Origin of the sequence: Devosia sp. (assembly GCF_028290435.1) — a bacterium.
Lineage (GTDB): Bacteria > Pseudomonadota > Alphaproteobacteria > Rhizobiales > Devosiaceae > Devosia.
This window is the reverse complement of the sequence record NZ_JAQGJV010000087.1, coordinates 1-49,114: the sequence shown is the minus strand read 5'-3', so window position 1 is coordinate 49,114 and position 49,114 is coordinate 1. Positions and strand designations below refer to the sequence as shown.

General features: G+C 62.6%; 42 protein-coding genes. 14 read left to right on the top strand and 28 right to left on the bottom strand.

The genetic code is table 11. The features are described from left to right. The 7 genes from JWP26_RS19485 to JWP26_RS19455 form a co-directional block, all read left to right on the top strand. Nucleotides 1–522 (top strand): carbohydrate ABC transporter permease (locus JWP26_RS19485; RefSeq protein ID WP_299731765.1); only part of this gene is annotated, 522 nt, incomplete at its 5' end. After that, nucleotides 519–1,352 (top strand): carbohydrate ABC transporter permease, encoded by an 834-nt coding sequence (locus JWP26_RS19480; RefSeq protein WP_299731762.1) that lies wholly within the window; start codon nt 519–521, stop codon nt 1,350–1,352. The genes JWP26_RS19485 and JWP26_RS19480, both read left to right, overlap by 4 nt. Nucleotides 1,353–1,361: 9 nt before the next feature. Then, on the top strand, nt 1,362–2,450 hold the full coding sequence (locus JWP26_RS19475; protein WP_299731759.1) for an ABC transporter ATP-binding protein: 1,089 nt from the start codon (nt 1,362–1,364) through the stop codon (nt 2,448–2,450). Between the two features lie 39 nt (nt 2,451–2,489). Further along, nucleotides 2,490–5,252, top strand: coding sequence for a glycoside hydrolase family 2 TIM barrel-domain containing protein (locus JWP26_RS19470; protein WP_299731756.1), 2,763 nt, complete (start codon nt 2,490–2,492; stop codon nt 5,250–5,252). 69 nt (nt 5,253–5,321) lie between these two features. Next, on the top strand, nt 5,322–7,034 hold the full coding sequence (araD, locus tag JWP26_RS19465; RefSeq protein ID WP_299731753.1) for an L-arabinonate dehydratase: 1,713 nt from the start codon (nt 5,322–5,324) through the stop codon (nt 7,032–7,034). 2 nt (nt 7,035–7,036) lie between these two features. Continuing rightward, complete coding sequence (locus JWP26_RS19460; protein ID WP_299731750.1) at nt 7,037–7,906, top strand: amidohydrolase; 870 nt, start codon at nt 7,037–7,039, stop codon at nt 7,904–7,906. A gap of 10 nt (nt 7,907–7,916) precedes the next feature. After that, entirely contained in the window at nt 7,917–8,810 is an 894-nt protein-coding gene (locus JWP26_RS19455) for a dihydrodipicolinate synthase family protein (protein WP_299731747.1), read from the top strand. Between the two features lie 24 nt (nt 8,811–8,834). Here JWP26_RS19455 and JWP26_RS19450 read toward each other — a convergent pair whose 3' ends face one another. The 10 genes from JWP26_RS19450 to JWP26_RS19405 all read right to left on the bottom strand — a co-directional run bounded on the left by JWP26_RS19450 (nt 8,835) and on the right by JWP26_RS19405 (nt 20,405). Beyond that, nucleotides 8,835–9,614 (bottom strand): SDR family oxidoreductase, encoded by a 780-nt coding sequence (locus JWP26_RS19450; protein WP_299731744.1) that lies wholly within the window; start codon nt 9,612–9,614, stop codon nt 8,835–8,837. 222 nt (nt 9,615–9,836) lie between these two features. After that, nucleotides 9,837–10,547 (bottom strand): GntR family transcriptional regulator, encoded by a 711-nt coding sequence (locus JWP26_RS19445; protein WP_299731741.1) that lies wholly within the window; start codon nt 10,545–10,547, stop codon nt 9,837–9,839. Between the two features lie 81 nt (nt 10,548–10,628). After that, a complete protein-coding gene (locus JWP26_RS19440; RefSeq protein WP_299731738.1) occupies nt 10,629–12,092 on the bottom strand; it encodes a chlorohydrolase family protein in 1,464 nt (487 codons plus the stop codon). After that, complete coding sequence (locus JWP26_RS19435; RefSeq protein ID WP_299731735.1) at nt 12,089–13,564, bottom strand: amidohydrolase family protein; 1,476 nt, start codon at nt 13,562–13,564, stop codon at nt 12,089–12,091. Before JWP26_RS19435 ends, JWP26_RS19440 begins: the two co-directional genes overlap by 4 nt. A 10-nt stretch (nt 13,565–13,574) precedes the next feature. Further along, a complete protein-coding gene (locus JWP26_RS19430) occupies nt 13,575–14,651 on the bottom strand; it encodes a TIM barrel protein (protein ID WP_299731732.1) in 1,077 nt (358 codons plus the stop codon). Between the two features lie 10 nt (nt 14,652–14,661). Then, on the bottom strand, nt 14,662–15,855 hold the full coding sequence (locus JWP26_RS19425; RefSeq protein WP_299731729.1) for a M24 family metallopeptidase: 1,194 nt from the start codon (nt 15,853–15,855) through the stop codon (nt 14,662–14,664). Further along, nucleotides 15,855–16,748, bottom strand: a complete 894-nt coding sequence (locus JWP26_RS19420) for a carbohydrate ABC transporter permease (protein WP_299731727.1) — start codon at nt 16,746–16,748, stop codon at nt 15,855–15,857. Before JWP26_RS19420 ends, JWP26_RS19425 begins: the two co-directional genes overlap by 1 nt. A gap of 3 nt (nt 16,749–16,751) precedes the next feature. After that, complete coding sequence (locus JWP26_RS19415; RefSeq protein WP_299731725.1) at nt 16,752–17,654, bottom strand: carbohydrate ABC transporter permease; 903 nt, start codon at nt 17,652–17,654, stop codon at nt 16,752–16,754. A 99-nt stretch (nt 17,655–17,753) separates the two neighbouring features. Next, on the bottom strand, nt 17,754–19,199 hold the full coding sequence (locus JWP26_RS19410) for an extracellular solute-binding protein (protein WP_299731723.1): 1,446 nt from the start codon (nt 19,197–19,199) through the stop codon (nt 17,754–17,756). 135 nt (nt 19,200–19,334) lie between these two features. Further along, nucleotides 19,335–20,405 carry an ABC transporter ATP-binding protein gene (locus JWP26_RS19405; RefSeq protein WP_299731721.1) on the bottom strand — a complete coding sequence of 357 codons (1,071 nt, stop codon included), beginning with the start codon at nt 20,403–20,405 and terminating at the stop codon, nt 19,335–19,337. A gap of 336 nt (nt 20,406–20,741) precedes the next feature. Here JWP26_RS19405 and JWP26_RS19400 point away from each other — a divergent pair, with 336 nt between their 5' ends. Continuing rightward, nucleotides 20,742–21,695, top strand: a complete 954-nt coding sequence (locus tag JWP26_RS19400) for a TIM barrel protein (protein WP_299731719.1) — start codon at nt 20,742–20,744, stop codon at nt 21,693–21,695. A gap of 1 nt (nt 21,696) precedes the next feature. On the opposite strand, the gene JWP26_RS19395 is transcribed toward JWP26_RS19400, so the two are convergent. Genes JWP26_RS19395 through JWP26_RS19370 form a run of 6 tightly spaced genes read right to left on the bottom strand, consistent with a single transcriptional unit; the run spans nt 21,697 to nt 27,640 of the window. Next, a complete protein-coding gene (locus JWP26_RS19395) occupies nt 21,697–22,401 on the bottom strand; it encodes an aspartate/glutamate racemase family protein (protein ID WP_299731716.1) in 705 nt (234 codons plus the stop codon). Next, on the bottom strand, nt 22,398–23,207 hold the full coding sequence (locus tag JWP26_RS19390) for an ATP-binding cassette domain-containing protein (RefSeq protein ID WP_299731714.1): 810 nt from the start codon (nt 23,205–23,207) through the stop codon (nt 22,398–22,400). Before JWP26_RS19390 ends, JWP26_RS19395 begins: the two co-directional genes overlap by 4 nt. Continuing rightward, nucleotides 23,207–24,223, bottom strand: coding sequence for an ABC transporter ATP-binding protein (locus JWP26_RS19385; RefSeq protein ID WP_299731711.1), 1,017 nt, complete (start codon nt 24,221–24,223; stop codon nt 23,207–23,209). Before JWP26_RS19385 ends, JWP26_RS19390 begins: the two co-directional genes overlap by 1 nt. Before the next feature lie 3 nt (nt 24,224–24,226). Then, complete coding sequence (locus JWP26_RS19380; RefSeq protein ID WP_299731708.1) at nt 24,227–25,075, bottom strand: ABC transporter permease; 849 nt, start codon at nt 25,073–25,075, stop codon at nt 24,227–24,229. Further along, nucleotides 25,072–26,103, bottom strand: a complete 1,032-nt coding sequence (locus JWP26_RS19375; protein ID WP_299731705.1) for an ABC transporter permease — start codon at nt 26,101–26,103, stop codon at nt 25,072–25,074. Before JWP26_RS19375 ends, JWP26_RS19380 begins: the two co-directional genes overlap by 4 nt. A gap of 7 nt (nt 26,104–26,110) precedes the next feature. Further along, on the bottom strand, nt 26,111–27,640 hold the full coding sequence (locus JWP26_RS19370; protein ID WP_299731702.1) for an ABC transporter substrate-binding protein: 1,530 nt from the start codon (nt 27,638–27,640) through the stop codon (nt 26,111–26,113). A 401-nt stretch (nt 27,641–28,041) separates the two neighbouring features. On the opposite strand from JWP26_RS19370, the gene JWP26_RS19365 reads away from it, so the two are divergent. The 3 genes from JWP26_RS19365 (at nt 28,042) to JWP26_RS19355 (ending at nt 31,613) form a co-directional block, all read left to right on the top strand. Next, the gene (locus tag JWP26_RS19365) at nt 28,042–28,779 is read left to right on the top strand and encodes an aspartate/glutamate racemase family protein (protein ID WP_299731699.1); all 738 of its coding nucleotides are present in this window, start codon (nt 28,042–28,044) and stop codon (nt 28,777–28,779) included. A gap of 20 nt (nt 28,780–28,799) precedes the next feature. Beyond that, nucleotides 28,800–30,098, top strand: a complete 1,299-nt coding sequence (locus JWP26_RS19360) for a hypothetical protein (RefSeq protein WP_299731697.1) — start codon at nt 28,800–28,802, stop codon at nt 30,096–30,098. A 90-nt stretch (nt 30,099–30,188) separates the two neighbouring features. Beyond that, nucleotides 30,189–31,613, top strand: coding sequence for an MFS transporter (locus tag JWP26_RS19355; RefSeq protein ID WP_299731695.1), 1,425 nt, complete (start codon nt 30,189–30,191; stop codon nt 31,611–31,613). A gap of 52 nt (nt 31,614–31,665) precedes the next feature. On the opposite strand, the gene JWP26_RS19350 is transcribed toward JWP26_RS19355, so the two are convergent. The 11 genes from JWP26_RS19350 to JWP26_RS19300 form a co-directional block, all read right to left on the bottom strand. Next, nucleotides 31,666–32,784, bottom strand: coding sequence for a ring-opening amidohydrolase (locus tag JWP26_RS19350; protein ID WP_299731693.1), 1,119 nt, complete (start codon nt 32,782–32,784; stop codon nt 31,666–31,668). Nucleotides 32,785–33,185: 401 nt separating this feature from the next. Beyond that, nucleotides 33,186–34,319 carry a Xaa-Pro peptidase family protein gene (locus JWP26_RS19345; protein ID WP_299731690.1) on the bottom strand — a complete coding sequence of 378 codons (1,134 nt, stop codon included), beginning with the start codon at nt 34,317–34,319 and terminating at the stop codon, nt 33,186–33,188. Between the two features lie 48 nt (nt 34,320–34,367). Beyond that, nucleotides 34,368–35,276: a CehA/McbA family metallohydrolase gene (locus JWP26_RS19340; protein ID WP_299731687.1), complete on the bottom strand. Its 909-nt coding sequence runs from the start codon at nt 35,274–35,276 to the stop codon at nt 34,368–34,370. After that, nucleotides 35,266–36,930, bottom strand: a complete 1,665-nt coding sequence (locus JWP26_RS19335) for an ABC transporter ATP-binding protein (RefSeq protein ID WP_299731684.1) — start codon at nt 36,928–36,930, stop codon at nt 35,266–35,268. Before JWP26_RS19335 ends, JWP26_RS19340 begins: the two co-directional genes overlap by 11 nt. A gap of 1 nt (nt 36,931) precedes the next feature. Continuing rightward, nucleotides 36,932–37,816: an ABC transporter permease gene (locus JWP26_RS19330; RefSeq protein ID WP_299731682.1), complete on the bottom strand. Its 885-nt coding sequence runs from the start codon at nt 37,814–37,816 to the stop codon at nt 36,932–36,934. Beyond that, nucleotides 37,809–38,768, bottom strand: a complete 960-nt coding sequence (locus tag JWP26_RS19325) for an ABC transporter permease (RefSeq protein WP_299731679.1) — start codon at nt 38,766–38,768, stop codon at nt 37,809–37,811. The genes JWP26_RS19330 and JWP26_RS19325 overlap by 8 nt, the downstream gene beginning before the upstream one ends. 72 nt (nt 38,769–38,840) lie before the next feature. Continuing rightward, nucleotides 38,841–40,367, bottom strand: a complete 1,527-nt coding sequence (locus JWP26_RS19320) for an ABC transporter substrate-binding protein (protein ID WP_299731676.1) — start codon at nt 40,365–40,367, stop codon at nt 38,841–38,843. Nucleotides 40,368–40,814: 447 nt separating this feature from the next. Then, a complete protein-coding gene (gene phnY, locus JWP26_RS19315; RefSeq protein ID WP_299731673.1) occupies nt 40,815–42,269 on the bottom strand; it encodes a phosphonoacetaldehyde dehydrogenase in 1,455 nt (484 codons plus the stop codon). Nucleotides 42,270–42,279: 10 nt separating this feature from the next. Beyond that, on the bottom strand, nt 42,280–43,542 hold the full coding sequence (phnA, locus tag JWP26_RS19310) for a phosphonoacetate hydrolase (RefSeq protein ID WP_299731670.1): 1,263 nt from the start codon (nt 43,540–43,542) through the stop codon (nt 42,280–42,282). Between the two features lie 114 nt (nt 43,543–43,656). Beyond that, complete coding sequence (locus JWP26_RS19305) at nt 43,657–45,324, bottom strand: Na/Pi cotransporter family protein (RefSeq protein WP_299731667.1); 1,668 nt, start codon at nt 45,322–45,324, stop codon at nt 43,657–43,659. Between the two features lie 106 nt (nt 45,325–45,430). Next, on the bottom strand, nt 45,431–46,297 hold the full coding sequence (locus JWP26_RS19300) for a LysR substrate-binding domain-containing protein (protein WP_299731664.1): 867 nt from the start codon (nt 46,295–46,297) through the stop codon (nt 45,431–45,433). 93 nt (nt 46,298–46,390) lie between these two features. Between JWP26_RS19300 and psrA the strand changes: the two genes are divergently transcribed. Both psrA and JWP26_RS19290 read left to right on the top strand, forming a co-directional pair. Beyond that, nucleotides 46,391–47,518, top strand: a complete 1,128-nt coding sequence (gene psrA / locus JWP26_RS19295) for an iron-containing alcohol dehydrogenase PsrA (RefSeq protein WP_299731661.1) — start codon at nt 46,391–46,393, stop codon at nt 47,516–47,518. Nucleotides 47,519–47,824: 306 nt separating this feature from the next. Then, nucleotides 47,825–48,133: an integrase arm-type DNA-binding domain-containing protein gene (locus tag JWP26_RS19290; RefSeq protein WP_367184179.1), complete on the top strand. Its 309-nt coding sequence runs from the start codon at nt 47,825–47,827 to the stop codon at nt 48,131–48,133. Here JWP26_RS19290 and JWP26_RS19285 read toward each other — a convergent pair. Then, nucleotides 48,075–48,335, bottom strand: a complete 261-nt coding sequence (locus tag JWP26_RS19285; protein ID WP_299731768.1) for a hypothetical protein — start codon at nt 48,333–48,335, stop codon at nt 48,075–48,077. The two genes, JWP26_RS19290 and JWP26_RS19285, sit on opposite strands and share 59 nt — an antisense overlap. 69 nt (nt 48,336–48,404) lie before the next feature. Between JWP26_RS19285 and JWP26_RS19280 the strand changes: the two genes are divergently transcribed. After that, nucleotides 48,405–49,114, top strand: a 710-nt coding sequence (locus JWP26_RS19280) for a Ku protein (protein ID WP_299731655.1), incomplete at its 3' end; no start/stop codon positions are given.

Genomic DNA, 49,114 nt, shown 5'->3' with positions numbered 1-49,114 from the left:
GCCTATTCGGCCATCTTCCGGCTGATGTTCAGCCTCGATTTCGGGGTGGTCAACAAGCTGCTGATGGGCGTCGGCCTGCCGCGCGTCGACTGGTTTTCCAATCCCAATGCCGCCATGGCGGTGCTCATCATCGCGGTCACCTGGCGCTGGGCGGGCTATAACGCCATCATCATCCTGGCGGGCCTGCAGTCGGTGCCCGAGGATGTCTATGAGGCGGCCCGGCTCGACCGCGTCAGCAAGGTGCAGCAGTTCTTCTTCATCACCGTGCCACTCATCAAGCCGGTGCTGATCTTCTGCACCATCCTGTCGATCATCGGCTGCATGCAGCTGTTTGCCGAGCCGTTCCTGATCACCAATCGGGGTGGTCCGGGCCAGGCCACCGAAACCCTGGGTCTGTTCCTGTTCCGGCAGGGCTTCCAATCCGGCAATTTCGGTTATGCGTCGGCCGTCGCCTACGCCATCGCGATCCTGGCCGTGATCATCTCGCTTGCACAACTCTGGCTTGGGAGGGAACCGAAATGAGCAAGTCCCAACGCGACCGCCTGCAGTCGATCCTGCTGCATCTGGTTCTGACGCCGCTCGCCATCATCTGGGTATTTCCGCTCTGGATGATGGCAGTCTTTTCCACCATGCCGGATCACGGCATTTTCTCGCCGGACCTGCAGCTGTGGTTTTCCGACCAGTTCATCGCCAACATCACCAACATGCAGGCCGATACCGATTTCGTCCATGCGCTGAGCGTTTCGGTCGGCGTCGCGCTGATCTACACGGTCCTGTCGGTGTTCCTGACCTCGATGGCCGGCTGGGCCCTGGCGCGCTACGAATTTATCGGCAAGCCGATCGTGATCGCCATCATCCTCGGGACCATAACGCTGCCATACTTCGTGGTGGTCATTCCCCAGTTTGTCATGGTGGCCCGCGATTTCAGGCTATCCAATACCTGGATCGCGCTAATCGTGCCGCCGCTGTTCAATTCGCTGGGCGTGCTGTTCATGCGCCAGGCCTTTTCGATGATGCCCGCCGACCTGTTCGATGCAGCCCGTGTCGAAGGGGTCAAGGAATGGAAAATCTACCTGCACATCGCGCTGCCGCTGGCCCGGCCGACCATTGCGGCGCTGTCGATCATTCTCTTCCTCGCCAGTTGGAACAATTACCTCTGGCCGCTGCTGATCGCGACTGACCGCAGCATGTTCACCGCCCCCGTGGCGCTGGGCTCGTTGATCGGGCTGACCAAGGTTTCCTGGGGCGGCATCATGGCCGGCGCCGTGCTGCTGACGGCACCGATGCTCGTCGTCTTCGTCCTGCTGCAGCGTCATTTCATCGCCGGCATCGCCGCCGGCGCCATCAAATAGGAGCCGCTCATGGCCGGCGTCGCACTGAACAATGTGGTCAAGAATTTCGGTAGCGTCGAGATCGTCCACGGCGTCTCGCTGGATGTGACCGATGGCGAGTTCGTGGTGTTCGTCGGCCCCTCGGGGTGCGGCAAATCCACTTTGCTGCGCATGATCGCCGGGCTCGAGGATATTTCGGGTGGCGATATCGATATCGGCGGCAAAATGGTCAACGATGTCGAGCCCGCCGACCGCGGCATCGCCATGGTGTTTCAGTCCTATGCTCTCTATCCGCATATGACGGTTGAACAGAATCTCAGTTTTGGCCTGCGGATGAACGGCAATGACAAGGCCGATACGGCCCGCCGTGTGGCCAATGCGGCCCGTATCCTGCAGATCGAGCCATTACTGCAGCGCCGGCCGAAACAGCTTTCGGGAGGCCAGCGCCAGCGCGTCGCGATCGGGCGCGCCATCGTGCGCGAGCCGCAGGTGTTCCTGTTCGACGAGCCGCTGAGCAATCTCGATGCCGAACTGCGCGTGCAGATGCGTGTCGAGATCGCCCGCCTCCACAAGGAGCTGGGCACCACCATGATCTACGTCACCCATGACCAGACCGAGGCCATGACGCTGGCCGACAAGATCGTCGTGCTACGCGACGGCATCATCGAGCAGGTCGGTTGTCCGCTCGACCTCTATGACGATCCGGCCAACCAGTTCGTCGCCGGCTTCATTGGCTCGCCCAAAATGAACTTCATGGCAGCCACCGTGGTCGCTTCGGGCAATGGCAGCCTGACTGTCGAACTCGACAAGCAGGGAAGGGCTCGCCTGGCCGCTCCCCTACAGGGCGCCGTTCCTGCCGTCGGCAGCAAGCTGACGGTGGGCGTACGTCCCGAACATTTCGGCGCGGCCGGCGCCGGAGGCACCGATATCGCGCTCGATATCGATGTGGCCGAACATCTCGGATCGACCAGCTACATCTACGCCAACACCGGCTCGGGCGAACAACTCGTCATCGAACGCGAGGAATCGCGGCACGTGGTCCGCGGGGTGGGGGCTTCGGCCAGCATCGATGCGGGGCGCGTCTATCTCTTCGACATCACCGGCAAGCGCCTGCGCTAGCCTTCTTCAGCCTTTCTCCAGGCCATGGTTCAAACCGTTATGCAACAGACCAAAGAACTCGCCCTCCCGATTTACGCGCCGCTGCCGCTCGATCCGACCGGGAGCATGTCGCTCGACCTGTGCGGGGCGTGGAACTACCTCCAGCCGATCGCCGATCCCTTCGCTCGCCAGCCATTGCCGTCGGATGTAACGCTGCAGGTGCCCGGCGAGGTCATCATGCAGGGCCTGCCGTTCGATCCGGCGGCTGCCTTCGCGCTGGAGCGGACCTTCGCGGTTCCCGCGGCCTGGGCTGGCCGGGTCGTTCGCCTGCGCTTCGAAGCGGTCTACAGCCAGTGCACCGTCTGGATCGATGGCCGCCCTGCTGGTCACCATCTCGGCGGCTTCACGCCCTTCGACCTCGATCTCACCGATCAGGTCAAGGCGGGCGAGCAGGCACGGGTGACGCTGCACATCACCAACAATTCGATTGCCGATACACTGGCCCAGCAGACCAACTATGCGTTCCACCCGCTGGCCGGCATATCACGCAAGGTGACGCTCTTCGCGCTCCCGTCCGACCATTTCGAAGTCTTCGACGTCGCCACCATCTTTGCCGCAGGGGACCTTTCCAGGGCGACGCTGCAGCTCGATCTGCAGGTCAGTAGGCCTGGTCCCGTCGATGTCGAGTTGGTCACGCCAGCCGGTGATGTCCGGCCCTTGGGGACCCGTCATATCGACGGAACAGCTCGATTGGCGTTTGCGGTCGAGGCGCCTGAGCTGTGGCACACCGAGCATCCCGCGCTTCACACAGTCAGGCTGTCCTATGCCGGTAGCACATATTCCCGCCGCATCGGCTTCCGGGATGTCCGCGTCGACGGCGGCAAAATCTTGCTGAACGGCCGCAGCATCTACCTGCGCGGTGTCTGCCATCACGAAACCCACCCGCTGACCGGCCGCGCCGACACAGCGCGCTGGGCGCAAACGGATGTCAGCCTGTTCCGCGCTGCGAATGTCAACTTCATCCGCACCTCACATTACCCGCCGACCAAGGAGTTGGTCGAAGCCTGTGACGAAGCCGGCATGTTACTTGAAGTGGAAGCGCCGTTCTGCTGGTCTTTCGGCCGGTTCGAAAAGATGTCGACCTGGGAGGAATTATCGGCTGCCGAGCAGGCCGCAGCGTCGGATTATGTGTCCGCGGTCTCGCTGGAAATGGTGTCCTATTACCGCTCGAACCCATCGGTCATCATCTGGTCGGTGGCAAACGAGTCCAACTGGGCGCCGCCATTCGAGAGATCCGCAGCGGCCATCCTGCGCGCCGACCCGACCCGGCCAACCACTTTCAACTGGGACAAGCTCGGGCCCGAATGCACAGGCCATGTCGACATCGCCAATCACCACTACCCGGAAGCTGGCGAGACGGCACGATTTGCCGTCGAGCCGCGGCCCGTCATGTTCGACGAGTTCGCCCATCTCTACTGCTACAATTCGCGTGAGATGGTCACCGATCCCGGGCTGCGGCAGCATTGGGGGAAGTTCCTCGGCCAGCAATGGGACGAAATCCGCGCGCTGCCCAACGGCATCGGTGGCTCGATCTGGGCGGCCATCGACGATCATTTCTACATTCCCCAGCGCGACGGTTCGCGCAAGTGGGTGGGTTACGGCGAGTGGGGTCCGCTGGATGGCTGGCGCCGCCCCAAGCCGGAATACGAGCAGATGAAGCGCGTCTACGACCCCATCCAGGTCCATCGCGATGGCGCGCTGATCACTGTGGAAAACCGTTTCGACTTCACCGATCTGTCGGCGGTGGACTGCACTTGGCAAGCCGGTGAACAGGCCGGCCGCGCCACACTGTCCGCCTTGCCCGGCCAGGTCGCGACCATCCAGCTGCCGGCCGGCCTCGCCGACAGGTCCTTCGAACTCCATTTCCGCGTACCTTCGCTTGGCTATGACCGCCGGATCTCACTGGCGGCAGCAGCCGGTGCAACGGCGCCCGTCGCGTCGCGCCCCGCTTTGCAGCCTGTGAGGCGGAACGGCGAGGATATGCGCATCGGCTCCTGGCAGTTCCTCGGGGGCGACAACGGTCCTGTGGTAGTCACACCGGGCGGAGAACGCCTGCCGTTGGCTCTGGCGATCGTTCCAAGCTTCCCGTCCTGGGATGCCAACAAGCGGCCGCCGGGCAAGGTCATGCCGCTGGAAAACCTGATGACCGGCTGGCAACTGGCCGACATCCATTCGTCGGCCGACAGCGTCAATTTCGTGGGCAGCTATGGCGCCGCCAAGGGCAAGCTGAGCCTGTCCGTCGATGAGGATGACGGGCTCGTCGTGGGCTACGAGTTCGAGGCGCTCGAGCCGCTCGCCCCGTTGCAGATCGGCTTGGCGCTGGACCTGCCCCCTAGTTGGGACAACTTGCGCTGGCAATTGGCCGGGCCGGCCAATGACCTGCCGGACGACCACCTGTCGCGCAGCCGGGGCGAAGCGCGTGCCCGCGCGCTGGGACCGGACGAGCAAATGCCGGCCGCAGCGCCGAGCTGGCCGTGGAAGGACGACGTCAGCAATCTGGGCAGCAATGACTTCCGCGCCACCAAGCTTGGTATTGAACGCGCGGGCCTGTTCGCCCAGACGGACATCGGCCTTTGCGTGCAGTCTGACGGAACCCAGCACGTGCGGGCCCAGGCGGGCCCCGACGGCATGAGGTTCTACGCGCTCGACTGGACCGGGGAGGGCAGCGAGCGGTTCCTAGCGACCTTCGCGCAGCCCCTTAATCTCGAGACGGGCCACGTCCTCAGCGGTGAAGTCCGCTTTGCCTATGGCCCCTGGGGCTGACATGATCACCGGCCGGCGCTCGGACGCCGGCCGGTCGTAGTTGTATTCGAAAAGGCCAAGGGCTTCGCTATGAGCAAAAGACGGTCCCAGCATTGGTTCGGCGGACAAGACAAGGATGCCTTCATTCATCGCAGTTGGATGAAGAATAACGGCCTGCCCGATGATGCCTTTGATGGCCGTCCGGTCATCGGCATCTGCAACACCTTCTCCGAGTTCACGCCGTGCAACGCCCATTTCCGCGGGCTGGTGGAACACATCAAGGCCGGGGTGCTGGAAGCCGGCGGCCTGCCGCTCGAATTCCCGGTGTTTTCCTGCGGCGAATCCAACCTGCGCCCCACCGCCATGCTGTTCCGCAACTTGGCCTCGATGGACGTTGAGGAAGCCATTCGCGGCAACCCGATGGACGGCGTGGTGCTGATGGCGGGCTGCGACAAGACTACGCCATCGCTGGTGATGGGCGCGGCCTCGTGCGACCTGCCCAGCATCGTGATCTCGGGCGGGCCGATGCTCAATGGGCGTTTCGAGGGCCGCGCCATCGGCTCGGGCACCGACGTGTGGAAATTCTCCGAAGATGTCCGCGCTGGACTGATGACCAACCAGCAGTTCGGCAATGCCGAAAGCGCCATGTCGCGGTCGCCGGGCCATTGCATGACCATGGGCACGGCGTCCACCATGGCCTCCATGGTCGAAGCGCTGGGCCTGGCTTTGCCGGGCAATGCTGCTTATCCGGCGGTTGACGCTCATCGAGCGCGCCTGGCCCGCCTGACGGGCCGGCGCATCGTCGAGATGGTCAAGCAGGACCTGCGCCTCTCGGCCATTCTCACCAAGGCAGCCTTTGCCAACGCCATCCGCGTCAACGGCGCTATTGGTGGCTCGACCAACGCGGTGGTTCACCTATTGGCCGTTGCGGGGCGCATCGGCACGGAGCTTAGCTTGGACGATTGGGATCGCTATGGGCGCGATATTCCCACCATTCTGGACCTCATGCCCTCCGGCCGCTTCCTGATGGAAGACTTCTGCTATGCGGGCGGCCTACCGGCAGTGATGAAGGAAATCTCGCACCTGCTGGATCTCGACGCCCTGACGGTGACCGGCCAGAGCGTGGGTGAAAACATTGCTGGCGCGGTCAACTACAATCCCCAAGTCATCCGCCCCATCGACAAGGCGCTGACCGAACAGGGCGGCATCGCTGTGCTGCGGGGGAACCTGGCGCCCGACGGGGCTATCATTAAGCCCTCCGCGGCCTCGCCGGAACTGATGGTACATCGCGGTCGCGCCGTGGTGTTCGAAGACATCGAGCACTACAAGGCGATCATCGACGACCCCGACCTCGATATCGACGAGGCCTCGATCATGGTGCTCAAGAATTGCGGGCCGCGCGGTTATCCCGGCATGGCCGAGGTCGGCAATATGGCGTTGCCGCAGAAGCTGCTGAAGCAGGGGGTACGCGACATGGTGCGCATTTCGGACGCACGCATGAGCGGTACCGCCTTCGGCACCGTCGTGCTGCATGTAGCGCCCGAGGCGGCCGCGGGCGGACCGCTGGCGCTTGTGCGTACCGGGGACATCATCGAGCTCGACGTGCCCGCCAGGCGCCTGAATCTGGACGTATCCGAGGCTGAACTGGCCGCCAGGCGAACGCAGTGGGTGGCGCCCAAGCCGGCGATGGAAGGCGGCTACCAGAGCCTCTATGTCGAGCGAGTGCTGCAAGCCGACAAGGGCGCCGATCTGGACTTCCTCGTCGGTTGCCGTGGCCATGCCATCCCCCGCGACAGCCATTGACCATGACGCTGCGAATAGATGCGCACCAACATTTCTGGGCATATGGCGCCGATCCCGCCCAATATGCCTGGATGGCCGGCGCCTATTCGGGTCTGCGGCAAAACTTCGGTCCGCCCGACCTCGAACCGCTGCTCAAGCAAACGGGCTTTGCCGGCACGGTGGCCGTCCAGGCGCGCAATAGCCTGGTTGAGAACGACTATCTGCTGGCCTTGGCGGACCGCCACGCCTTCATCCTTGGCGTCGTCGGCTGGCTCGACCTGGCCGACGAAAACGTCGGGGTTCTGGTCGCCCATTACGCCGCCAAGCCGAAGTTCAGGGGGGTGCGGGTGACCCTGACCGGCGCAGAATCCGACGTCGCCAAGCTCAACGGCGTTTCGGCGCTGAATGCCCGCGGCCTGACCCTCGATGTACTGCTCGGACCTGACCAAATCGCGTCGGCAATCCAGTTGGCAGACCGTTTTCCCGGCCAACCGATCGTTATCGACCATATCGCCAAGCCACCCATAGGCGCGACCATGGATCCGTCATGGCGAGATGCCATGGCCGAACTCGCGCTGCGACCGAACGTATCCTGCAAGCTCTCCTCGTTGATCACCCAGGATGATTGGAGCGCATGGTCCGCTGCCCGCATCGAGCCCTACCTCGATCACGTGCTGCGGCTTTTCGGTCCGGGCCGCCTGATGATTGGGTCTGACTGGCCGGTCTGCACCGTGGCCGCGGACTACGCAACGACCGTCTCCGTGGTCATCGACTGGCTGGGCCGGCTGGACGCGATCGAGCGAAACGCAATCGTGGGCGGCAACTGCAGGGCGTTCTACGGCCTGCATATTGCTGACCGTCAACCAATCCCGGCGTCCGGCGCCGCAGCCTAGCGAGATAACCATGTCCCAGCGCTTTACCGGCATTCACGCGGTTCTCTACGCCCTTTACCAGCCCGACGGGCGCTTGTGGCGCGACGGCATGCGCCAGCAGGTCGAGCACTGCCTGGCCTCCGGCGTGGATGGCATCGTCGTACTTGGTCTGGCCACGGAGGTGGCCAAGCTCACCGAGGCCGAACGCCGGCAGGTGATCGACTGGGCCGTCGAGGATGTTGCTGGCCGCACCCCGCTCGGCGTCACCATCTATGGCAATTCGGTCATCGAACAGATCGAGCTGCTCGGCCATGCCCAAGGTGCCGGCGCGAGCTGGCTGATCCTGCAGCCGCCGGTGTTCGGAGCCTATGGGGCGGCCGAAACCATCCGCACCTTCGGTAGTGTCGCCGATGCGGCGCGGATTCCAGTGGCTATCCAGAACGCACCGGCCCTCATGGGGCGTGGCCTGACCGGCGCCGATATCGCCACGCTGGTGGAGCGCCATCCGGTCATCACCCATCTCAAGGGCGAAATGCCGGTCCTCGAAGTTGAACGCATTGTGGCGGCTGGCGAAGGTCGGTTGGTGGTCCTGAACGGCCAGGGCGGGCTGGAAATGATGGACAATATCCGGGCGGGTGCCGAGGGTTTCGTGCTGGCGCCCGATGTGGTGGACAAGGCCGTGCTGATCTGGCGCGCCATGCAGGCAGGCGACGAACAACTGGCCGAAGCGCTCTACCAGCAGATGCTGCCAGCCAGCGTTTTCGGCATGCGCTCGCTTGAGCATCTACTAGTCTATGGCAAGCGCATCTTCGGCCTGCGCACGGGTCTTGAGATTGCCGACCGCGCCCCAAGCCTGCCCACCAGCGAATTCGGCCTGGTGCTGGCAAAGCGCTACGCGGACGCGTTCGGCGCCATGCCAAAGTAAGGCAAGCTCGCAGCATCTCGCCCGTCAGGCGGGGTGCTGCAATTGGCTCAAGCCGCCGTCGACCACAAGGCACGCTGCATTCATGAAGCGGCATTCATCGGAAATCATGAACACTGCCGCCATAGCGATTTCGTCGGCGGTGGCGATGTAGCCGCAGGGCTGCAACGCCATGGTGCGGGCCTTTGCTGCCTCCGGGTCGGGGAAGCTGTTCCAATAATCCGTGGATTTCTGGGTTTCCACGTAGCCGGGCGCCAACGCGTTCACCCGAACGCCCTGCGCGGCATATTCGAGCGCCAGCGATTTCGTCAGTCCCAGCAGCGCATGCTTGGCCACCGGATAAGGAAAAGTGTGCGGGATGATGGTGAAGGCGTGGGTCGAGGCGATGTTGAGGATCGCTCCGCCGCCATCAGCCAGCATGGCCGGCAGCACGGCCTTGCTGCAGTTCCACGCCCCCTTGACGTTGATGTCGAAGTTGCGGTCCCACTCGGCCTCGCTTGCCTCCAATGGCGTCGAGAAGACATTGACGCCGGCATTATTGATCAACGCGTTGATCTGACCGATTTCGGCCGATGCCGTGGCCACAGCGGCGCGAATGGCGGCCGCGTCGCTGATATCGGCGGCGGCGTGCCCGACCCAGCCGGCTGGCGCCCCCAGGCCCGCGACGCTGGTCCGCAGCAGGTCGCCGTCCCGATCGACGAGGAATAGTTTGGCGCCCTCCCTGAGACACGCCTTGGCTATGGCGAGGCCAATGCCCTGGGCCGCGCCAGTGACGAAGATGCGTTTTCCGGAAAGACGCTCACCCATGGATCAACGCCCCAAATCGGCGTGGGTCAGGTCACGCACGATATGCGGGGACAAAACCGGAATATTGAGCAAGTACATCGCATTCTCCGTGATGCTCGTGATTGGCGCCAGCGATGGAACGATGATCGTCGCGGCGCACAGCCAAGTGATACACCGCCCAGACGCCGCAGAAATCACGGATAGCTCAAGTCCCACGGCCGCATGCAAGCGCCTGGGGAGACATCAAACCCCGCGCAGAATTTCCGACAGTTTGCGCTGCGGCCCAGCGCTTTCGGAAACATCAATGCCGGACAGTAGGTCGACCAGATGGCTCGTCATCAGTTCCGAAGCGTCCAGTTCGCTATTGGCGGCGATCGCGTCCACCAGGGCGTGGTGGGCGTGGCTTTCGCAGAAGGTGTCGGTGCGCCGCGAATAAAGCGAGATGATTAGCGCCGAACGCGAGCACAGGGACCGAACGAACTCGGTCAATATGGTCTGGCCGGCGATCTCGGCTATGCCCTCGTGGAACCGCGCCGACAACATCACCGCATCGCCCTGGCGACCGTCGTGGATGGCCTTGTGTTCCTCGTCGAGATGACGGCGCAACACCTTGATGTCGGACGGCTTGGCGATGGCCGCGGCCATGGCAGCGACCTTGGGTTCGATGATGGCGCGGGCCTCGAAGACCTCGCGGGCCTCACGCTTGCTCGGTTTGGCAACAAAGGCGCCTCGATTGGGCTCGAGCTGGACCAGCCGATCATGCGCCAATGCCTGCAGCGCAGCGCGCACCAGCGTTCGGCTAACCGAATAGACCTCGCCGAGCTCATCCTCGGGAAGCTTGGTGCCGGGCGCAATGTTGTGGGCCAGAATTGCGGACTTCAGATCGTCGTAGATCTGTCCCCAGCGACCGCTTGTCACCACTCCGGATGTGCGGTCTTCATTTGCTTTCAGCATGCCTGAATCCTCTTTGCACTACATAAGTTGTCCGCAATGCCTGCGCAAGATTGGATTCATTTGCTCAGCGGTTCGCACACATTATTCCCGTGTCTGGAAGGTTGGCGGAAAGATTTCGTCGGTTGATCGCCGCTTGTAGTCGCGTTGGGAATAGCCTGATTTCATTGTCGCATAGTAGCCCTTGAGGCGCTGCGACATCGCCTTGGCATCCACGCCAGGCAGCTTTTGGTTCTCCATGACCGTGCGGCCATTGATGATGACGGTGGTGATGTCGGCGCCGGTGCAGTTCATGTGCAGGGTGCGGATCGGGTCCTCGATCATGCCGACGCGCGGATTGGTGAGGTCGACAATGATCATGTCTGCCTTGGCGCCGACCGCGAGGCGCCCGAGATCGTCGCGGCCGAGCGCGGCGGCACCGCCCAGCGTGGCAGCCCGATAGATTTCGGCGGCACTACCGGCGTCGGTGCGTCCCTCGATGAGCTTGGGGATATGCACGCCAACATCGATGTTGCGGATCATGTCGGGCGGATAAGAGTCGGTGCCCATCGCGAATTTGACACCGGCCGCGCGGTATTTGGGGAAGCTTTCGAGCGCAGTGCCGTAGCGCAGCGAGGTCATTGGGCAGTGGATGACGGTGGTGCCGCTGGCGGCGAGCCGTTGCAGGTCGCCCTGGCCTTTGTTCGGGTTGCGGCTGTGGGTATCGAGAAAGATCGCGTGGGGAATGAGCAGGTCCGGACCAAGCAGGCCGGTCTCATCGAGCAGATCGAGTGGGCTCTTGCCATAGCGGGCGTCGAGCAGCCGCAGTTCCTTGAGGCCCTGCAGGCAGTGGAGACGCACCTTCACGCCCAAGCGCTTGGAGGCCTCGGCCGTCTTGCGCATCAGCGCGGGCGTCATGGTCTCGATGCGCGCGGGTAGTAGCGCGCCGCGGATCAGGCCATCATGGGCGCCGTCGAAATCCGCGATGAAGCGGATGGCGCCGGCAAATCCCTCGTCGCCCAGCGGCTCGCTCCACAGCACGTCGCGGCTGCCATCGGCGCGGACGACATTGACCCCGGCGCGATAGCTTGGCCCGGCATAGAGGCGAAGCCCAAGCCGGCCAGCGATGCCCGCTGCGGCGGCCCATTCGTCATAGGTTTCGCACCATTCATTGTGCATCTCGCCGCCGATCGGCATGGCCGTGGTGATGCCGTTGCGGATCAACTGGGTGAAGGCAAATTCGTGGCGGAAATCGCGGTCCTCGGGGGAGAACACATCGTGGCGACGATTGAGGAAATAGTCTTCGGACCAGTCGAGCCCGGTGGCGGTCTCGGGTCCGTGCCAGCTGTCGATCAGCGCGTGGTCGATATCGGCGAGCGCATCGAGATCGATGAAGCCGGGGCTGAGGATGGCTTCGCCCGCATCGACGACTGTGTCGGGCGTGCCGAGAAAAGCCTTACCGACATAGATGATGCTGTCACTTTCGTAAGCGACCTCGCCATCGCGGATGATGGCATGGTCGCCTCCCTCATAAGCGATGACGAAAGCGGCCTTGACCAGCGTGATCACGCCTCGATCTCCGGCGGCAGCGGCAGCTCGATCGGCGAATCGAAGGTGCGCTGCACCATGCCCCAGCCGGGATCGGTCAGGTGGTTTTCGAGCCCGCCGCGTTTCACCACGGCCCAGGCCTGCGCCTCGGCTTCCTGCAGCACTGCATGGAGATCGACGGTGAGGATGCGCTTGTCTTCCATCAGGACTTTGCCATCGACGATCACCGTCTCGACATCCTGCCCGACCGCCTGCAGCACGAGGCGATGGATCACCATCCAGTTCGGCGTGAGATGCGGTTTGCGCAGGTTCACGATGGTGACGTCGGCCTTCTTGCCCACTTCGAGCGAGCCGATCTCATCCTGCATGCCCAGCGCCTTGGCGGCATCGACCGTGATCATCTCGAACAGCTTGCCCGCCGGCAGCAGATAGGCGTCCTGATTGCGCCAGCGATGCGCAAGCTGGGCCAGCTTGGCGGCTTGCAGCAGGTCGAACGTTGCCCATGGCGCGGCGCCATCGGTGGTGATGGCGACATTGACGCCCCGCTGCATCATCTCGATCACCGGCGCCCTGCCGCCGGGCGAATGGGTCATGCTGGTGCCGGTTTCGGCCAGGATATCGACTTCTTCGAGGCTGAGCCCAATGCAGTGCTGCAAGTGAACATTGGGCCCGAGGATGGCGGTTTCGGGATCCTGCCAGGCCATACGCACGTGACCGGCAAAGGCATCGGAGTGGATGCGCGTGTTATGCTTGGCCGCCAGTTCCTTGACCCGGCGGCCCTGCATCCGGTCTTCGGGGGTCGAGCGCGTGGCGCGATCGGGTGTGGTCGGATTGGACGGATCGATCGAAGGCATGATGGTGAAGGGCGTCACGAAGGCCTTGATGCGGCCATCGCTGGTGCCGTTGACGGTTTCGATCACCGCCTCGGCACCTGCCATCAGCTCATCGAAACTCACCGAATAGCGAGTCGGCTTGCCGTCGATCCAGCGCGTCGTCGGATGCGGCCAGGGCATGCCGGCCGGGCCAGTACAAACGATGTCGCGCAGCCCGACCGCCGCATAGCCCTTGGTCTGGTTGATGGCAAAGGTCGGATCGTCGCTGCGGGGGGCCGAGCCGACGACGCTGACCGAGGTGGTCACGCCCATCCGCAGCCGATCGGTGGCGGAGATATAGCCATCGGCCAGCCAGAAATCGGGCGTCGTATAATGGAAGTACATCGGCGTCACCACGCGCATCCACACCGATGGCGTGTCGACGCCCAGCGTCTTGACGATGGAATGGCCGGCATGGCCATGCGCATCGACTAGGCCCGGAATCACCGCCCTTCCCGTGCAGTCGATCTGCTGGTGCTGCGGATAAAGCGGCAATAGATCGGCGGTCTTGCCGACTGCGGCAATGCGATCGCCGGTAATGGCCACCGCGCCGTCTTCGATGATGGCACGGTCGGGGCCCATGGTCACCACGGTACCATGGACGAGCAGCAGGTCGGTCATTCGTATCTCCTCACGCCGCCAGATTGCGCAGCGGCAGGTTCAAATCCTGACAAATACCGCGGAGGTGATCGCGGCTAAAAAGGATGTCCTTGACCGCGGCGGCATAGTCGAAATCGCGCACCTCTTCGACCATGGGCGGCACCTCCCCGACGGCCACGCGCTTTTCATAGGCGTGGATCATCTCGACGAAATCGGCATATTCCTCCACCGAGCAGTCCTTGTGCCCGGCGATGAAAGCGGGTTCGGCCAGTTCGAGCGTGTTGAACTTGACGAATTGCGGCCCGTTGGCGAAGGGCGGCGTGTTCTCGATGGTGATGTTGAGCTCCGGCTGCGCCTCGGCGAGAATCTTGAGGATTGCCGCATAATCGACCACGCCCTGCCCACAGGCACGGCCCTGCATCGCGGCATTGCGGCCATTGAAGACCAGTCCAGCATCCTTGAAATGCGTCTGCCGCGTATAGGGCGCCACGCGCTTGGCCACCCAAACCGGATGTTCGAGCCGCTGCAGCCCGTTCGAGGTATCGTAGACGATTCCAAAGGCATCGGTGCCGCACGCTTCCACCAGCCGCACCACTTCGAAGCTGGTGATCTCTTCATGCGTCTCGATATTGATGTGGATGCCCAGGTCCAGCGCGATCGGCTTGAGCAGGAGCAGCAGCTTGCGGATGCCTTCGAGCTGGTCGGCCCAGGTCACGTCGGTGCGGAAACGATCGGTACCGAAGCGTCCTGCATAGTCCTTGTGGTTTGCGGTACCGACCCAGAGTTCGCGGCAGTCGATGGCGGCACAAGCCTCCATCATCCGGCGGAAACCCAGCAGGGTATCGCCATCGCCGATAGCGCGCATTTCGGGCGTTTCGGGCAGAGCATAGGGGTTCACCTTGCCCAGGCCCATTTCGAGATACATGCCCAGCTCATCCGCGCGCTGGCGCACTGCCTTGAGCACGCCCATGTCCAGCGTCGGCGCCACGTCGAGCACAGTACGGAAAAATAGTCCGTCCATACCCAGCTCGCGGCCATGGTCCATGCTGGCCACGCCGCCACGCTTCGCCGCTTCGGGAATTTTGCGTCCGTCGATACCTAGCCGCATCGTTCGCTCCTCAGTCCAGCCGCACGATTTCGCGTGGGCTATTGGTGATCCACTTCGCCCCGGTCGCGGTCACCAGCGCCATGTCGCCGACGCAGATGTGGCCGAGGCCGGGAATGGTGAAGTTGGGATGGATTTCAAAGATCATGTTCTCGGCGACGAGCGGCAGCTGAGCACCCTTGCTGCGGTCGCGTTCGGGATTGACCGCCTGCACATAGCTCGGGTCGGAATAATTGATGCCGAGCGAATGACACGACTGGAAGCGGAACGGGTCGGTGGCGCGGGTATAGGGGCAGAAGGCGTCGATATCGGCTTCGAGAGTATCGACCAGGTTCTGCATCGGCGCGCCGGGGACGAGGGTGGCAAGCGCCCGGTCCTGCATCTCGACCATGCGCGACCAGGCATCGGCCATCGCCGGCGCAATACCGCCACGCACGCCGGTGCGCAGGCACTGGCCGAAATGGCCCTCATAGGTCACCGTCGCGCCCAGTTGCACGCGGTCCTTGGGCCCCAGCGTTTCGTTCAGCTCGAACAGCTCAAAATAGGTGGTCGGCGGTGCCTCCCCGGTAGCGAGCCAGATGCTGGAGGAGTCCGCGCCAAGCTGGCGGCCAGTGAATTCGGCATTGGTCATCAGTTCGGACGGCGTCGTTTCAGGCCGTCGGGCCAGTTCCATGACGCGGTTGATCATCGCGACGGAGATATCGGCGGCGTGTTGGTGCATTCGCACTTCATCGGCATGGCGCACGAGGCGCAGCGCATCGAGGGCATCGCCGAGGAACACCTGCTCCGTGACCATGCCATCGAGGGCCAGCTTCAGCGGCGCACCCATATACGGCGTGCCGGACACCCCGATCTTGCCACCGCTGACGCCAAGCTCGGCAAGACCGGCAGCCAGCAGCTTATCGAGCGCGGCATTGGGTCCGTAGGCGCGGGTATCGGCGAAGAACGAACAGCGCTGGTTAAATACACGGGTATTGTTGGGACCGGCGGCCAGGATGATCCCCCTGCCCTGCTTGGGCAGCAGCATTATGGTTGCGGCCCTTGCAGCCCAGCCGGCCAGGTATTGCAGCACGCCGCCACCGGGACGCGGATGGGAGTAGACCATCAGCACATCGACGCCGGAATCGGCCATGATGGCCCGCGCCTTGGCGATGCGTTGGAGCAGGCAGTCGTCCGCGATGCGGTCGATAGAGGCAAGCAAAGTCATCAGCGAATTCCTGAACTCATGAGGCCGCGCACGTAGTAGCGCTGCAGGATGATGGCGATGGCCACCAGGGGGATGGTCACGACGGTGACGCCGGCAAACAGCGGACCGTCGAGGGGGAAGTTCGGCACGCTCTTGTAGCCGGCGATGGCGACCTGGGCGATCTGCATGCTGGGGTCCTGGATGATCACCAGCGGCCAGAGATAGGCGTTCCAGCTCCAAATGAACTGGATCAGCACCAGGGTAGCGAGCGCCGGCTTCACATTGGGCAGCGCGATGCGCCAGAAGATTTTGAGGGTCGAGGCGCCATCGACGCGGGCGGCATCATCGAGTTCGACCGGGATCGACTGGAAGGCCTGCCGCATCAGGTAGATGCCGAAGGGGCTGCAGGCGAAGGGCAGGAACAGTGCGGGGTACGTCGAGACCAGGCCCATGCCCTTGACCACCTCATAGAGCGGCACGAGGATGACTTCGAGCGGGATGAAGGCGGTCACCAGCAGCAGGCCGAACAGCGCATTGCGCAGCGGAAAGCGCAGCCGGGCAAAGGCATAACCTGCCAGCGTCGAGGTCACCACCGCGATGATCACCTGCCCGGCGCTCGCGATCACCGTGTTGAGCAAAGCGCGCTGGAAGTTCAACTGGAAGAATAGCGCGTAGTAGTTTTCCAGCGTCGGAAACGGCGGGAAAAACGTCCACCAGGTCAGCGGATAGCGGAACTTGACGATATCGTCCGTTGATTTCAGCGACGACAGCGCCGACCAGACGATGGGGAAGGCGAAGAAGACTGCGACGAGCAGCAGCCCCATGGCGCCGAATACAGTGCCCCTGCGGATCTGCGTCAACGGCGCGGGCTTGGCGATGATTTTATCGGCGATCGAGAGAGTGTCGCTGGCCATGGCTCAGATCCCAGAGCGGCTGCGCAGGGCGCGAGCCTGGATAATGGTGATGGCGACGAGCATGAGCAGCATCATGACGACACTGGCCGCAGCCGGTCCGGGCGAATTGAACAGGAATGCCTGCGCGTAGGAGAAGTAGGCGATGTTGGAGGTCTGCCCGTTCGGCCCGCCCGCAGTAAGAATCTGGATCGGGGTGAACAGGCGCGCCGCGGCAATCGTGGTCATGAACAGGCCCAGCACCAGGCTCGGTCGCAGCAGCGGCAGCGTGATGCGCCAGAACTTGTTCCAGCGATTGGCGCCATCCATCGAAGCGGCCTCGAATAGATGCGGCGGGATGGCCTGTAGCGCGCCGAGGAAAATCAGCATCGGCAGGCCGATATCCTTCCAGGCGGTCATGATGACGATGCAGACCACGGCAAGATGCCCGTCGGTCAGGAATGGCTGCGACGGCAGGCCGAACGTCTGGAAGATCACGTCGAGCAGGCCGCTATTGGGCTGGTAGATGGCGTTCCAGATCAGCGCCGCCACCGCCTCGGATGACGCCAGTGCGCCCAGAATGGCGCCGCGCGCCAGCGCCGTGCCCGGCATGCGTTTGTCCAAGAGGATCGCGAGGCCCAGGGCCGACGGAATGATGATGACGATCATCAGGACCATATAAATCAGCGAAACCCAGAACGAGGACTGGAACGACGGATCGGCCAGTACCGCCTGGTAATTGCCGAAACCCACCCAGCCATTGGGCCGGTGATTGAACGGATTGAAGGCACGAAAACTGTTGAGGATGGCGACGCCGAGCGGCCAGAACTGGAAGATGCAGAGGCCAAGTGCCGCCGGCAGGATCATCAGCGGGCCGATGACCAGCTCGCCGCGCCGCGTCGGATTACCTGTCCAGCTTGGAAACTTCATGGCCGCAGTCCCTCTTCAAACAAAGTGGCGTTCCGCCACTGGCCCTCGTCAAATGGAGCGACGCCCCGCCGCCGGTGCAGAGCGGCGGGGCGCCTGGGGTCACTTGTATTTGGCCAGGAGGCCGTCGATCTGCGTGGCCACGTCATTGAGACGGGTCTGCGGATCGGTGCCGAGCGCGATGTCCTTCACTGCCGGGTTGATAGCGCTGAAATAGTCGAACCAGCCGACCGACTTGGGCGGGCCGAAAGCATTGTCGGCAACATTGGTGCCGAGCACGAGGCGCTGGTCGGAGGCATATTCGGGCAGTGCATCGACTAGGGTCTTGCGCACCGGCATCGAGCCCCAGGCATCGTGGAAGGCGAAGCGGTTGGCGTCATTGCAGATGAAGGCGAGCAGTGCCGCGGTCTCCGCCGGATAGGGCGTACCCGAATAGATGGTCGGCGAATCGGCGACCGTGGTGGTGTAGGCGATGGTTCCCTTGGGCGCCGGGGACATACCGAAATTGAAGGGTTGGCCAGTCTTGAGGAAGCGCTTGACCGTGCCGGTGCCGCTGAAGGTGACGGCCGCAGCACCGCCGCGGAACTGGTCGGGCACGACGCCGGTGGGCGTATAGCCGCTCTTGAACACCGTCTGGTAGTTGGCGAGGCCGGCAGCGGCTTCGGGCGTGTTCACATAGCCGCTGGCGGTGAAGCCGTCTTCGGACACCCCCATGAAGGTGTTGTAGACCGAGGAATCCTTGGCCGCTTTGGGATCGCCCATCATGCGCACCCAGATGCTTTCGAGCTGGGTATAGTTGGAGCCCGGCCCGCCATTGCCATAGCCGGATGCGGCCAGCGCGAAGGTCTGGGTATCGCCTGAGGCGCGCAGGGCCTTGGTGACGTCGTCGAAGTTCTGCATATATTGCTCGACGGTCCAGCCGCCGTCGAACTCGCCGACTTCGGGCGGCGGCGTGATCTTGAGCTTGTCATAGATGTCGCGGTTGAACGCCATATAGACCGGGTTGGTCTCCCAGGGCAGACAAACCAGATTGCCGTCGATGGTCGCCGACTCGCGCAGCGGCGCATAGACGTCCTCGATGAAATCGGCGGACAGGAACTGCTGCAGCGGCAGGGTGAGCTGACCGGCCGCATAGGCCGAAGCGAAGTCGTTGCGGCCCATCATGATGTCGGGGGCACTGCCCGAAGTCACATAGACCTGCACCTTGGTGGGCAGGTCGCCATAGGGCACGCGCTCTTCCTGAATGGTGATGTTCGGATAGGCCGCCGAGAAGGCATCGTATTGGGCCTGCATCACCGCGTTCACTTCAGGCGGAAATTCCTGGCGCATGATCTTGAGCGTGATCGGGGCGTTGGTCAGTTCGGGACCGGTATAACCGCCCAGATCGATCTTGTATTTGCCCGGATTGCTGCCAGGCGTAGCGGCAAAGGCGCGCGATGGCAGGATGGCGGGCATCGCCAGCACCCCGGCAGTAGCGGCGATGCCGCGCAGAACCGTACGCCGTGAGAGGCTCGATTTCAGTCCCGGCAGGTCACTTGATTTGGTCATGAGGTCCTCGGAATTCGGGTTGCGTTGGATCTTGCGGGCGCGAGTGAACGCGACCGGCAAAGCGGTTCAAAATCGGGTGGCGATGCGGGGCGGCTGCCTTGCGGCGGAGCCGCCCCGTTCAGCGATGCCAGGCGGTCAGGGGAGACGATGACCGGTCCCAGCATCGAAGCAGTGGACCCGCGCCGTATCGGGCGCGAGATGAATGAGATCGCCGCGCACGATGGAGACGCGGTCCTTGACGATGGCGGTCACGCGTTGGCCGTCTATATCGGCGACCACCTGGGTTTCGGCGCCGGTCGGTTCGACCACCACGACCTTGGCGGCAAAACCGGTGTCGCCGAGCGTCAAGTGTTCGGGGCGAATGCCGAGATCGACTCCAGTGCCAGGCACGACGCCGCTCAAGGCGGCGCCGAGCGGCATGGACTGGCCACCGCCATGCTCGAAAACGAGGCCTTTATCGCCACCCACTAACCGGCCCCGCAGCAGGTTCATCGACGGCGAGCCGATGAAAGTGCCGACGAAGGAATTTGCCGGATGGTCATAAAGCTCCAGCGGCGTGCCGATCTGCTCGACGACACCAAGACGCATCACCACGATGCGGTCGGCCATGGTCATGGCTTCAATCTGGTCGTGAGTGACATAGATGGTTGTGGTCTTCAGCCGCTCGTGCAGGTCCTTGATCTCGGTGCGCATCTGCACGCGCAGCTTGGCGTCGAGATTGGAGAGCGGCTCATCGAACAGGAAAACCTGCGGATTGCGCACGATGGCGCGGCCCATGGCGACGCGTTGCTGCTGGCCGCCCGAGAGCTGGCGCGGATATCGATCGAGCAGTTGTTCCAGCCCCAGAATGCCGGCTGCATGGGCAACCTGCTTTTCGATATGTGCCTTGAACTCGCCGCGCATTTCGAGCGCGAAGCTGAGATTCTCGCGCACCGTCATGTGGGGATAGAGCGCATAGTTCTGGAACACCATGGCAATATCCCGGTCTTTGGCGGCAAGGCCGTTCACCACTTGGCCGGCAATGTGGATTTCGCCGCCTGTGATATCTTCCAGCCCGGCGATCATCCGCAGCAGCGTAGACTTGCCGCAACCCGATGGGCCAACAAGGCTGAGGAACTCGCCATCGACGATGTCGAAATCGACGCCCTTGAGCACTTCCGCCCCAGCGAAGTTTTTGATTACCTTGCGCATCTGAACGCTGGCCATGCTGTTCCCCGGTCCTCGCTATGAGATGAGCCTGCCGTTTTGTATTCTACGTGTCAACAAATCCGATACAAAACGTCCAACGCTATGTTGCACCTTTGGTCGCGTGACGCGTGCGTCGCAACCAGACTGTTAACGAAGAATTATTACCCGCGGGAAGGAAAAATGCCTGTCGCACGGCGGGTTTGGCTGCAATGAGGCAGGTTCAGGTTCCGCTACAAATAGACAGACTACGTTCGCGCGGCAACAAAACGCATTGCAGCCATCCACATTTTGCATGCCAATATGTTATGTTTTGTATACAAGAATTGCCGAGCGGCGACACACCGAGCACCAACCATGGAGACCGACTTGATCGGCGTATTCAACAACAGCCTGCCCGGCTACGAGACCCTGTCCCCCATAGAAATCTTCGACAAGGCCAAGGCGCTTGGCCTTGGAGGGGTGTTGTTCGGCAATATCCTGTCGGTGCTGCCGACGCTCGATCCGGCAGCGCTGGCGGACTTGCGGCGGGCCGCCGAGGCGCGTGACATCATTCTCAATGCCGGCGTCGGCACCTTCAATCCCGCCCGGCCCGAGCGTTGCAAATCACTGATCGACGCCGGTGACGGCGACATGGTCAAGGGCCTGGAAAAGGTGCTGCGCGCCATGCCGACGCTCGGCGCCAAGACCGTGTTCTTCGTCGTCGGCATGATCGAGGACCGCGACGATCCGTTGGTGCCGTGGTCGGCCCAATTGCAGGGCGTAATCGATGGCGTCAAGGCACTTGCCCCCGCGATCCGCGAGAGCGGCACGCGGCTGCTGATCAAGACACACGAGGAAATCTCTACCTTCGAAATCCTGCGCATCATCGACGAGGTCGGAGAAGACCTGCTCGGCATCGCCCATGACCCGGTCAATGTGCCCTGCCGCATGGAAGAGGCGGTTGAATGCACCCGCCGCATCGCCAAGCACGTAGCGCAGGTCCATATCGACGATTGCTACACCACCTTCGACGGCGACCTAATGCGCCGCTACCTGACCCCGCTCGGCACCGGCGATATCGATTGGAGCGAGCTGCTGGCTCTGGTGCCCAATGCCACCCGCTGGATCGAGTTTCATCGCGGCCAATTCGCCATGCCGGTCTTCGACAAGGACTGGCTCGCCGCACAGTCGGATGCGACGCTCGATGAATATCGCGCGCTGATCTCGGCCACGGTGAAGCATGAGCGCGCCAATACACCGGTGCCGGACCAGAAGGATGTATTTGTCCGGCTGGCACCAAGCATCGAATGGCTAAAGGCGAACGCCTGACCTAGCGCAGCAGCCTGCCCCATTTTGCGGGCAGGCTGCTGCCCAGACCCAGCCCGGAGAGTGCGCCCCAGACGCCGGCAGACACGGAATCGAGGACGGGCAGGTCCAACTCTTCCTCAAGCGCGGCGCAGAGCCCGGCTCCGGGCAGGTTAGTGCAATAGAACAGAATCGCATCTGGCTTCGACGCCGCGACCCGACGGGCCATGGCCGTGAGCGTTGCCGGCGCCATGGTCGAATAGCTGAAATTCTCGCTTAGCCCAGCGCCGAGATTGGCCACGCAGTCGTAGCCCGCCGCGCTCCAGCCACGCATGATCTTGTCGTTCACCTCTTGGCGGAAGGGCGTGACAAAAGCGATGCGCTTGATGCCGTTCGAGGACAGGAGGCTGTCGAGCGCCAGCACCGAAGTGACCGCCGGAATGCCGAACTCATCCTCGATGCGCCGGCACAGCACCCGGTCGCGATCGAATCCCAGTTCGCCGCCCTTGCTGCCGTTCCAGCAGATCAGATCGACATGCGCGTCGGCCAACAATTGCGCTGCCCCCATCATCGAGGGCCAATGATAATCCTCGACGACCGTGTCACTGGGGCCCGCAAAACCGAAGCGGGTGAAATGCGGCGACACGTCCGCGATATCGCGCGTCATCGCCAGCGTCACCCGTTCGACGATGATATTGGATGACGGCGTGATGGTTCCGAACGATTTCATGGCGCCAACTGCCGCTCTGCCCGGCGCGCCCGGCCCACCGCCGGATCGGGGATGGGCACCGCTTTGAGCAGTGCCTGGGTATAGGCATGTTGCGGGGTATCAAACACCTGCTCGCGCGTCCCGTGCTCGACAATTCTGCCGCGTTCCAGCACCGCGACCGTGGTGCACAAATGCCGGACCACTGCCAGATCATGCGCCACGAACAGGATGCCGAGACCCAGTTGCTTTTGCATATCCTGCAACAGATTGATCACCTGCGCCTGCACCGAGACGTCGAGCGCCGAAACCGGCTCGTCGCAGATCAACAGCTTGGGCCGGATCACCACCGCGCGCGCGATGGCAATGCGCTGGCGCTGGCCGCCCGAGAACGAGCGCGGATAGCGCGTCAGTGCTTCCTCGCCGAGGCCAACCATGGCCAGCATTTCGACCACTCGGGCGCGCCTTCCGGCGGCGGTGGTTTCAAGCTTGTGGACCAGCAGGCCCTCGCTCACCAGTTCCTCCACCGTCATGCGGGGATTGAGGCTGGCATAGGGGTCCTGGAACACCAATTGCACGTCGCGGCGGAAGCGCAGCGTATCGAAGCGGCTAGAGCGATGCACATCGATGCCGCTGTAACTCACTCGTCCGCTATCGGGCCGGGTCAGCCCCAGCGCGCAGCGAATGATCGTCGATTTACCCGAGCCGCTTTCGCCCACAAGGCCAACCGATTGGCCTTCATCGACATTGAGGACGATGTCGTCCAGCACCATGGTGTGCTGGCCGCGGCCGGCAGGGAACGACTTCGAAATATGATCGATTTGCAGCATCACCCTTCCCCATAGAGGTGGCAGCGGACGCGCGCGCCCAGCGGCGTGATGGTTTCGCCAGGCTCGACGCTGGTACATACCGCCATGGCGTGATCGCAGCGCGGGTGGAAGGTGCAGCCGCTTGGTCGCGCGGCGGGGGCCGGGGGCGCGCCGGATATGGAGCGCAGACGATCCACCGTAATATCGGCGCGCGGCACCGCTTCGAGCAGGCCGCGTGTATAGGGATGCTGTGGCTCGGCAAACAACAATGTCGCTTCGTTTTCCTCGACGATGCGGCCCGAATACATGACCATCACCCGGTCGGCAAAGCCGGCCACGATGCCCAGGTCGTGCGTGATGAGCAGCACGGCCAAGCTTCGGCGGCGTGAGATTTCATCGAGCAGGTCGAGCACGCGTTCCTGCACGCGCACGTCGAGCGCCGTGGTGGGCTCGTCGGCGATCAACAGGTGCGGCTCGCCCACCAGCGCCATGGCCAGCACCACGCGCTGGCGCATGCCGCCGGAAAATTCATGCGGAAAGCTGTCCAGCCGCTCGGCCGCGCGTTCGACCTTGAGCTCATCGAGCACATCGAGCGCCCGCTGGCGCGCCTCGCGTTTGGAGACCCCTCGAATACGCAGTGTCTCGGCGACCTGATCGCCAATCGTCATCAGCGGATCGAGCGAACTCATCGGGTCCTGGAACACCATGCCCATGCGTTGGCCGCGCATCGCCGTCATTTGCCGGGGAGAGAGCGACAATAGGTCCGTGCCGTCGAACTGAACACGACCCGACAGCTTCACCCGACTATTGAGCCGCATCAGCGCCTGGGCGGTGACCGACTTGCCTGAACCGCTTTCCCCCACCAGGGCGACGCGTTCGCCCCGGCCGATGCCGAAGCTGACATTGTCGACCAGCCGCACATTGGCATCGCGCGTCGCGATATCGATCGAGAGTTGATCGACCTGCAGCAGGGATTCGGGTCGGCGCCGGACTTGCGCCGGTACTATGCCATCGGTCAGGATCGTATCCACTCCCATGGTTCAGGCCTGCAACGACGGGTCGCGCCGCACCTGCAGGATATCGGCCAGCAGGGCGAAGGCGACCGCATTGATGACGATGGCGGCGCCGGGCGCCGCGACCGCCCACCAGGCGATCGACATATAGCCGCGCGCGCCCGAAATCATGGCCCCCCATTCAGGACTGGGTGGCTGGGCACCAACGCCGATGAAAGACAGGCCCGCCAGGATCAGCATGGTGAAGCTGATGTCCCCGGCCCATTTGACGATCAGCACGTCGAGCGAATTGGGCAGCACATGTTTGAGCATCAGTCGCGTTCGCGACACGCCCAGGATGCGCGCGCCCTCGACGAACGGCTGCTCCATGGTCTGCCGCATGGTGGTTCGCAAAATGCGCGCGGTCATCGGCCAGCCCGTCAGGGCCAGCGCGATAATGCCCGATTGCAGGCTGGGGCCGAGCACCGTGGCGATGCCGAGCGAGACGACGAGGCCCGGCAGGGACAGGCCGATATCGGTGATGCGCATCAGTAGTTCATCGACCCACCGAGGCCCCACCGTTGCCAGTGTCGCCACAATCATGCCGATAATCGAATAGAGGATCACAACCAGCACGGTCGCAAACAGCGAAAGCCGCGAACCGGCAACCAGCCGCCAGAAAATATCGCGGCCCTGGTCGTCGGTGCCCAACCAATGCTCGGCACTTGGCGGAAGCAACGTCTCCAGCATGTTGGAGGTGTAGATGTCGGCCGGCGCGATCATCGGCCCGATCAGTGCCAGCAGGAACAGCGCGACGACCACGCCGAACACGGTGAGTTCATAGGCGGTGAAATTGGCTTTGCGGCGTGGCGCGGCAGTCGGCAAGACCAGCGTCATTTCGCACCTGCCCGGAATTGCGCGCCACGGATGCGGGGATCGAGCATCAGCGTGATGATGTCGGCCACCAGATTGACCAAACACACCGCGATGCCGACGAACATCACCGCGCCGAGCACCGCATAGGTGTCCTTGAGCGCCACCGAATTGGCGAGAAAGCTGCCGACGCCGCGGCGGGCAAACACGGTTTCGACCAAGATGGCGCCGCCGACCATGCCACCAATCAATACGCCCATGAGGCTAACGGTCGGCAGCAACGAATTGGGCAATGCGTGGCGCAGCACCATGCGCGACGTCGACGCGCCTTTGGCGCGGACCGGCAGCATCATGTCGGAAGCGAGCACGCCAAGCAGTGACGCCCGCAGCAATCGAAACACTTGCGCGGCAAAGGGAATGGCAAACACAATGGCGGGCAGAATGAGGTAGGCCATGGCGTCGAGGAACCCCACCATATCACCGGCCAGCAATGCATCGAGTGTGGGCATGCCTGTGACGTTGGGGGACGAAATCCCGAAGGAGTGCTGGCCCGAAATCGGCGTGATCCGCCACACGTTCCCGAAGAAGAATTGCAGCATCAGCGCCAGCCAAAAGGCAGGCATTGCGCCGCCAGTGACCGCGATAATGCGGGTGATCCCGTCGAACGCTTTGCCGCGATAAGTGGCCGCAACCAGCGCCATGGGAAAAGCGATGACCGTGCCGATAATGCTGGCGAGGATCATCAGTTCGATCGTGCTGGGCAGCACCGCGGCCAGTTCGGTGAGGACCGGCTTGGAGGACACCACCGAGGTGCCCAGATCCCCGCGCAGCATGCGCAGCAGGAAGTTCAGATATTGCTGCAATACCGGTAAGTCGAGACCGAGCCGCTTGGCGACCGAGGCCACCTGCTCGGGGCTAGCGCCTGGGCCGGCGGCCACCTGCGCCTCATCTCCGGGGATGAGCTTGATCATGATGAACACCAGGGTCGCGAGGCCCCAGAGCGTCAGGACCGTCATCACCAGGCGCTGAGAGATGAGGCGCAGGTAGGCCATTTTCGCGCTATTCCTTCTTGAGCAAGGCGTAGTCGAGTGGCTTGAAGTTGCCGTTGACCTGACCCTCGATCGGGTTCGCCAGCCGGTCGGAGCGATAGGCGGCGTAGCTGCCGGCATACCAGATCGGCATGAACGGCGAGTCGTCCTCGATGATGGTCTCGGCCTGCTTGTAGAGTTCGCAGCGGGCATCCGCATCGGCGGTGCCGACGGCGGTGTTGAGAATCTCGTCGACCTTGGGATTGCTATAGCCCGAGCGATTGGTGCCGGTGGCGCCGGTCATGAAGGTCTTGGTGAGGAACACACCCGGATCGGGGAACAGCGAGTTCTCGCCCAGCAGCATCATCTGTGGGATCTGTGCTGGATCCTGCAGCATCTGCAGGTAGTTCGGGAAGGCGATGGGCTCGAGGTTCAGCGTCACGCCAATATCCTTGAGGTTGGACTGTAGCAGCGTTGCCTGCTGCACTTGCTCCTCGAAGGCCGGCTGGAACCGCAACGTCAACGTCAGATTGCTCTGGCCAGCTTCGCTCAGCAGTGCTTTTGCGCCGTCCAGGTCACGCGCGACAATGGGGAAATCGGGCTTGCATGGCAATGCGTCCGGCATCGGACCGGACGGCAGCGCGCCCTTGCCGCGATGGATACCGGCGAGAGCGCCCTCGTAGTCATAAGCCAAGCGGATGGCTTTGCGAACGCGCGGATCAGCGGTGGGGCCGGTGCTGGCATTGAAATAGATGCCATGCACGGTCGGGGCCGAGCCATAGACCACGGTGATACCCGGTTCGTTGGCAATGGAGTCCAGGTCGCGCTGCTGGATGTTCTTGCCGACATCGATATTGCCGATCCGCAGTTCGTCGCGCTTGGGGGCGCTTTCATCGACGCGCCGGAACACAAGCGACATCGGGCGATCGCCACGATCCAGCCAATAGGTATCCGCCCAGTCGATGGTGACGTCGTTGCCGGTGATCGAGGTCAGCTTGTAGGGGCCGCTGCCCGCATCGTTGGCCGCCAGCCACGCCTGCGCGTCATCGCTGCCGGCATTAGCTTCGGCCAGTGCCGAATTGATGATGTAGATACGGCTGAGCGAGGTCAGGAAAAGGGCAGACGGCTTGGTCAGCTTGACGGTGAAATGCGTGTCGTCGGTAACCTCGGTGCTGTCGTAGATGTCCACATAGGCGGCGACACCGGTCGCCAGCCGCTTGATGCGATCCAGCGTATAGGCGATGTCCTTGGAGGTGACGGGCGTGCCGTCGTGAAACTTGGCACCATTGCGCAACGTGAAGGCAATCGACTGGGCATCGTCGGCGACCTTGTACTCGGAAGCCAGATCGCCCACCACGTTGAGGTCGACATCATAGGTGATGAGCGGGCTATAGGTGCGGCTCGTCAGGTCGTTGGTCTGGAAGTAGTTCGACGCGATAGGGTCGAGCGTGTTGACCGATCCTGCGCCCGAGACGATGACGGTGTTGACGCGATCGGCGGCAAAAACCGAACTGCCGGCCAGTAGCGCACTAAGCGCTACCACGCCGGCAAGACCGGCCATTCTGAGCCTTGCCATTGGGCGATGGGCGTATTGCATGTGAGTGCTCCAGTGCACGGTGTTTCTGGTCCCTGCCGCGACGCCCCCGGAACATCCGGCCCGAGCCCGCTTGCCTGATTTGGTGGTCCGATACGTTTCGTATACATAACGAAATTAAAACGAACACATCTTGATTGCGCCGTCAACACGATTAGCCATGCTTTTCTTTCTAACCAAGTCCGCAGTGGCTAGGTTTTTCGCATGTAAATCTCAATTTTGTCTTTCATTTCCGCTATTTAGCTCGGCAGAACGGTCACTGTGCTGGGCAAATCGCCCGCCAACAGACCGTATGGGAACAACAAATTTCTTGTATACAAAACCGTATCATGCATCATTGCATGTGGTCCCGCATGGATTATCGACGCATGGTCAAACCCCATATTCTGCTTATCAATCCAAACACATCGGCCGAAATCACCGAGGCGATCCGTCAATTGGCACTCGCGGAGATCGGCGACCAGGCGGTACTGACGGCTGTCACCGCGCCTTTTGGCGCGCGCTACATCGCGACCCGCACCGCCGTGACCATTGCGGCGCACGCCGTCATCGATGCCTATGCTCAGGCGACCGCCGAAGGCCGCAAGTATGACGCGGTGGTTGTCGCCTGTTTCGGCGACCCCGGCGTGGATGCTCTCAAGGAAATCACGGCCGTCCCGGTCCTCGGCTTTGCCGATGGGGGATTGATCGCTGCCGCTGCCGAGCCGGGCTCCTTTGCCATTGCGACGATCGGCGAGGCTTGGCGCGACATGCTGATCGAGCTGGCATTGCGCCGCGGCTTCGCCGATCGACTGGCGGGCGTCATCCTCATCGACGAGAACGGGCGCTTGCCCGAAATTGCCGGACCACAGATCACGGCAGCCGCAAAAACACTGGGCGTGTCGCGCGTGATCGTGGGCGGCACCGGCCTGATCCCCATTCTCGATGCGATTGCCGACCAGGTGGGCGTGACGGTTATCGACCCTCACCGATCGACGCTGCACGATGCGATCCGCGCCACTGCCGGTGCTCCCGAAGCCGAGCAGCATAGGCCGGCTTCCAACTCGCCCTTCGCCGGCCTTTCCCCTGCCCTGCTGGGCCTGCTTCAAAATCCACGCATTGCGTGACGACAATAGGAGTTCCTGACGTGACCTCACCCAAGCCCAATGGGCCACTCGGCAATGCCGGTCGCGGCCAAGCCTCTGCCGAGGGGCGGCATTCCGTCAGCCCCTTCAACTTCATGCCCGAAGTCACCTCCGGTTACGAAATCCCCACGCCGTTGGGGCTGATCGACAGCACGATCCGCAAGGTCATCTACACTGTGGGCGTAAAGCCGACCGAAGGCGAACTCATCGAGATTTGCGGCTTGCTGGAAGAGCTGGGCGTCGAGGAGGAAAGCCTCAACGTCTGGTGGCGCGGTGGCGAAGCCGATCCGCAGGAACTGGGAGCGGCTCTCGCCATCGCCAAGGCCAGGCCGAAGTTCAAGCTGAATGTCTTCACCGATACCCTGCTGGGCAATGGCGACACGCCAATGCCGCTGATGAAGCAGACCGTCGACATGTTCGCCGAGGCGGGTATCAAACTGCTCAATCCCGGCCTGCTGCAGGCGCCAAGCGAGGACGCCCGCAAGCGCCAAGCCGACGAAATGGCGGTGATGAACGAATACATCAAGGCGGCCGGCATGGAGTGGAACGCGACCGTCGCCAATTGCGCCCGGCGTGACTTCGACCAGTTCATGGCACTGTGCAACACTGCCATCGACAATGGCGTGCGCCGGTTCGACCTGATGGATTCCACCAGCGCGCTCTCGCCCCAGGCCATGACCCATTACGTCAAGACCTTCCGCAGCCGACTCAAGGGCCCGACCCCGCTGACCATGCACACCCATGACGATTTCGGCATGGACACCGCCGGCACCATCGCGGCGGTGCTTGCCGGCGCCTCGCCGGATGTCGCGCTCAATGGCGTTTCCTACCGCTCGGGCTTTGCGGCGATGGAAGAAGTCGTGGTCGCCCTCGACGTGCTCTATGGTACCGAAACCGGCATCCGCCTTGATCGCCTGCAATGGGCTTCCGACGAGCTGGCCCGCATCATGCGTTTCCCGGTGCCGCCGCTGAAGCCGGTGGTGGGTTTCCACCAATTCCTACGCGAGGGGCCGCACGATATCGAAAAGATGCTCGATGGCCGAGCGCCTGCCGATTTCGCCAATATGGGCGGCAGCTACAATCCAGCGCTGATCGGCGCTGAGTTCCACTGGGTCTATTCGCAGCAGGGCAATGGCAAGGTCGTGGCGTCGGCGGCCAGGTCGCTAGGCCTCGTGCTCACCGATAAACAGATCGGCGAAGCGGTAAAAATCCTCGAGGACCAACTCGCCGCGCACCCGGCCTATCCGCGCTGGGCCACGCCGGACGAAGTCTTCACCGTCATCAAACGCGTCGCGGCCTGACCCTCATCGAGGCGCGAACTGCAAGGCCCGCTCAGTGCGGGCCTTCTTTTATCCATCTCGCATGCATGCCAACGAACCAAGAGTTGTCTTATGAAGGCGCAGCCATCTGTCCACACAATCGCGCTGATCGTGGCTGGCGCACTATTCATGCAGATGCTGGATGCCACCATCATCGTCACAGCCCTTCCGAGCATGGGCCAGTCGTTCGGCGTTGAACCGCTGAGCATGAGCATCGGCATCACGGTCTACATGCTGACGGTGGCGATCCTCATTCCGGCGGCCGGCTGGCTTGCCGACCGTGTCGGGGCGCGCAGCGTGTTCCTGGGCGCCATAGTCGTCTTTACCCTGGGTTCGATCCTTTGCGGCCTGGCACAGACCTTGCCGCAATTCGTCGCCGCCCGCGCTATCCAGGGCGCAGGCGGCGCTTTCATGGTTCCGGTCGGACAGATCATCGTCCTGCGCCTCGCCCACCGGTCCGAACTGGTCCGCGCCATATCGCTACTCACATGGCCTGCCCTGTTCGCCCCGGTGATCGGCCCCACCATCGGCGGCTTTATCACCACCTACTTCTCCTGGCGCTGGACCTTCCTGATCAACATCCCGCTGGGTCTGTGCAGCCTGGCTCTGGCGGCCTGGTTCATCCCCGATGACGGCTATCGCAGCAAAACGCCGCTGGATTGGCGGGGCCTCGTCATGACCTCTCTTGGACTCGGCCTGCTGCTGGCAGGGCTGGACGGGCTGGTGCACCACGCCGCCAATATGGCGTTCACGATTGCCATGGTGATCGGCGGCGCGGTGCTCGCCGGACTGGCCGCGCTCCACATGCGGCGTGCCAAGCATCCGCTACTCGACTTTTCTACCATGCGGGTGCCGACCTTCGCGCTCTCCAACCTGCTGGCCGGCAGCTACTATCGCATTGCGCTCAACACCATGCCGTTCCTGTTGCCCCTATTGTTCCAACTCGGATTCGGTCTCGATCCCTTCCAGGCCGGCAGCCTGATGGTGGCCTATTTCGCCGGCAATCTTGCGGTCCGGCTGATCACCACACCCGTGCTCGAACGCTTCGGGTTTCGCCAGGCGATGGTGGTCAATGGTATCCTGAGCGCCGTGGCGATCGCGCTTTGCATCGCGCTGCGGGCAGATACGCCGGTTTATCTGGTGATAGCGCTCATGGTGTTTGGCGGTGCCACGCGCTCGATGCAGTATACCGCGCTTAACGTGCTGGCCTTCATCGATATCAGTCCCGAACAGCGCAGTTCAGCGTCGACCCTGTCGACCATGCTGATGCAGATCACCATCCTGTTGGGCGTCGTGGTTGGAAGCCTTAGTCTCAGCTTCTTCCAGGCTGTTCGGGGCGCAAACGGCCTGGACACCATCGACTTCCAACTCAGCTTCGCTGTCCTCGCTGTCCTGACATTGGTTTCCGCCCTGCAAATGCGGGCGCTCCCCGCTTCGGTTGGACAGACGCAAACGCCAATTGGGCAGCCACCCGCAGGCAGCTACCCGGAAGCTTGAGCCAGTAGGCAAGGCGCGACCCATATGGGCCGCCACCGCGCCTCTTCGAAAATTAGCTGACGTCGACGACCGCAGCTACGGTGCCGCCTCCAGCGGGGCCCTGGTGGGTGGCCGAGGCGGATATCCACACCAGATTGTCCTGAAGGACCGACGCGAACATGCCCCCGAGCGCCGCTTTCACCTGATTGCCGTATTGCGGGTTCTCGGTGATCTGGCGACGTCCGCGCAGCCGGCCTTCGACGGGAAAGCCGAACTTGACGTAAACCGCCACCACGCGGGCCCGATGCTCCGGCGATAGCGGGCCCGGCCCGACATCGAGCCCCGCCCGCCGCAGCGCGCGGGTGAGGGCGTCCACGTCGAGCGCGTCGGTCATGGCGGCGTGGCCAACCCGAAGCCGCCCGCCGGCGCCGACCTTGTTGCCAAATGCCATCAACTGGGTCTGCGGGCCGGCGCCGCCCACCGGCTCCCACTCGTTGGCCGATATCGCAACCTTGGCGGACCACAGGTCGAACCGCGTGCCCACCTCCTCGGCCGCGGGCATGGGCAAACCATCGGCTGCGACCGCGACCCCAAGGCCCGCAGCCCCGCTCGCCTTGCGGAACAGTACCCGGTCGTCATTTTCAGGAATAGAGTGACCGGCCGCCCGGGCGTCGGCAAAATCCTGCCGTGATGGGTAATATGCCTTACCGACGACGTACTCGACCGCGCTGGGGTCGATACCGGCATCGCTCGCCGCCCGCCGGACAGCATCGGCATTGGCCTCGACGATTCTCGTGGTCGCCATCCATTCGGGACGGATGAGGTCGGACCGCGCGACGCCCATGGCCAGCCGGCCGGCACTATCGTTCGACGGCTCCGCATAGGTGCGTGTGTACACCATGATGTGCGGCGTCAATATGCCGATGCCGCCGGTCGTGAACACCATGGGAACCTGGTCGATGGTGCTTGCCAGGCGCGATCCGCGGTCAAGCAAAAAGCGGCGGATCGCCTGGTCGGCGTCGAGCCGGCTGGTCTCACCCTGCTGCCAGCCCTCCGTCTTGCCAGTCACCGCAATGACGTCGTCGGGGCGCAGAGCGCCCTCATTCAACAGCCGGTCGAGGCCGGCAATATCGGTCGTGTTGTCCAGCGGCACCCGAAAGGCGTCGATGGTGGGTACGAGTGCATTGGCCATAGGGGTCCTCTCACATCAGGCGATCTGACTCCGATTTGGGGCAAGATCGCTACCGGCTGACCCATATTGTATACAAATTACTAGCCTATGAAATACAAAAATCAACATGCCCGAGCCGGAATGGTTGTTGACCTGCTGAACCTTCTTTCGGATCTGATTGGCCAGCGGCGGCTCGTGATTGTGACGCCGGACATGGCAATCGTCGGAGCGACCATCACGGCGATTTGCAATCCGTCGACATGCGATGAACGAACGGCGCAGCACATGTTCAAGTGGCTTGAGGCAGGCTTGGCGAAGCGACGCCGGGCTAGCGCTGGAAACAGCGCGCGGCCGAGATTTCAAGGGCTAGTTCAGAGGTCGCCGAAGAGGCGGTCCACCGGGGCGGGCCGCATTTCTTCATCTCACGACCCGAATGGGTCCGTCGGACTATGGGACGGACGGGTGAACCACTGCGGTCCTTCCGCCGTCATGTAGATATGATCCTCGAGGCGTATGCCATATTGGCCGGGAAAAACGATCATCGGCTCGTTGGAGAAACACATGCCTTGCCGCAACCGTGTCTGGTTGCCGCGAACGATGAAGGGTTCTTCGTGAATGTCCAGCCCGAGGCCATGGCCGGCGCGATGGGGCAGACCCGGCAGGCGATAGTCCGGACCCAGCTCGTGACGGGCGAGAACGTTTCGCGCGGCGTCGTCCAGACTGCCGCATGTGGCGCCGATGCTGGCAGCATCGAACACTGCCTGCTGGGCTTCCCGCTCAATGGCCCAACGTTGGGCGAACTGCTGGTCCGGCTCATCCAGCACGTAGGTTCGGGTGATATCGGAATGGTAGCCGTCGACGCGACAACCCGTATCGACAAGGATGGCGTCGCCCGGCGACAGGGTGCGTTCCTGGTCTCCGCCATGGGGGAGCGCCGTCGTTGCGCCGAATGACACGGCGCAGAAGACCGAACCGCCGTCCGATCCGAGCCGCCTGTGCTCCTGATCGATGAAGGCAACGACGTCCGAAGCCCTGATGCCCGGCTGCATCATCGCGTGTGCCGACTTCTGCACATCCAGCGTCAGGTTCATCGCATATTGGATGAGTGCGATCTCGGCGGCGGACTTGCATAAGCGCTGTTCGCGCACGAGTTGGCCGCCATCGACCAAACGCTCGGCACCCAGCACGTGCTGCAGGCGATAAAACTGGGACAAGGGAAGGGCCTCGTCGAGCGCCATTTGGCCGGTCGATCCAAGCAGCGAGGCGATCAACCGCGCGCTGTCCTCGTGCTCCTCCCAAGCCTCGATCTCTGCATCGACCTTGGCGAGGCCTTCTACCCGTGACCGCTCGAAGCCGGGAACCACATAGGTCAGGGCGTCTCGTGTCACCAGGGCGCCGCAGAAGCGTTCGCTCGGATGCCAGTCCAGTCCGGTGAAATACCGCAGGTTTTCGGTTGAGCCCAACAGCAGGGCATCAACGCCCTGCCCGTCCATTGCGGTGCGTAGCAGGCCAAGCCGGCCAACTCGCTCGTCATTGCTAATCCGGCTCGGCTTCATCTCAACTCCCTGAGGCCCAGTCACGGGCTTGCGCTAATCGAGCGCCGACTAGAGGTAGATCGGGTTGCTCCAAGCCAGCTTTCCATCAGCCGATCTGACCATCACGCGGCACCGCTGGCTAGCAAACTTGGTGATGGGTAGCTGTGCTGACGTCAAGCCCGTGCCGGCAAGATAGGCATTCTTGGATGCCGGCCCCACGACCATGATCTCCTCGGCTTGCGAGCATTCGATGTGGATCGTATCGCCTATGATTTCGATATTGTCGATGGTGGGCCCCTGAGACGAATAGTAGTTGCCTTTTTTGAGGGCGGCCACCAGCTCTTCAGGCTCGTTTCGCTCGGCTTTCACCATGACCCAACCACCGAAGGCATCGCGATTTTCATCGCTAGCGAGAAACCAGTGAGCATCATCGGCGGCGACTGCGTTGATGCGGCGCCCTTCGTTCAGCAGTGCGTCCAGCAGATAGGCGCCGCCGCCCCGGCCCTGCCGAACGTGGCTGGTGTGATTATAGACCTCGACAGCGTGGGCATTGGGGATGGATTGGGCGTCGGCAAGCGTCAATCCATACCATTCAGGGTGGGGCATGGTGACGAACGCACCGGCATCGATGCAGCGCTGGGCCAATTTTGGGCCGGTCTCATCGGGACGATTGGGCTCGAAATCCAGCGGCAGGCCGACGGCCAGAATATGCCAGACGTCGCCATTTTCGATGCCCGGCGCATGGCACTCGGCGCCGCTGATCGTGGTAAAGGCATTGGTTCGATAGGCCAGCGTGTCGACTACGGGGTACTCGTAGGCGGCCACGAAGTGATCGGTCAACGAGATGAAGTCGTAGCCGCGCTCACGGTAGCGCTTGCAAACCTCTTCCGGGCCGATCCCGCCGTCCGAGCGGGTCGAATGGGTGTGCAGATTGCCCTTGAAAAAACGACCCGGGGCGGAGAAGGCGTCAGCTGACATTTTGGAAGGTCCTTTTGGTAGAATGCGCGGTGGCGCTGGCGAACGCCGCCAACAGGTTTTTCGTGTATGCCGAGTTGGGATTGGTCAGGATCGTGCCGGTATCGGCGTAGTCGCGGATTTCGCCCGCCTCGAGCACCAGCATCTGGTCCGACATTTCGGCTACGACCGGAAGATCGTGCGAGATGAACAGATAGGCCGTGTTGTGCTCGCGCTGCAGGCGCTTCATCTGCTGAAGCACCTGGGCTTGAACCGTAACATCGAGCGCCGACGTCACCTCATCGCACAGCACCAGGTCGGGCTCGCACGCAAAGGCGCGCGCGATCGCGACACGCTGCTGCTGCCCCCCGGAGAGCTGGCGTGGCGAGCGCGTCAGCAGCGTCGCGTCCAGGTCGAGTTCGTCGAGCAGTTGCACCACCCGGTCCCGGCTGGCGGCGCGGGTCATGCCGAAAAAAACCTGCAGCGGGCGGGCAATGATCTGCTCCACCGTATGCTGCGGATTGAGGGAGGATGCCGGGTCTTGGAAAATGAGCTGCACGCGTCGGCGCAGATCGCGCCCGCGGCCGCCGGCAAGGCCCGAAAGCGGCTTGCCGTCGAACATGATCCTGCCGCCATTGCCGCCCACGAGGCCCGCGACCAGGCTGGCAAGGGTCGACTTGCCGCTGCCCGATTCACCCACGACGCCCAAGGTCGAGCCAGCCGCTATCGACAAGCTGATATCCTTCAAGGTCTGGCGGGCCGGCGGCGCGGCGAAAAATCTCGGAATAAACCGCGAGCGTTTGCCGCCATAGCTGAAATCGAGGTCACGGATGCTCAGAATCGGTGCCGCCGTGGCCAGCCGCACCGGTTCCGGACGCGTGCCGGTGCGCAGCTTGGGAATGGCGGCGATAAGGGTCCTCGCATATTCGGTTTTTGGCGCGTTGAAGACCTCTTTGGTGGGTCCATCCTCCAGCACTTTGCCGTGCTGCATGACCAAGACACCATCGCACATGCGGGCAACCACGTTCAGGTCGTGGCTCACATAGATCAGCGTGGTGTTGGTTCGTTTCTGCAGGCGGCTGACAAGGTCGAGCACCTGGGTTTCAACGGTCTTGTCCAAGGCCGTGGTTGGCTCATCAAGCACGATCAGCTCGGGTTCGGCCACGAGGGCCGCGGCGATGACGACGCGCTGGCGCTGGCCACCCGAAAGCTGGTGGGGATAGCGCGCGAAAATCGCCGAAGGATCGGGCAGTTCCATCGCGGCCAGAAGGTCGAGCGCCTTCTGGGTAGGCGAGATGTTGCCGGCTGCGTTGTGAATCCGGATCAACTCGACCATGTGCTGGCCGATCGTGCGATGCGGGGTCAGTGCCGACAGCGGGTTCTGGGGCACCATGGCGGCGCGCCCGCCGCGATAGCGCCGCAGCGCCTCGCCCGTCAGAGCAAAGACGTCGACGCCGCCCACCACGAGGGCGCCACCGGCGATCCGCGCGCCTGGCCGCGTATAGCCCAGAAAGGCACGCGCGAGCGATGACTTGCCGCAACCGCTTTCGCCGACGATGCCCAGGGTCTCGCCCTTGCCGATGGAAAAGCTCACTTCATCGATGGCGGCCAGTTCGGTCTGCGGGCCGGTTTTGTAGACCAGTTTGAGATTGCGAACGTCGACATGGGGCGTCTTCATCTCAACCGAGCTCCGCTGTGGTGATACCGAAGGCGCGCGAGAGTCCGTCGACCATGAAATTGACGCCGATGATCAGGCTGGAGAGCATGATGGCGGGCAGGAGCAGAAACCACGGATCGGTGAAAATGACGCCCATGGCTTCCTGCACCATCAAGCCCCAATCGGGGGTGGGCTGGCTGATGCCCAGCCCCAGGAACGAGAGCGCACTGATGCGAAGCACTGCCGAGGAGACACGAACCGCCAATTCCACCCCGAGAAGGCCGATAAGGTTGGGCAGGATTTCACGGACCATGACGGCCAGCCGCGTTTCGCCCCGCAGTTCTGCCGAGCGCACGAAATCGAGCGTCGACAGACTGATGGTCTTGGCGCGGATCACGCGGACCACGCCCCAAGTATAGACGACCGCCACGACCGGGATCAGCGCGCCAGGTCCGGTGCCCAGCGCCAGGATCAGAATGGCAATCAGGATCAAATCGGGAATCGCCATCATCGCGTCGACGATGCGCATGATGATCTCGTCAGTCCGGCCACCAATATAGCCGGCGATGATGCCGAGCACGGTCCCGCTCACCACGGCGATGGCGATGCCAAGAAAGGAAACCATCAGGGCGATGCGACCGCCGGCTATGATGCGACTGAAGTAGTCGCGGCCAATCTGGTCCGTTCCCATCAGAAACTCCCAGGAGGGATGCTGCAACGGGGCGCCAACCAGGGCGCTGGTATCATATGGTGCCAATAGCGGTGCCAGGAGTGCCAGCAACAGATGGGCAACCACCAGGATCAGCCCCATCAACGTCGCCGGCTCCGACAGGGCGCGGCGAAGGCGCCGCGACCGCAACCATCCGAGGGACCGGCGAAGCGGCGTTGAAACCGGGATATCAGCCATTTTGGGACCTCGTGCGAACGCGCGGATCAAGGGCGAGGATTGCCAGATCGGCCAGAAGGTTGGCCACAACCACGGCGAGGGCCGCCAGGAACGCTATGGCCTGGATGGTTGGTATCTCGCGTTGCGAGAGCGCGCGCAGCAGTTCGCCACCGGCCCCCGGATATTTGAACACCGCCTCCACCACGACCGAGCCGGACAGCAGGCCGGCAACGAAGGACGCCGTGCCGTTGAGCATCGGGATCAACGCCGATGGCAGCGCGTGGACCAGGCTGATGCGCCAAGTCGGCAGCCCCGCCAAGCGGGCGCGTTCGACATAGTCGCTGTTGAGCGCCTCCACCATGCCGGCGCGGAGCAACCTGTACTGATAGGCGACGCCGTGAACGCAAAGCGCCAGAACAGGAAGAATGGAAGCCGCGAGGATGGTCAGCTTGGGGGCGTTAGTGGGCGCCAGAATCACCGCCGGGGCGAGGCCAAGCCAGACCGCGAACACGATGACGAAGAGGTTGCTGACGACAAAATCGGGCATCGAATAGGTGAACAGCGTCGTCGCACTGATGGTAGTATCCAGGCGTCCGCCAGGCTTGAGACTGGCCAGCGTGCCGAGCGATATCACCAGCGCCAGCATGACGACGAGCGCGACCCCTGCCAGGATCGCCGAATTGATCATGGGATGGAATATGCGCGGCCCGACCGGCTCGTGCTTGACGATGGTGGTGCCGAAATCGAAGGTCATCAGGCGGGCCCACACCTCCAGGAAGCGGACCGGGATCGGGCGATCGAGGCCTAGCTCGCTGCGCATCTCGGCGAGCTGATCAGCGCTATAGAACTGCAGTTCCTCTGTCGGGATAGTGGCGGTCAGCGCATCACCGGGCAGCACTTCGGTGCCCAAGAACACGATCAATGCCGTGATGCTGAGAATGAAAAACGACATCACGAGGCGTCGTACTGTCATGGCTAAGATCTGTGGCATGGCTCGACCCTGCTTGTGGAAAGGGGCGCCTGACGCGCCCCTTTGACTCAGAAGTTAGGATTGGATCCAGACATCGTCAAACCGGCTGCCCCAGTTCTGGAAGTGGGATTTGAGGTTAACCACGCCTGCACTGTGCGCCAGCATGTTGCGCCGGCCGCCGAGGATGATGGCAGGGGTATCGGACTGGGCGATGCGCTGTAGCTCCTGATACATCGAGAGGCGCTTGGTCTCGTCCGGCTCCGCAATTGTCGTGGCATAGAGCGCGCGATAGGCGTCGGCCTTTTCGCCGGTCCAGCCCGCCTCCTCTGATTGGTTGACCGCCATTCGAGACATGTTGGTCGCCGGATTGCGCGGCCCTACGGGCCCCACAGCGGGCCTGCCATAGGGCTTGTTGACTTCCGTCACATAAGCCGAGAAGCCGTCGGTCGGCATTTCCCGGATTTCGATGTTGATGCCGGCCTTCTTGACCGATTCAGCAACGATAGCCATTACCCGCGGCATCTCGGGGAAGGATGGCGAAAACACTACCGGAGGAAGATCGATGCCATTGGGATGACCGGCCTCGGCCAGCAGGGCCTTGGCCTTGTCGATGTCGTAGGCAACCTCGCGGGGCAGGAATTCGGGATTGATCCCGGACATGTGGGTGTCGTTGCCGATCCAGGTCCCGGGATCGTTGTAGACGATCTGGTTGATCGCATTGCGGTCGATACTGAGGCTCAGCGCCAGGCGGATGCGCGGATCATTCCAGGCCATGTCGAGATTTTTAGGCATGGAGATCAAGAACTGGTCGCCGCCAGTAGCCTTATCGACGATGCCGGCGGCGCTCTCATACTGGCCGGCCGTGGTCGGGTCGATGTTGAAGACGGCGTTGAACTGGCCGGAACGGAAACCGTTGATGGCAGTCTGCGAATTGACCACGTATCCCTCGACTTCGTCGATGAAGGGACGCCCCTTGAGCCAGTAATTCTCGTTGCGGATCGCCTTGAAGCCGCGGCGATTGTCGACTTCGACGAGCTTGAACGGACCGGTGCCGATGCCGTCGGTCAGGATGACGTCATCGCCGGCAGCGGGGACGATTGCCAGCCGGTATTCGGCCAGGGCATAGGGCCACTCGGCATAGGCGGCGTTGAGATTGAAGCGAACGGCGTATTTGCCGGTGGCCTCGATGCTTTCAAACCAGGCGTTGATGAAACCACTACCCTTTTGGGCGATGTGGGCATTGATGGAAGCAACGACGTCCGCGGAGGTCATTTCCTTGCCGTTATGGAACAGCACGCCCTCGCGCAACTTGAAATCCCACACCTTGAGCGTCTCATCTGCCTGCCAGCTTTCGGCCAGTTCACCCTGCAGGTTGAAATCATGGTCGACCCAGACCAGGCAGTTCCAGATCGAACGCGTCAGCAGATCGACCCAATAATAAGGGTGCTTGCCGTTGTCGGACGTACCAACCGCCCAGTTGGGATAGGTTTGGCCATAGACCAGCTTGCCGCCCGTCTTGGGCTCGGCGCCAGCAGGCAGCGCGGCCCAGGCCGGCAGGCCCGTCTCCTGCGCAAAAGCAAAGCTGCCGAATGCAGATTGCATCCCCAGTGCCGATGCCCCTAGACCCAGAAGCCTCAAGAATTCTCTTTTGGAAATCGTTGTCATGTCGTGCTCCCGTTTCTACCGCGACAGCGCGGCAAACCATCCCGAACTTTCACTTATGCGACCTGATCTCTGCATCTTTGGGGAGACGTTTTGCCAGGAGCGATGAGGCAGGCTCGCACCCCCCCGCGCTCCGGTCCAATCTCATCTATCAATGACATCGATTGAGCCAGTCTATGGTTCTGCGAGTTACATTGACCGAATGACAGTATTGTGACTATGCCGACGGGGTGTGTTACTGAGACTTAAACGTCTGCAGGATCACAGAATTATTGAGTTATCGGGCAAAGTCGCCCATGGGAGCCTGCGCAAAACCAGCCTGCCGACGGCCGGTTTGGCCGCGACATATGCACGCCCGTGTGGACGCGACGACTGCCAGGTCCAAGCTCACCACGGCAGCGAGAAAGTCTTCACGTTGGTGAAGCTTTTCATGGCCTCGATAACGCCTTCCTTGTAGCCGTTGCCGCTGTCCTTGATGCCGCCGAAGGGGCTCATCTCGATGCGGTAGCCCGGCACTTCCCAGATGTTCACCGTGCCCACTTCCAGCCCGGCAATGTATTTCTGCATGCGCCGGAAGTCGTTGGTGCAAACGCCCGAGGACAGGCCGAAGGCGGTCGAGTTGGACAGCGCGATCAGTTCATCGTCATCGTCGGGCGCACGGATGATGGGGATGATCGGGCCGAAGGTTTCCTCCATCACCAGCTCGGAGCCGTGCGGCACGCGATCGATCACGATGGGCGGTAGCAGCGCGCCGCGGCGGCCCGGATTATAGAGGACTTCGGCGCCCTGCTCCGCGGCCATGTGCACTCGATCTTCAAACAGCTTGGCGGCGCGCTCGCTCACCACGGTGCCCAGATCGGTCGAGCGATCCATCGGATCGCCGAACCGCAATCTCTTGGCGCGTTCGAGCACCAGCGGCACGAAGCGGTCGGCGACCCGCTGCTGCACCAGGATGCGCTTGACCGCCGTGCAGCGCTGCCCCGAGTTCTTGGTGGCGCCGGCGACGGCCAGGTCGGCAGCGCGGGCCAGATCGTCATCGCTGAGGTCGTTGAGAATGATCAGGGGATCGTTGCCGCCCAGTTCGAGCACCTGGCGCTTGTAGCCAGCCCTGGAGGCGATCAGCTTGCCCACGGGAACGCCGCCGGTGAAGGTGATGAGGTCGATATCGGGGTTGGTGATCATCTCGTCGCCGATGTCCTGCGGCAAGCCGGTCACCACCGACAGCATCTCGGGCGGCAGGCCGGCCTCGTACAAAATGTCCGCCAGGATGAGCGCGGTCATCGGGGTCAGCTCCGTCGGCTTGAGCACGACGCAATTGTTGGTGGCGATGGCGGGCGCGATCTTGTGCGACACCATGTTGAGCGGATGATTGAACGGGGTAATGGCCGAGATCGCCCGCAGCGGCTCGCGCGTGGTGAAAATCTTGCGCGCCTTGCCGTGCGGGGTCAGGTCGCAGGAGAAGATCTGCCCGTCATCGTGGATGCACATCTGCCCGGTCAGGGTGAAGACGTCGAAGGCTCGCCCCACTTCATAGAGCGAATCCTGCTTGGAAATGCCCAGCTCCAGCGTGATCAGGTCGGAGAGTTCCTCCTTGCGGGCGTTCAGCGTGTCAGCGGTCTTGAGCAGGATGCGCTGCCGCTCGTAGCGGCTCAGCTTGGGCTTGTAAGCGGCCGCGATCTGGAAGGCGCGCCGCGCGTGTTCGGCGCCCCCCGCCGGAACCGTGCCGATGACACTGTCGTCCCAGGGATAACGGACTTCCACCACGCCGTCGGCGTCGACCTTGTTGCCGGCAATACGCATCGGCTCGTGCCGGACTGCCATTTTCTTTTCCACCGCGTTCATGACCCGCCCCCTAGCTTGCCGGCTGCGCGGCAGCCAGCGTCGCGTAGTAGAACGCGTCGAAATTGCGCAGCGCCGGCGCGTCGGGCTGGTCGGGCAGCACGCGATTGGTGATGAACGGCACGGCCTGTTCGGTGAGGCCGCCATGCGAGCGCAACGGCTCGTTGAGCGCCGCCAGATCGTGACGGTGTTCGCTGGTGCCGATGGTCTTGTTCTCACCCGAGATCATGACGATGTCGCCGATGCGGTCGGGTGGCAGTGCGAAGCGGCGGCACGCCTCCTCCCGGTCAATCACCAGCGTAATGCCTTCAATGGCCTGTAGCCGGGCGATGATGTCCGCGCGATCGGCGTCCTTGGGAAGGTAGGCGGTGGCGAAGGAGCCCAGCGCGCCGTGGTGCACCACATAGGGATCGGTGATCGGCAGGATTACCCGCCCGACATCCTTGCCCAGCCATTCATCCAGCAAATCTTGCACGTAGACCACATTGGGCGAGCCGTCGGCATGATGCTTGGGCTTCATGCCGTGGTCGGCGGTCACCACGATGGCCGCACCCAGTGCATCAAGCTGTGCAAGGTACTTGTCGAACATCTCGTAGAAGTCGTTGGCCTGCTTCACGCCCGGGGCGTATTTGTGCTGCACATAATCGGTGGTGGTCAGGTACATGACATCGGGGTGCCATTCCTTGAGCAGCTCGACGCCGGCCGCGAACACGAACTCCGACAACTCTGCCGAATAGACTTCGGGGACTGGCCGGCCGAGCCATTTCGAGGCATTGGCGATGCCGTGCGCCGCCACCGTGGTGGTGTCGGATTTTTCCGACGAAAAGCAGATCGCCCGGTCCTCGTCGAAGCGCAGGCCATGCCCCAGCAGCGAGCGCAGCTTGTCCTTCGCGGTCACCACCGCCACCCGGGCGCCTGCGTCATAGAACGCCTGGAACACCGTGGGCGCCCGCAGGAACTTCGGGTCGTTCATCATCACCTCTTCACCGGTCTCCGGGTTGTAGAGGTAATTGCCGCAAATGCCGTGCACCGCCGGCGGGCGGCCGGTGGCGATCGACATGTTGTTGGGATTGGTAAAGCTGGGAATGACGCTGAACGCGGTCCGCACCGTACCCTTGGCCTTGATCCGCTCCAGCGCTGGCATCAGCCCGGCCTTGATGGCCTCGTCCAGGTAGGCCGGCTCGCAGCCATCCAGGCAGATGGCAATCGCCGGCACGCGCGGCCAGGGATAGGCGCGACCATTGGCGGACACGCTGGCGGGGGACATCTGGTTCATGAGGGCTCCTTAGCCTTTGAAAAGGTATCGCTTCGGTTGGCTAGCTGTTTGAACCTAACAACTCCATTTGCCAAATCGCATTTCTGAATTGCAACGATAGACGCAGGCTATGGATCAACCCACCTTGGTCAGGCGGCTCTCCAGCAGGTCGCCGCTCTCGGTCAGAATGGGGTAGGCAATGGTGACGAGCAGGGAGTTGATCTCTTTGAGACCGCGGGCAATCTCGATGTGCATCCCACTGGTCTCGATACTCTCAGGAGTTCCGGACTGCAGGCGCTTCAGGTGCTGGCTATGACTATGGCGGTGCAGGCGCCGCATCCGCTCTTTTTCAACGACAAGCTGCCGTGCCGATGACAAATTCTGGGTGACCAGCAGGTTGAGAGCGAGATGCATGTTCTCGATCAGCCGCTCATGGAGCGCGACAAGTTCCGCCCAGCCCTCGTTGGAGAAGCGCCAATTCTTGTCGAGGCGCTCCTGCGCCAGCACAAGCAGGTTTTTGGCGATCACGTCACCGGCATGTTCGAAATTGATGGCGACATCGGTCAACTCGATGCTGCGCTTGGCCTCCTGCACAGTCATCTGTCCCCGACCGAGTTCGGCAAGGTAGAGCTTTATGGCGGTGTGGGCGTCATTGACGGCCTCGTCCATCTCGCGCACACGACAAATGGCTGCACGGTCGCCCGCCCGGATCAATTCAAGGACGGGCCGCACCATCGCTTCGACAAGCTCGCCCATTCGCAGCAATTCGCGTGTCGCGCTGGCAAGCGCCAGTTGCGGAGTACCCTTGGCCGAGCGGTCGAGGGCGCTGGTGCGGTGCGCCATCGGGTTTCCGGGAGTTGCGGCAACGGGGCGGTCAGGCAGCAGCCGCAGTGTCAGATGACTCACCATGCGCACCAGCGGCAGGCTGACCAGGGCCAGCCCGGCATTGAACAGCAGATGAAAATTGACCAATGCCGTGCCGGCGTCTGCGCCCAACGGCTTTGCCGACAGGCCGGTGGCACCGACCACAGCAAGAACGACGATGGCACCGGTCGCACGGAAGATCAGATTTCCCACCGGAAGGCGTCGCCCGGCGACTGGCAGGCCGCGCGATAACCAGACGGCGATCAGGCCGCCGCCGAGATTGGCGCCAAGCACAAGCGGAACGCCGGCCTCCAACGGGATCAGCCCCTGAGCAGCCAGGGCCGCCACCATGAGGATGGTCGCCACGCTCGAATGGACGAGCCAGGTGAACGCGGCGCCGATGAGGAAAGCGGTGAAATAGTCGCTGGCCAAATAGTCCGATAAAGCCGGCAACATGGTGCTGTTGCGCAGGGGACCAATGGCCGCAGCAATGAGTTGCAATGACAAGAGGACGAAGCCTATGCCCAGCACCATCCGTCCGACCTCGCGGACACGTTCGCCGGAAAGCTTGAGGTGCATGATGCCGCCGACAAACAGGCACACCGGCACCAGCCAGCCCAGATCGAACGTCAGAATTCTCACGACCAGCGCCGAGCCGATATCGGCGCCTAGCAGCAGCGCCAATCCCGTGGGCGCCGCCAGCATCCCGCTTGCGGCAAACCCGCAGGCAAGCATGGCCACCGCAGTGGAACTTTGCAGCATGACCGCCATGGCGAGGCCACCGCCTGCCGCGATCAACTCGCCCCGCCTCGCCTGTCCCAGCATAACCCGCAGGGTGTGGCCGAATGCCAGCTCCATCCCCATGCGCACCATGTGCATGGCGTAAAGCAGCAGCATGGTGGCGCCGGCCATATGGAGCACGATGAGCGATAAGGTCATGAACTTGCCTTGGTAGACTAAGCAAGTGTCATGCTGGCCGCGCTTGTGGGTCAATTAGCAAGTTTGAATGCATCGATAGCCTGGGGCTATGGATCGTAGTGGCAGTTCAGGGTTGCAGAACGGACTGCATGAATGCCTCTATCTTTGGCGAGTGACGGCGTTCCAGCAGACAAGCCAGCCTGTATTCGGTTTGAATGACCGCATCGGCGATGTGGATAGTCCTGAGACGGGGGTGTGGGACAAATTCAAAGTCCGCGACGACCCCGATGCCCAGTCCTTGCTCGACCGCCTTCCAGACGCCCTCGCGGCTGCCTATTTCGAGCAGCGGCTCGATCGGAACACCGGCTTTCCGGGCGGCGATTTCGAAGGCGCGGCGCGTGGTCGAACCTGTTTCACGCAGGATGAGGGGCTGGCCGGCAAGTTCAGCCATGGCGACGCTCTGACGGTCATGCCAGGGATGTTGCGAATTGACGAAGACGACGACCTCGTGCGTGCTGAAAGCCACCGAATAGATCCGGGGATCCTCGACCACGTGGGCAAGGATCGCCACGTCCGACTCCAGTTCGAGGATGCGTTGCAGCGTTTGGTCGGAATTGCCCAGCAGCATGCTGACCTTTATCGAGGGATACTTGGCCAGGAAGCGGGCGACCATCTCGGTGGCGTGAAATGGTCCGACCGCCGCGACCCGCAACTGGCCGGTGGTTAGTTGCCCGCTGCTCAGCAGGAGTTCCTCAGCCTCCCCGTGCAGGCTCATGATCCGTCGCGTAATGTCGAACAGCGCTGCGCCCGTCTCCGTGAGTTCCACGCGGCGGCCCCGGCGCACGAGCAGTTCCACACCATAGCGCTCTTCAAGCTCCTTGACCTGGGTGGTGACAGTGGGTTGACTGATGTTCAAAGCACCGGCCGCCGACGTGAAGCCGCGATTTTCGGCGACGGCGTGGAACGAGCGGAGGTGAGTGAATACTATAGCCACAGCCTATGATAATCCGCAGAAATTTGTATTAGTCAATGGATTGAATTTTCGACAGATTCCGCTGACCCAACCAGATCAGGACAGGAATTTGCCGTGTGGTCGTATAGAAACCCCGTAGATGTCCGCTTTGGCCGCGGCAATTTTTCCATGTTGGCCGACGCCATCGGCGGTCGCAGCTATGCGCTGGTAACCTATGGCGAGCCGTATTTTCGTTCGCTCGCGGCGGAGCTTGAGGCTAAGGCCGGCACCCCGATACTGGTCATAGACGATATTGCGCCCAACCCCGACATCGTGCTGCTCGAAGCGCAGGCGGCACGGTTCGGGGGGCTGGGAACACTACCCGAAGTCGTGGTCGCTCTCGGCGGCGGTTCGGTCATCGACTCCGCCAAAGTCTTTGCCGCCGCGCGGGGCGACTTTGGCCTAGTCGACGCCTATCTCAAGAAGCGCAGCGGAGCGACGACGATAAAGCCGTTGCCGCTGATAGCCGTGCCTACCACGGCCGGCACCGGCAGCGAAGTCACCTGCTGGGGCACCATCTGGGACAATGCAGCCAGCCTCAAATACTCGCTGGCGCATCCCGACCTTTATCCTGAAATCGCTCTCGTCGACCCCGACCTGATGATCGGCAAGCCGCGCGACCTGACTATCCAGACGGGCCTGGATGCCTTGTCCCATTCGCTGGAAAGCCTTTGGAACCGCAATGCCAATCCAGTGTCGATGGCCCACGCCGTCGCCGCCGCGCGCGGCGTGCTGTCGACGCTACCGCTTCTGGCCAACGACCTGCGCAATCCCGACTTGCGGGACCGCATGGCGCGGGCGGCGACGCTGGCTGGGTTTGCCTTCTCGAACACCAAGTCGGCAATCGCCCATTCCCTGTCCTATCCAATCACGCTGCGGCATGGCGTGCCGCACGGCATCGCCTGCTCATTCTCGCTGCCAATGATCATTCGCGGGGTGGCGGGAGATGGCGGACTATGCGCCGAGGGGCTCGACGCCATCTTTGGAGGCGACATCGCGAACGCCGCCAATCAATTGACAGCAACTTTGACGAAGCTGGGCGTGGCCACCAACCACAGCCACTACGGCATTGACGACGTCGAATGGCGCACGCTGATCGACCTCGCCTTCGACGGCGAGCGTGGCCAGAACTTCACCGGCAATCGCGAAAAGCTCCTGGCGGAAGCCGGGTTCGCGGAGGGCGCTCGCAGGGCAACCGCGTAGGAGGCCCGAAGGCTTCCCCAACTTCCCACAACGAGAGGCCCGCCGGAGACAGCGGGCTTTCTTATATCCGCCTGTGACTATTTGCCGGACCGCCAAATTCGCTGCCGAAACCGGCAGCTCAGGCGTACCGAGCGCTTTAGACATCTCGCGCCGCTAAAACCGTTTCAAAAACCGTTTCATGTACCTCGGGCGGGTTAACGTGGCCAATATCCGTATCCCATTGAACGATAAGACAATAGAGCGTTGCTATCGCCCGAAAAAGGACGCTACATTGTTCGGGATACCGACCTAAAGGGTTTCTTCTTGATGGTGGGAGCCCTTAAGAAGACATTCATGGTCCAAGCAGACTTCCGGGAACACGGCAAACGCGTTTCCACAATTCGCGTCGCTGTCGGCGACACGGGCGAACTCTCAACACGAGCGGCGCGTGCTGTTGCCAAGGAGTACCTTGTCCAGATCAGCCGGGGCATACATCCCAAGAGCAACGAGAAGGCCGCAAAGGCTTCGAGGGTACCCAGAGCCCGAATAGCACGCGCCTTCGTAGTAGTTAGAGAGGTCAGCCCAAATCAGGGCCTTCGTTGCGCGCGAGGATCGTTTTGGCGGCTTCTGCCGTGAGCGAAGCCTCGAGCTTTGGAGCTCCGTCGCCCTCGTCTCGACCCCAGCCATCATCGAAATCCTCGGCTTGCAGCTTTTCGAAGCGCCCCGAAGCATTCGAAAGGGAAGACCTGCCGCGCGCAAGAACGTTTTGACCGATCGGTTTATGTGCTCCCATTTTGTTCTTTTCGAGCAAAAGCCCCTGCCCGTCGCCCTCCCGCATACGACCTCGGTGCTGACAACGGAACGGCTGGCACGCCACTTCGTTCTGGTCTGACCCCGGAGGACTAATATGGCTGCGCGCGCAATATGGTCTGGTGTGATCAAAATCTCGGAAATCGTCTGCCCGGTAAAAATGTACACTGCGGCGACGACATCCGAACGGATTTCTCTCAACCTGGTCAATCGCAAGACTGGGCACCGGTTGCGCCGCGTCTATGTCGACGAGAAGACCGACAAGCCGGTCGAGAGCGAAGACCAGGTGAAGGGGTACGAAACCAGCGGCGGCAAATACGTTGTTCTGGAGCCTGAAGAGATCAAGGCCGCCGTGCCCAATAGCGACAAGGTGCTGAACGTCGACAACTTTGTCGCTTGCGGCCGTATCGACCCGACCTATTTCGATAAGCCCTACTATCTTCTGCCAGCGACGGACGCGACCGAGGATAGCTTCGTGCTAATCCGCGAGGCGCTGCGCCAGAGAAAGGCGGCTGCCATTGCCCATACCGTGCTGTTTCGTCGGCTACGGCCGGTGCTCATCCGTGCGCACCGGAAGGGCCTCATCGCGACGACGCTGAATTTCGACTACGAGGTTCGATCCTCTCGCGAGGCGTTCGACGATATCACCCAGCGCAAGATCGATCCTGAAATGCTCGAACTGGCCCAGCACATCCTCAAGACCAAGGCGGGCGAATTCGAGCCGGAGAAGTTCGACGATCGCTACGAGGAAGCGCTGGCGGAACTGGTGAAGGCCAAGATCGAAGGCCGGAAGATCATCCCCCTGCG

What these genes read in the sequence shown, in the direction of transcription:
- JWP26_RS19480 (WP_299731762.1), top strand. Translation starts at nt 519, where the DNA reads ATGAGCAAGTCCCAACGCGACCGCCTGCAGTCGATCCTGCTGCATCTG.
- JWP26_RS19475 (WP_299731759.1), top strand. Translation starts at nt 1,362, where the DNA reads ATGGCCGGCGTCGCACTGAACAATGTGGTCAAGAATTTCGGTAGCGTC.
- JWP26_RS19470 (WP_299731756.1), top strand. Translation starts at nt 2,490, where the DNA reads ATGCAACAGACCAAAGAACTCGCCCTCCCGATTTACGCGCCGCTGCCG.
- araD (WP_299731753.1), top strand. Translation starts at nt 5,322, where the DNA reads ATGAGCAAAAGACGGTCCCAGCATTGGTTCGGCGGACAAGACAAGGAT.
- JWP26_RS19460 (WP_299731750.1), top strand. Translation starts at nt 7,037, where the DNA reads ATGACGCTGCGAATAGATGCGCACCAACATTTCTGGGCATATGGCGCC.
- JWP26_RS19455 (WP_299731747.1), top strand. Translation starts at nt 7,917, where the DNA reads ATGTCCCAGCGCTTTACCGGCATTCACGCGGTTCTCTACGCCCTTTAC.
- JWP26_RS19450 (WP_299731744.1), bottom strand. Translation starts at nt 9,614, where the DNA reads ATGGGTGAGCGTCTTTCCGGAAAACGCATCTTCGTCACTGGCGCGGCC.
- JWP26_RS19445 (WP_299731741.1), bottom strand. Translation starts at nt 10,547, where the DNA reads ATGCTGAAAGCAAATGAAGACCGCACATCCGGAGTGGTGACAAGCGGT.
- JWP26_RS19435 (WP_299731735.1), bottom strand. Translation starts at nt 13,564, where the DNA reads ATGACCGACCTGCTGCTCGTCCATGGTACCGTGGTGACCATGGGCCCC.
- JWP26_RS19430 (WP_299731732.1), bottom strand. Translation starts at nt 14,651, where the DNA reads ATGCGGCTAGGTATCGACGGACGCAAAATTCCCGAAGCGGCGAAGCGT.
- JWP26_RS19425 (WP_299731729.1), bottom strand. Translation starts at nt 15,855, where the DNA reads ATGACTTTGCTTGCCTCTATCGACCGCATCGCGGACGACTGCCTGCTC.
- JWP26_RS19420 (WP_299731727.1), bottom strand. Translation starts at nt 16,748, where the DNA reads ATGGCCAGCGACACTCTCTCGATCGCCGATAAAATCATCGCCAAGCCC.
- JWP26_RS19415 (WP_299731725.1), bottom strand. Translation starts at nt 17,654, where the DNA reads ATGAAGTTTCCAAGCTGGACAGGTAATCCGACGCGGCGCGGCGAGCTG.
- JWP26_RS19410 (WP_299731723.1), bottom strand. Translation starts at nt 19,199, where the DNA reads ATGACCAAATCAAGTGACCTGCCGGGACTGAAATCGAGCCTCTCACGG.
- JWP26_RS19405 (WP_299731721.1), bottom strand. Translation starts at nt 20,405, where the DNA reads ATGGCCAGCGTTCAGATGCGCAAGGTAATCAAAAACTTCGCTGGGGCG.
- JWP26_RS19400 (WP_299731719.1), top strand. Translation starts at nt 20,742, where the DNA reads ATGGAGACCGACTTGATCGGCGTATTCAACAACAGCCTGCCCGGCTAC.
- JWP26_RS19395 (WP_299731716.1), bottom strand. Translation starts at nt 22,401, where the DNA reads ATGAAATCGTTCGGAACCATCACGCCGTCATCCAATATCATCGTCGAA.
- JWP26_RS19390 (WP_299731714.1), bottom strand. Translation starts at nt 23,207, where the DNA reads ATGCTGCAAATCGATCATATTTCGAAGTCGTTCCCTGCCGGCCGCGGC.
- JWP26_RS19385 (WP_299731711.1), bottom strand. Translation starts at nt 24,223, where the DNA reads ATGGGAGTGGATACGATCCTGACCGATGGCATAGTACCGGCGCAAGTC.
- JWP26_RS19380 (WP_299731708.1), bottom strand. Translation starts at nt 25,075, where the DNA reads ATGACGCTGGTCTTGCCGACTGCCGCGCCACGCCGCAAAGCCAATTTC.
- JWP26_RS19375 (WP_299731705.1), bottom strand. Translation starts at nt 26,103, where the DNA reads ATGGCCTACCTGCGCCTCATCTCTCAGCGCCTGGTGATGACGGTCCTG.
- JWP26_RS19370 (WP_299731702.1), bottom strand. Translation starts at nt 27,640, where the DNA reads ATGGCCGGTCTTGCCGGCGTGGTAGCGCTTAGTGCGCTACTGGCCGGC.
- JWP26_RS19365 (WP_299731699.1), top strand. Translation starts at nt 28,042, where the DNA reads ATGGTCAAACCCCATATTCTGCTTATCAATCCAAACACATCGGCCGAA.
- JWP26_RS19355 (WP_299731695.1), top strand. Translation starts at nt 30,189, where the DNA reads ATGAAGGCGCAGCCATCTGTCCACACAATCGCGCTGATCGTGGCTGGC.
- JWP26_RS19350 (WP_299731693.1), bottom strand. Translation starts at nt 32,784, where the DNA reads ATGGCCAATGCACTCGTACCCACCATCGACGCCTTTCGGGTGCCGCTG.
- JWP26_RS19345 (WP_299731690.1), bottom strand. Translation starts at nt 34,319, where the DNA reads ATGAAGCCGAGCCGGATTAGCAATGACGAGCGAGTTGGCCGGCTTGGC.
- JWP26_RS19340 (WP_299731687.1), bottom strand. Translation starts at nt 35,276, where the DNA reads ATGTCAGCTGACGCCTTCTCCGCCCCGGGTCGTTTTTTCAAGGGCAAT.
- JWP26_RS19335 (WP_299731684.1), bottom strand. Translation starts at nt 36,930, where the DNA reads ATGAAGACGCCCCATGTCGACGTTCGCAATCTCAAACTGGTCTACAAA.
- JWP26_RS19330 (WP_299731682.1), bottom strand. Translation starts at nt 37,816, where the DNA reads ATGGCTGATATCCCGGTTTCAACGCCGCTTCGCCGGTCCCTCGGATGG.
- JWP26_RS19325 (WP_299731679.1), bottom strand. Translation starts at nt 38,768, where the DNA reads ATGACAGTACGACGCCTCGTGATGTCGTTTTTCATTCTCAGCATCACG.
- JWP26_RS19320 (WP_299731676.1), bottom strand. Translation starts at nt 40,367, where the DNA reads ATGCAATCTGCATTCGGCAGCTTTGCTTTTGCGCAGGAGACGGGCCTG.
- phnY (WP_299731673.1), bottom strand. Translation starts at nt 42,269, where the DNA reads ATGAACGCGGTGGAAAAGAAAATGGCAGTCCGGCACGAGCCGATGCGT.
- phnA (WP_299731670.1), bottom strand. Translation starts at nt 43,542, where the DNA reads ATGAACCAGATGTCCCCCGCCAGCGTGTCCGCCAATGGTCGCGCCTAT.
- JWP26_RS19305 (WP_299731667.1), bottom strand. Translation starts at nt 45,324, where the DNA reads ATGACCTTATCGCTCATCGTGCTCCATATGGCCGGCGCCACCATGCTG.
- JWP26_RS19290 (WP_367184179.1), top strand. Translation starts at nt 47,825, where the DNA reads ATGGTGGGAGCCCTTAAGAAGACATTCATGGTCCAAGCAGACTTCCGG.
- JWP26_RS19285 (WP_299731768.1), bottom strand. Translation starts at nt 48,335, where the DNA reads ATGCGGGAGGGCGACGGGCAGGGGCTTTTGCTCGAAAAGAACAAAATG.